Genomic DNA, 55,844 nt, shown 5'->3' on the forward strand with positions numbered 1-55,844 from the left:
AGCGCAAAAAAATACCAAAACCGGTCATAATATCGCACCCATAACGCGGGGTGGAGCAGCCCGGTAGCTCGTCAGGCTCATAACCTGAAGGCCGCAGGTTCAAATCCTGCCCCCGCAACCAAAAATACAAACCCGTCGCACAAGCGGCGGGTTTTGCCGTTTAGAGGGGCAGTGACGGCAGGTAGCCCGTTGTGGATAGCGGGCCTGGAACGTCATCGAAGCTTCACGCTCCCGAAATACGATGTTCCGCCTGGGGGTGCGGATGCTGATTATTCTGGGTGGACTACCAGCGTCTGGAAAAAGCACGATAGCACAGGCTCTCGCCGTGCGGATCGGGGCTTGCTATCTTCGCGTGGATACCGTCGAGCAGGCAATTCGTTCTGCTGCGCCGCCATCGGCAGGGAATGAGGTCGGCCCGGCAGGATATGTAGCGCTTTATTGGCTGGCTGTAGAAAACCTTCAGCTGGGCCGCACCGTCATAGTCGATTCGGTGAACGCGACGGAAATCACCCGTCAGGCATTCAGAGACGTCGCGGCAAAAGCCGGCAGTAGATGGGTTCAGGTTGAAGTTGTCTGTTCGGACGTCGAAACGCATCGCCGTCGCGCCGAGACGCGAATAATGACGGTCGCCGGATTGACGCCACCAGACTGGAATCAAATACAGAAACGCCACTTCGAGCCATGGAGCCCTGATCTGCGCGTGGATACGTCCGTTCTGTCAGTGGAAGAAAGTGTCGAAACGATCTTGAAATCGCTTTAAGCGTTGGGATGCCAACTCCCATGGGCGGAGCTGGAAGCTTCAGCTGCCGGCTTTCACTTCGGCGACGAGGGGCGCATTGGGAGCAAGTGCGTTGCTGGATGGAGCGGCTTCCGTTGATTGCGATACGCATGCCGCTTCGCCCTGCAACTCATGAGCGTCGACCCGCATGGAGGAATTCTTTCTCCAGCCGCCGTGGAAATAAAGGATGGTCGACATCAGCAGGGTCGACAGCATCGCGGCAGGAAAGCTCAGCCAGAGCGCATCGGAACCAAGCTGTTCCCGCAGGCCGATGGCGACGCCGAGACGCACAGGATACATCGATACGAAAAGAATGATGAGCGGCCAGATGACCTGGCCGTTTGCACGTACGGTTCCGAAGAAAACCATTGTCACGCCGAAAGCGATGAAACCCCAGGTGGCGATCTGGCCGATGTGCTGGCCGATCGCGATGGCCGGGCTTTCAGCGCCGAGAAATATCTGCAGGGCCTGCCGGTCGGCGACCAGCAGCAGCCCGACAAGGGCTCCGGTCATCAGCACTGCGTAGATCGTTCCGATGCGGGTTATGGAGCTGACGCGATCCCATTTACCGGCGCCGATGTTCTGGGCCGCCATCGCGCTGACCGCAGCACCCAACGCCATTGCCGGCATCTGCACATAGGTCCACAGCTGCTGCGTGGCGCCGAAGGCGGCTGTCGTGTCAACACCCTCGCGATTGACGAGCCGCATCATGGTCAGCATCGAGCTTGAGACAACGATCATCTGGATGCCCATCGGCAGTCCCTTGACAAAGATCAGCTTCAACAACTTCCGGTCCGGAACAAGAAGCCACAATTCCCTGCCGCGCAGGCGCAACGGGAGATCGCGATGGTAGATATAGTAGTGCATCGCCGCGAGACTTATGTAATTGGCGACAGCTGTTGCCAGTGCGGACCCGGCAATACCGAGCGCAGGCAGCGGACCCCAACCCAGGATGAAGAAGGGGTTGAGCACTATATCGAGGAGTACGGCCATTCCCATGAATATCAGCGGGGTCACGGCGTCGCCGCTGCCGCGCAGGGCCATCATCAGGATTGTCTGCATCAGGATCGCCGGCATGGCCAAAAAAGTGACCTGCAGGAACGCACGCGCCAGCGGCTCTATGGTTTCAGGAGTTCCCAGCAGCGCCAGAACTTTTGGGGCGAGCAGCCAGCCGATGACCGCGACCACGATGCTGAGCGGTACGAAAGTGCCGACTGTGGTGCCCGCTATGGTGCGCGCCGTTTCTATATCCCGTCGCCCGAAAGCCTGTCCGATGAGGATCGTCGATGCCATGCCGAAACCAAAGACGAAAGCGGTCAGCAGAAACATGACCAGATTGCCGTTCGTCGTTGCGGCAAGTGCGTATTCGCCCAGCAATTGCCCGATCCAGATCGTGTCGATGGAACCATTGGCCGATTGCAATATGGACGAGCCAAGGGTCGGCAGGGCAAAGAGCAGCAGAGCCTGATTGATCGGGGCTGTCGTCAGGTCGATGCTCTGTTTCATAAGACCTCGTGATCGAAACGATGTGCCGGAGCAATTGACAGGAAACTCCGCAAACCTGGAACGACTGCCATCGCTATTCTGTTCCGGTTTCAAGCATAATCCGACCTGAGTGAAACGAGGATCGATAAGATTATGCTATTAATAGAACAGCTTAGAGCGTCGATCTGACTCAGTCAGATCGAAACGCGCTCTAATGTTGGCAGTTTGCGCGCCGTGGGTAAAGTCACGGAAAAGAATGCCGCATAGGATGCAAAGCGCAGGTGTGGCTCTTTTATGCCATTCCCACCACCCAAAAGATTGCTAATATGAACTTGGGCATGGAGGGGCCCGATCCATGAAAGGTCTGGCAGACGCATCCACGCTGGGTGTCAACGAGGATAACGGCGAGAATGCCAGCGAGGGTGTCGGCGATCCGCGCCCCGGCGAAGGGCTGCACCGCTTGTCACAGCCAAGGCCGGGCGACAATGCCCCGACAGGCACGGACCAACTCGACTGGCTCGTCGCCATGATCAATCACGTGCCGGATTTCATCTATGCCAAGGACCTGCAAGGGCGGTTCCTGTTTGCCAACGACGCGGTGGTTCGCAACAATGGCCTGACAGACATCAACGAACTCATCGGGCTGACGGACGTCGATATACACGGCCAAGCAGCGATTACGGCGCGCATTTCCGAGATCGAAAGGCGGGTCATGGAAAGCGGCGTGCCAGATCTCGGCTATGAAGAGCGCGCCATGCGCGGCGGAGCGGATCGCTGGCTGATGATTTCGCGTGTCCCACTGCGCGACAGGAGCGGCAACATCATCGGTGTCGTGGGCGTCTCGCGCGACATTTCCATCAAGAAGAAGGCCGAACGCTTCATGCAGGTGCAGGCCCGCATTCTGGAAATGACGGTGAGCGCCGTTGCGATATCAGAATTCGTCGATCAACTGGCCCGATTGCTGGAAAGCCTTGCCGGGGGCGTTCGATGCGTCGCCGTCGTGACCGGTCAAAACGCAGATGATGTCATTATTTCGGCCCCCTCGCTGCCTTCGCTGGCGTCTGGTCTGAGACAGGCGCTGCTTTCCCCGGGGCGTCTTGAAGCTGCACTGGCAGCGCTTGCTCCTGAAAGCGAAGCGATATTCTCCATGGACATTCCTTCGGCGGACGGTACGGGGCATGGCGTTCTGGGTTTCATGGTCGATGGCGAGGTTTCCGATGATCGCGGCTTGCGGGAGTTTCTGGCCACCGCCGCAGGGATGGCTGGAATTGCCATCGACAGGCGCATCGCCGACGAGCGCATCCGCTATCTGGCCGAGCACGACGCGCTGACCGGGCTGGCGAACCGGGCCTTTCTGGAACGGCAACTCGAACAGATGCTTGATCAGGCGTCCAGCCATTCACGGAAGGTGGCCGTCGGCTTTCTCGATCTGGACCAGTTCAAGCCGGTCAACGATACGCTCGGCCATGCTGCCGGAGACAGGCTTTTGCAGCAGGTTGCCGGACGGATTTTGCTTCTGCTCGGCGAGGACGAACTTGCCGGTCGCATGGGCGGCGATGAATTCATTCTCGTTCTGAAGGCAGACGAGGGGGATTTTTGTTCCCGGCTGGATGAGATACGGCGCAGGGTAAGCGAGCCGGTCGAACTGGGTGGAACCTCTCTGGAGGTCACGTGCAGCATAGGTGTGGCCTGTTTTCCCAGACATGGCCGGTCGGCAGGGGAGCTGCTCGCGGCTGCGGACGCTGCCATGTATGAGGCCAAGGCGAAGGGCCGCAACAGCGTTTGTATCTATTCTGTCGAGATGCCGCACGACTCCGCATCAAATGGAAGCGGACAGGCATAGTTCATGCGCGATGTTCAACCGATCTTCGCCTTGACGAACACGTCATAACGCGTGCTCTTGCCGAGGATCTGATGGGAGGGCTTGCGCAATCCGGCCATGGGATCGGCGCGCAACGGCCATTTGAGCACCACACGATATTGTGCTGCCTCGAGTGCCACCTGCATCAACCTTTCGGCATCCGGATCGGTGCCGACGATTTCGCGAATCTGCCGCATTTCCTTTTTGACGAGCGCACTGTTGCCGCGCGGCGGATGCATCGGGTCAACCAGCACGACCTGCGGCTTCAATTCGGGCAGGAGCAGGCAGGAATCGCCGTGCAAAAGCGTCATGCGGGCAACAGTCTCGGCATAGCGGCCTCCTTCCGCGGCTGCACGCGCCAGCCCCTCGGCGAGAAGTCCATGCATCTTTTCGGAGCGTTCGATCAAGGTCACTTTCGCGCCGAGGGAAGCCAGCAGAAAGGCATCGCGTCCAAGGCCCGCCGTCGCATCGACGATTTCCGGCGTAGTATCCCGCGTCAGCCCGGCGGCCTTGGCGAGGGCCTGACCGCGTCCTTCGCCGGAGCGGAACCGGTGGCCGACAGCGCCGCCGACGAAATCAACGACCAGTTCCGATGTATCGATTTTCTGCGACATGGATGCTCTCAGAATGGGCAGGGCGCGGTGAAGGTAACAGCGCGGCCATCGGGGTGCCGGAAGGAAAGTTCTTCGGCGTGCAGCAACAAGCGGTCTGCAGCGGCAAGCGCTTCACCTTCGGCGTAAAACTCGTCGCCGAGGATCACATGGCCAATCGCTTTCATATGCACGCGCAGCTGGTGCGTGCGGCCCGTAAGGGGAAAGAGCCGCAGCCGGGTCGTGCGCTCGCTGCGATCGAGCACTTGCCAGCGTGTCTGCGCGGGCTTGCCGTGCTCGTGATCGACACGATGACGCGGCTTGTTGTCGGGATCAATCGCCAGCGGCAGGTCGATGAGCCCTTCGTCTTCTTCAACGTTCCCCCAGACGACGGCTATATAGGATTTTTGCGTCGTGCGGGCCTCGAACTGCGCGGCGATGGCGGCATGCGCCTTGCGATCGAGCGACATCAGGACGATGCCTGACGTATCCTTGTCGAGACGGTTGATCATCTGCGCTTGCGGAAACGTTTCCTGAACGCGCGTTGCGAGACTGTCAGACAGGGCAGGATGGCGTCCGGGTACGGACAGGAGACCGCTCGGCTTGTCCAGCACGAGAAAGCCCGCATCGCGATGAAGGACCGAGACATAGGGTTCCAGCGGGGGATGATAGATGGGAGCAACGGCGGATAACACACTCATGAGGCTCTTCTAGCACGGTTTGCGCCGTGCGGAGAAGCACGCGCTCATGCCTGCGGCGGTAAATGATGCGCTGTTCACCGTATGGCTGGATGTTCTTGCAAGGAAATAAATGGCGGAGAGGGAGGGATTCGAACCCCCGATGGAGTTGCCCCCATGCCGCATTTCGAGTGCGGTGCTTTCAACCACTCAGCCACCTCTCCGCGTTGTGCAGCACTGTAAAACGACCCTTGAAGAATCGCACAGTAACAAGCATCAATGACGAATGCCGAGCGTGCAGCGGCTCAATAACGGGCCAGCGCCGATTAGACAAGAGCTAATTTGCATTCCCTTGTGAAAATTCTTGACTTTTCTGCCGCTTCGCACCTATAAGCACCAGACCTTAGGCGTGGGGTGATCCGCGCCTATTGTTTTGATTGCAGATTTCGGGCTTTTCCGGGGCTGAGATCAAGGGCAAAAGCCCGCTCATCAACCGACTGATAAAAAGACGGCCCATCGCTTCGACGCCAATGTCGCAGAATGAGAGCCGGACCGAACAACCGAAAGGACAACAAATGTTCGCAGTCATCAAGACCGGTGGCAAGCAGTATCGCGTTGCCGCAAACGACCTCATCAAGGTCGAAAAAGTTGCTGGCGAAGCCGGTGACATCGTAGAATTCGCAGAAGTCCTGATGGTCGGCTCGACCATTGGCGCCCCGACCGTCGCCGGTGCTCTCGTCACCGCCGAAGTTGTTGAACAGGGCCGTGCCCGCAAGGTCATCGCGTTCAAGAAGCGTCGCCGTCAGAACTCGAAGCGCACCCGCGGTCATCGTCAGGAACTGACGACCATCCGCATCTCGGAAATCCTCACCGACGGCGCGAAGCCTTCCAAGAAGGCCGCCGAGAAGAAGGCTCCGAAGGCAGACGCCGCCGAAGGCGAAGCCGCAAAGCCGAAGAAGGCAGCGCCCAAGAAGGCCGCAGCCAAGGCCGAGTCGGCTGAGTAAACAGAGAGATTAAAGGAGAACACCAATGGCACACAAAAAAGCTGGCGGTTCCTCGCGTAACGGTCGCGATTCAGAATCCAAACGCCTTGGCGTGAAGAAGTTCGGCGGCGAAGCTGTGCTCGCCGGCAACATCATCGTGCGCCAACGCGGCACGAAGTGGCATCCGGGCGCCAATGTCGGCCTCGGCAAGGACCACACGATTTTTGCAACCGTAAACGGCTCCGTGTCTTTCCGCACGAAAGCCAACGGTCGCACGTACGTGTCGGTTAACCCGATCGCGGAAGCAGCAGAGTAAGCCGGGCACTCTCACAAGCACCGGCGTCCCATCGGACCCGGTGTAAATGGCAGCCTAGCCAAAAGATCGAAGGGAAGATGGGGCCACCCATCTTCCCTTTTTGCATTTGGGCGCATCTCGAAAAGTGCGAAGCGGTTTTCAAACAAGGTGCGCTCAAATGAAACGCTCTGGAGGAACGAAAAATGGTTGTCGAAGTTCTGGAAGAAGATTGTTACGACGCAAGCAGTAGCGAAAGAAGAGGCAGTTACGCAGATCTGTCGCCCGGCCTGGAGGATGCAAAGGCTCCCGACCTGGCCTACGAGCTGGACTGCCCCGTCCTCGTCACCGAAAGGCTGGTGCTGCGCCCGCCGCATGTCGAAGACGTGGATGCGATTTCCTATCTTGCCAATAACGCCCGCGTCTCCAGTATGCTTGCCCGTATGCCGCATCCATACACGCGTGAAAACGCCGTCGACTTTGTCGAGCGCGTGCGAAAAGGCGAGATGGGCAATTGCATCTACGCGATCACGCAAGCGGAAACCGGCATCTTCATGGGCTGCTGCGGCATCCATCCGCTCGATCGTGGCGACGGGCTTGAAATCGGCTACTGGCTGGGCGAACCCTATTGGGGGCATGGCTTTGCCACCGAGGCCGCGCACGCCCTGATCGATCTGGCTTTTCGTGCGACCGCCATCGAACGGCTGCATGTCTCGTGCCATGCCATCAATGGCGGCTCGCGCCGGGTGATCCACAAGTGCGGCTTCCAGTTCAGCAGCATGGGCATGGCCGACTCGCTCGCCGCAGGCAATGTGCCGGTCGAGCGCTATGTCCTCGATCGGCGTACCTGGATCGGGCTGAGAAGCTGGCAGTCGTAAAGAGCTGTTCCAAAACCAGCCCTGTGGGCTGCCAATGGTCCTGCGTGAAGCCCTTCCGGCTGGCGCAGGACCGATAATCATCGGGGAATGACATGATGGATACCCACGCAATCGCACGCGACAGGATCGTGGTGCGCGCGCTCGAAAAGGGCGACCTGCATCGTTACCGGGCCATAAGGTTGAGCGCCTTGCAGCGCGCGCCGATGGCCTTCGGTTCGAGTTTCGAGGAAGAAAACGCCTATTCGGACAGCGTCTTCGCACGCCGCCTGGAACAGGTGAACGGCAATGTGGTCTTCGGGGCCTTCGATGGCGAAAACCTGCTGGGAACGGCGGGCATGTTCCGTCATGATCGCAGGTCCGAGCGCCATCGCGGCACGCTCTGGGGCGTCTATGTGGCTCCCGAAGCGCGCGGGCTGCAACTCGGCCAGGCGCTTGTCGGCAAGGTCATCGACCATGCGGCAACGCAGGTCGTCGTTCTGGATGCCAAGGTGGTCGCCACGAACGAAGCCGCAAAACGCGTCTATTATGCGCTTGGTTTCAAGACTTACGGCGTCGAACCCAAGTCGCTTTACGTTCAGGGCCAGTATCTGGATCAGGAATTGATCTATATCGATTTCACCGATCCTGAACGAAACCCGAAATAGGCGGAAACCGGCTTCCTCGACTGTTTGCAGGAAGCCGGTTTTGCTGTAATTGCAACACACCACATGCGGGCGCGCCGCATGTAATTCCTATTCAGGGCGCGCGCGCCCAAAAGCCTGCCGCAGCGCGGGCATCAAGAAGGTTACGTTCAGATGAAGTTTCTCGATCAGGCAAAGATCTATATCCGCTCCGGCAATGGCGGGGCGGGGGCGGTTTCGTTCCGCCGCGAGAAATTTCTCGAATTCGGCGGCCCCGACGGCGGCGACGGCGGACGCGGCGGCGATGTGTGGGTGGAGGCCGTGGACGGTCTCAACACGCTGATCGATTACCGCTATCAGCAGCACTTCCGGGCCAAGACCGGTATGCACGGCATGGGCCGCAACATGACCGGCGGCAAGGGTGACGACGTTGTTCTCAAGGTGCCGGTCGGCACGCAGATTTTCGAGGAAGACGACGAAACGCTGATCTGCGACATTACCGAGATCGGCCAGCGCTATCGTCTCGCCAAGGGCGGCAATGGTGGTTTCGGCAACCTGCATTTCACGACCTCGACCAACCGCGCGCCGCGCCGCGCCAATCCCGGACAGGAAGGCATCGAGCGCACCATCTGGCTGCGCCTGAAGTTGATTGCCGATGCCGGTCTGGTCGGCCTGCCCAATGCCGGTAAGTCCACTTTCCTCGCAAGCGTGACAGCGGCGAAGCCGAAGATTGCCGATTATCCTTTCACCACGCTGCATCCCAATCTGGGCGTCGCGCGTGTGGATGGCCGCGAGTTCGTCATTGCCGATATTCCGGGCCTGATCGAAGGGGCGAGCGAAGGCGTGGGCCTTGGCGACCGTTTCCTCGGCCATGTCGAGCGCACGCGGGTCCTGCTCCATCTGGTGTCAGCGCAGGAAGAAGATGTGGCCAAGGCCTATCGGGTCATTCGCGGCGAGCTGGAAGCCTATGAGCACGGGCTTGCCGACAAGCCGGAAATCGTGGCGCTGTCGCAGGTGGATACGCTGGATGCGGAAGCGCGCAAGGCCAAGGTCAAGGCGCTGAAAAAGGCGTGCGGACGCGATCCGCTGCTGCTTTCGGCGGTCAGCCATGAAGGTCTGAACGATGCGTTGCGCCAGCTTGCTGCCGTGATTGATCAGAGCCGCGCCGCAGAGGCCGGTACGGCGCAAGCCGAAGACTAAGCGTCGGATTTTATTTGGGCGCGCATCTTATCCGAAAACCGTTTCACACTTTTCGGGATGCGCTTTGGATGCGGCGAGGGAATGAAACATGCTGAAGAAACTGAAGGACTATCGCCGCATCGTTGTCAAAATCGGGTCCGCCCTTCTGGTGGATCGCGCAACCGGCCTCAAGCGCGACTGGCTGGAAAGCCTGGGGCAGGATATTGCAGCGCTTCATCACGCAGGCGTCGAGGTGCTGGTGGTTTCTTCCGGTGCGATCGCTCTTGGCCGCACCGTCCTCGGCCTGCCGAAAAAGGCGCTCAAGCTTGAGGAAAGCCAGGCCGCTGCCGCCGCCGGCCAGATCGCGCTCGCCAAGGCCTATGCTGATGTGCTCGGCGGACATTCCATCCGTTCCGGACAGATTCTGGTCACGCTTTCCGATACCGAGGAGCGCCGCCGCTATCTCAATGCGCGCGCGACCATCGAGACGCTTTTGAAGCTGAAGGCCGTGCCGGTCATCAACGAGAACGACACCGTGGCAACCACCGAAATCCGCTATGGCGACAATGATCGTCTCGCCGCGCGTGTGGCGACGATGATGGGCGCGGATCTTCTGGTTCTGCTCTCCGACATTGACGGGCTTTATACGGCCCCGCCGCACAAGAACCCCGATGCGGAGTTTCTGCCGCTGGTCGAAACCATCACGCCGCAGATCGAAGCCATGGCGGGAGCAGCTGCTTCCGAACTGTCGCGCGGCGGCATGAAGACCAAGCTCGATGCGGGCAAGATCGCCAATGCGGCAGGGACCGCGATGATCATCACATCGGGCACGCGTTTCGGCCCGCTGTCGGCCATCGATCGGGGCGAGCGCGCAACGCTGTTTGAACCGGCGCGTGCGCCTGTCAATGCGTGGAAGACGTGGATTTCCGGCAATCTGGAACCGGCTGGCCGGTTGACGGTGGATGCGGGTGCGGCCAAGGCACTCAAATCCGGAAAATCGCTTCTCCCTGCGGGTGTGAAGGAAATAGACGGGCAATTCGAGCGCGGCGATACGGTCGCGGTGCTCAATGAGGACGGGCGCGAGATCGCGCGCGGACTGATCGCTTACGATGCCGAGGATGCGCGCAAGATCGCCGGCCATAAAAGCGATGAGATCAGCGAAATTCTTGGCTATGATGCGCGCGCGGCGATGATCCATCGCAACGATCTGGTCGTGCGCGCGGCCAGCAATGCGGAAGCGGTGTAAGGGGAGAGGACATGCTGACCAAGGCAGATACGGCAAACGATATTGCTGCCGTGATGGCGGAAGTGGGGCGCAAGGCGCGCGCTGCCGCCGCCCCGCTTTCCATCGCCACCACCGAACAGAAGAACAAGGCGCTGGTTGCCGCCGCCGAGGCGATGCTGGAAGCGCGGGCTGAAATTCTGGAAGCCAACAGGCTCGATCTCGCCAATGCGGAAAAGAACGGCATGGCGGCTTCTTTCGTCGACCGCCTGACGCTCAATGACAGCCGGATCGATGCCATCGCCGATGGTATCCGCGCCATCGCGGCGCTCCCTGATCCGGTGGGCGAGATGATTGCCGAATGGGACCGTCCGAACGGCCTTCACATCGAGCGCGTGCGCACGCCGCTCGGTGTGATTGGCGTCATTTATGAAAGCCGTCCCAATGTTACCGCCGATGCCGGTGCGCTCTGCCTCAAGGCAGGCAATGCGGTTATCCTGCGCGGCGGCTCGGATTCGGCGCATTCGTCGGCTGCCATTCACAAAGCGCTGGTCAGAGGACTGGAAGCGGCTGAACTGCCTGCCGATGCGATCCAGATCGTGCCGGTGACCGACCGCGCCGCTGTCGGCGAAATGCTGAAGGGTCTCAACGGCGCGATTGACGTGATCGTGCCGCGTGGTGGAAAAAGTCTTGTGGCGCGGGTCCAGTCGGACGCGCGGGTGCCGGTCTTCGCGCATCTGGAAGGCATCTGCCATCTCTACATCGATAAAACCGCCGGTCTCGAGATGGCGCGCAGGATTGCGCTCGACGCCAAGATGCGGCGCACCGGCATTTGCGGTGCTGCTGAAACGCTTCTGGTGGATCGTGCGGTGGCTGCGACACATCTGGCGCCGATCCTTGACGACCTTGCCGCCGCGGGCTGCGAAATTCGCGGCAGCGCCGATGTGCTGGCGCTCTATCCGGCGAAGCCTGCCACGCAGGAGGACTGGTTGACAGAATATCTCGATGCGATCATTTCCGTTGCGCTGGTCGATGGCATTTCGGGCGCAATCGAACATATCAACCGCTATTCCTCGCATCACACCGAAGCCCTCGTGGCGGAAGATGCGGCAGCGGTTGCGCGTTTCTTCAACGAAATCGACTCGGCCATTCTCCTGCACAATGCCTCGACGCAATTTGCCGATGGCGGCGAGTTCGGCATGGGCGCCGAAATCGGCATCGCCACCGGCAAGATGCATGCGCGCGGGCCTGTTGGCGTCGAGCAGTTGACCTCGTTCAAATATCGCGTGCGCGGCAGCGGACAGGTTCGTGGTTAGTTTCGGATGAAGTTCGGCTTCGGGCGTTCCGCATTGAAGGAAAAATATCCGGGTGTCAGTGCGCATTATCTGCGCATGCCGCATGTCGAAAAGGGCATGGCGGTGGGGCTGTTCGGCGGCTCGTTCAATCCGCCGCATGGAGGCCATGCGCTGGTGGCGGAAATCGCCATAAGGCGGCTGAAGCTCGACCAGCTCTGGTGGATGGTGACGCCCGGCAATCCGCTGAAGGACAGCCGCGAACTGGCGCCGCTTGCCGAGCGGCTGAAGCTGAGCGAGGAAGTGGCGGAAGACCCACGCATCAAGGTGACGGCGCTGGAAGCTGCCTTCAACGTCCGCTATACGGCGGATACGCTGGCGCTCATCCGCGACGCCAATCCAGGCGTTCACTTCGTATGGGTGATGGGCGCCGACAATCTCGCCTCGTTCCATCGCTGGCAGCGCTGGCGCGAGATTGCGCAGAATTTCCCGATTGCGGTCATCGACCGGCCGGGCTCCACGCTCGCCTATCTGTCGTCGCGCATGGCGCAGACTTTTTCCGACAGCCGCATCGACGAACAATATGCGCCCATGCTGGCGCGGCGCACGCCTCCGGCCTGGACCTTCATCCATGGGCCGCGGTCGTCGCTTTCCTCCACCGCTATCCGCAAAACCCGTACCGCATCTTGATGGTTTCATGACAATTTCTGCAAGATATGGGTAGAACGGGCAAAGAAACTGAAAAAGTGAACGGGCTGGAAAAGCTCGTGCACTTGAAACAAACCAGGGACTCTGCCTATTTTAGGGAGTGTGGTGCTTACAACTGCCACACTGCGTTGTTCTGTTGAGAAAGGGATTACACTGAGAACAGCAATTGAGAAGAAGGCTCGTCACGTGCCTTCCACGGTCGGGATGGACGAGTCCAATCTCGTGTCCCAGACCTTCGACGCGGCCTTGGCCAGTCTCGAAAACTCCAAGGCGGAATCCATCATCCCCATCGACATTCGCGGAAGATCAACGATCGGCGATTTCATGATCGTCGCGTCGGGCCGTTCGCATCGCCATGTGACGGCGGTTGCCGACCATCTTTTGCAGGCCCTGCGTGAAACAGGCTGCAAGGACATGCGGGTCGAAGGTCTCGAGAGTGGCGACTGGGTTCTCATCGATACCGGCGATATCATCGTCCATATCTTCCGACCGGAAGTCCGGGACTTCTACAATATCGAGAAGATCTGGCTCGACGAGGGTTTCGACGACGAACGGGCGCTGGAAACGGTGCATTAGGGCATTTTCGAGCCAAAAGTGCGAAGCGCTTTTGCGCGGAAGAATGCGTGAAAGAAAAGATTAAAGCGTGACACGCTTTAATTCGATGAATTGAGAGCGTCATGCGTGTGAGTGTTTTTGCCGTGGGCCGAATGAAAGCCGGCCCCGAACGGGAACTGGTTGAGCGTTATTTCGACCGGTTTTCCAAGGCTGGACCGCCTTTGGGGCTTGAATTCGCCGGTGTGAGCGAAATTCCCGAAAGCCGTGGCCAGACGGCGGAACTGCGCAAGGCCGAGGAGGCCCAGCGCATCCACGACGCGCTCGATAATGCCAGTTCTGGCGGCGCGGCCCTGATCCTGCTCGACGAGCGCGGCAAGGCGCTCGGATCGGAAGCTTTTGCGGCGGCGGTCGGACGGATGCGCGACGACGGCAAGCGCCAGCTTATCGTCGCCATTGGCGGGCCGGACGGCCACGATCCGGCATTGCGATCACGCGCCGATCTTGTTCTGGCGCTGGGCGAACTGACATGGCCGCACCAGATTGCCCGCATACTGATTGCCGAGCAGCTTTATCGCGCCGCCACCATTCTGGCAGGCCACCCCTATCATCGGTCGTGAAATGCGTAATGCAGGCGTACGCAGCCGCGGTCAAGCGTCCTGGCGCTGAGGAGAACAGGGCTCGCCTTGAAGCCGGTCGGCGGAAACAGCGGCATGCCGCCGCCGATGAGTTCGGGGATGACGTAAATCTCGATTTCATCCAGCGCGCCGCGTTCCAGAAACGCCATTTGCAACTGGCCGCCGCCGAGCATCCACACATCGCCGTCATCGAGCGCGCGCAGTTCCGCAATCAGCGCATCGACGTCGTGGCGGGTTTCAAGCGGCCCCCTGGGGTTTTCGACAGGCCGTGACGTGACCACGATGCATCTTTGGTCGCCATAGGCCCAGGGCGCATCGCTTTCAGCCACGAAGTCATAGGTGGCGCGACCCATGACGACAGTGCGGATCGACTGGATGAAGGTGCGGTAATCGTGCTCGCCCAGATTTGCGCCATCATATTTGAACAGCCAGTCGAGTTTGCCGTTCTCGTCCGCGATGAAGCCGTCGAGACTGGCGGCGATATAGCCGACAATTTTCGCCATTGTGATTTCTCCGGTTGATTTATAAATGAACATACGTTTATATATTCACCATGGCAAGAACCAAATCCGTGCCCGATGAGGCAGTGCTCGACCGATTGATGGCCGTCGTGGCGGAAGCCGGTCCCGATGGACTGACCTTCGCGCGGGCTGCAAAGGCGGCGGGGCTTTCCGCCGCCACGCTGGTCCAGCGTTACGGCAACAGCCAATCCATGCTTGAGGCGGTGCTCCTGCGCGCATGGGATAAGCTGGATGCGGCAACGCGCGCAGCTGATGAGGATGCTGAGCCCGGCCCGCAGGGCGCAATCGACCTGCTGATGGCGCTGATGCCATCGGACGCCGCTGAATATAATGCCACCGACGGGCTTCTGCTTTTGCGCGAGGATATTCGCAATCCGGTGCTGCGGGCGCGGGGCGCGGCATGGGGCGTCTATCTGGCCGGTGCGCTCGGACGACGTCTTTCCAGCGATGCGGAAAAAGCCGAACGTCTCGGCTGGCAGATGGCCAGCATCTGGCAGGGCGCGCATATCTGGTGGGCTTTTACGCGTTGCGAGCCAGCGGAGACCGCAATCCGCCGTGCCCTCACGGAGTGGCTGGAGGCGGCGATACCTTCCTGAATTCCGTTGTGCGATCATGCCCTGCTTTGTAGGCTTGATCGCAAACAGGGGGAGGGCATTATGCGCATCGAGCAACTGGATCATGTACAGCTTGCCATGCCGCAAGGCGGAGAAGAGCGGGCACGCGCCTTTTATGGAGACCTTCTGGGTCTGCCGGAGGTTCCGAAGCCGTCGAACCTTGCCGCCCGCGGCGGCTGCTGGTTCGAGCGCGGGGCTCTGAAAATCCATCTGGGCGTCGATCCGGCCTTCGTGGCTGCGCGCAAGGCGCATCCGGCGTTTCTGATCGATGATCTTGATGAACTGATCGATATCCTGTCCGAAGCCGGTCATCCGGTGAGCGAGGATGAGCCGCTGGAAGGCTACAAGCGCTGCTATGTTTCCGATCCTTTCGGAAACCGCATCGAGCTGATGGAGCGCCTTCCAACCTGATGCTGGCCGTTATGGTTGATGGTTCGTTAACGGTATCGGTCTAGGTTGCGGTTTCAGCCCTGAATTTCGCCTTGTTTCGTCCCGATAGAACAGCATGTACCCTGTACGCCTTTTCAAAAGACCAAGATTGCTTGCATCTGTGCACGCCGGCCTTGTCGTGGCCGGGCTGGCCGGACTGTCTGTGTGTGCGCCGTCCGCTCTTGCGCAGGAAGCCTTGCAGCAGCAGCGCGATCAGGCGGCGAGCGAATATGAAAAGCTCAGCAACGAGCTTACCGTCACCGGCGACAGGCTGAAACAGCTCGAGGACGAGGTGGCCGGGCTGAAGAAGGACCAGACCACTATTACCGCTGCGCTGATCCAGTCGGCCAAGACCGACAAGAAGCTGCAGCAGGATATTGCCGATATCGCCGACAAGCTGACCGCGCTGCGCGAGCAGGAAGACGGCATCCGCGCGTCGCTGCGCGCAAGGCGCGGCGTTCTGGCCGAAGTGCTGGCCGCATTGCAGCGCATGGGCCTCAACCCGCCGCCCGCAATTCTGGTACGGCCCGACGACGCGCTCGCCTCGGTGCGCAGCGCCGTGCTTCTGGGCGCCGTGGTGCCCGAAATGCGCGAGCAGGTGGAGGAGTTGACCGGCGATCTGAAAGACATGCAGCGGGTCACGGCTTCCATTGCAGAAGAGCAGGAAAAGCTGAAGACGACGCGCACCGACCAGGCCGAAGAACAAAAACGGCAATCACTTCTTCTTGAGGAGAAGAAGAAATTGCAGGCGCAGTCGGAACAGGAAATCGAGGCGCAGCGCAAGCGTTCGGAAGAACTGGCGGCCAGGGCAGGCAGTCTGAAAGACCTTATCGACGGGCTCGACAAGCAGATGGCGAGCGTGCGCGATGCGGCCGAAGCAGCCCGCAAGGCCGAGGCGGATCGCCTTGCCGCAGCAAGGGAAAAGGCCGGGGAAACCGCGCCCGACGACAATCATCTGCGCGCACAGGTCGATTTTGCCTCCCTGCAGGGCAAGCTCGCATTGCCTGCTGCGGGCAAGACGGTGCGCCGCTACGGCGAAAAGGACGGCGTCGGCGGTTCCATGATGGGGCAGGTGGTCGAAACCTTGCCCTCTGCCACGATTACGTCACCTTCCGATGGCGTGATACTTTACGCGGGCACATTCCGTTCCTACGGGCAGCTCTTGATACTCGACGCGGGCAATGGATATCATGTCGTAATGGCTGGCATGGGTCGAATCGACGTGTCGCAAGGCCAATTTGTACTTGCGGGAGAGCCGGTCGGCGCAATGGGAGAAAAACTTCTCGCAAGTGTTGCACCGATAGAGGTGGGCAATGGCGCGCCATTGCTTTACATTGAATTTCGAAAGGATGGAAAACCCGTCGATCCCGCACCGTGGTGGACCGAACGGCTTTCTGGAAGGACGTGAAAATGATGCGTAAACTGTCGCTGCTGTTCGCCGGGGCCCTTCTGGGGGCGTCAGCCATGGTGATGGTCCAGGGCGCGCCGGCTTCCACTGCTTTTGCGGCAGGGAAAGATAGCGATGTCTACAAGGAACTGGCCCTTTTCGGCGATATTTTCGAGCGTGTGCGCGCACAATATGTGACGCCGCCCGACGACAAGAAGCTGACCGAAAGCGCGATCAACGGCATGTTGACCTCGCTCGATCCCCATTCGTCCTATCTCAACCCGGAAGCCGCGCAGGACATGCGTGCGCAGACCAAGGGTGAGTTCGGCGGTCTCGGCATCGAAGTGACGATGGACAACGATCTCGTCAAGGTCATTGCGCCGATCGACGATACGCCCGCTTCCAAGGCCGGTGTGCTGGCAGGCGATCTCATCACCAAGATCGACGGGCAGGAAGTTCGCGGGCTTTCGCTGAACGACGCCGTGGACAAGATGCGCGGTGAAGTGGGGTCGCAGATCGAACTGACGATCCAGCGCGAAGGCGCCGACAAGCCGATCACGCTGAAGATCGCCCGCGCCGTCATCAAGGTGAAGGCCGTTCGCTATCGCGTCGAGAACGATGTCGGTTATCTGCGCGTCATCTCGTTTACCGAACAGACGTCCGACGACCTGAAGAAGGCGATCAAGGATATTCAGGACAAGATTCCTGGCGACAAGCTCAAGGGCTTCGTGCTGGACCTGCGCCTCAATCCGGGTGGCCTGCTCGACCAGGCGGTCGCTGTTTCCGACGCCTTCCTCGACAAGGGCGAGGTCGTCTCGACCCGTGGCCGCGATCCACAGGACGTGACCCGTTTCGATGCGCGCAAGGGCGACCTGACCGACGGCAAGCCGGTTATCGTCCTGATCAATGGCGGTTCGGCCAGCGCTTCGGAAATCGTTGCCGGTGCCTTGCAGGATCATCGCCGCGCCACCGTGCTCGGCACGCAGTCCTTCGGCAAGGGTTCGGTGCAGACGATCATCCCGCTTGGCGAAAACGGCTCGCTGCGTCTGACGACGGCGCTTTATTACACGCCGTCGGGCAAGTCGATCCAGGGCAAGGGCATCACGCCGGACATCAAGGTGGACCAGCCTTTGCCGCCGGAACTGAAGGGTGAGGACGTCGTTCGCGGCGAATCCGAACTCAAGGGCCACATCAAGGGCAATGCCGAGGATGATAACGGCTCTGGTTCGTCGGCTTATGTCCCGGCTGATCCGAAGGACGACATCCAGCTCAACGAAGCCATCAAGCTCCTGCGTGGCGAGGTTGCCAATGCCGCCTTCCCGCCGGACCCGAAGAAGGGCGTGTTGAACTGATCGCTCCATGCTGGATCTGAACAGCCCGTTAGGACTGGACAAGAAACCGCAAAAGCGCGGGGGCTTACGCTCCCGCGCTTTTCGTTCTTCCATGAAAGCCCTGGCCGTGGTGGCCGGGCTTTGCCTTGCCGGGGGCGCGGTGTTCGCCATCTGGCAGACCAATCAGGCAGGTTTCCGCAAGACGGAAACCGCCGCCGTGGAACCGGCGCAACCCGAAGCCCCCGCCGTCAAACCCGTCATGAAATCCGCGACCGGCAACACGCCGCCGCCGGGCAGCGCGCTGCGCGGGATAAGCGGACAGCCGGGACCGGCCATCATCAAGGTCACGCCCGACATGCCAACCGGCATGCCAAATGTCGCTGCGGGTACGGCGGATGGCAATGTGGTCGTGGTGCAGAACACGCATCAGTCCGGGCAGGATCAGCGCGTCGCGCATCTGCCGGAACCGGCGCTGGTCGAGCAGAGCCCGACCGGGCCGCTTCCCGTGCGCGGTGCGGACGGCCTGCGCCCGATGGATGCCTATGCGGTCGGCTGGTCCGGCGCGCGCGGCGCGCGGATTGCGCTTGTGATTGGCGGTCTCGGGCTTTCCCAGACCGGCAGCATGGAAGCAATCGACAAGCTGCCGCAGGAAGTCACGCTCGGTTTTGCGCCGCAGGGCAACAGTTTGCAGCGCTGGATGCAGGCAGCACGGCAAAACGGTCATGAACTTGTGCTGCAATTGCCGATGGAGCCGTTCGATTATCCGCGCGTCAATCCCGGTCGCAATACGCTGACGGTCGGTGACGGGGCGAAGAAGAATGAGGCTTCCTTGCTGTGGGCGCTGTCGCGCATGACCAACTATGCCGGAGTGATGAACTATATGGGCGCGCGTTTCACATCCGAGACGGAAGTTTTCTCGCCGGTGCTGGGCGAGATCGGCAGGCGCGGCCTCTATTATCTGGATGACGGAACCTCGGCGCGCAGCGAGGCCGACCGGATTGCTTCCAGTGATGCCGTGCCTTTCGCGGCGGCGGATGTGCTGATCGATGCGGCGCAGGAGCGCGGCGCGATCCTCGACCGTCTCGATGAGCTGGAGCGGATAGCGCGGGCCAATGGCAGCGCCATCGGCACCGGTTCGGCCTTTGCCGTCACCGTTGATGCGGTTGCCGCATGGGCCAATGAGGTCAAAAAGCGCGGCATAGAAATCGTGCCGGTTTCGGCGCTGGTCCGCGATCCCGAACGGAAGTAAAGCATTTCCAGCAAAAATGCGAAGGGGTCTTGCGGCGGATAATGCGCAAAACAAAAAGATAGAGCATTTCCAATGGTTCAATTTAAGCTGGAAATGCTCTGAGTCTGCATATCATGGAGAATGTCATGTCGAAGCATAAAGCTTCAGCCGGTCATCCGGTCGATCCTGAAAGCCTGCCTTACCGCCCCTGTGTCGGGCTGATGGTGCTGAACAAGGCCGGGCTGGTCTGGGCTGGCCGTCGTATCGTCATTCCGGGCGACGAGATGGATGGCGCGACGCAGCTCTGGCAAATGCCGCAGGGCGGCATCGACAAGGGCGAGGACCCGGTCGAAGCGGCGGTGCGCGAGCTTTATGAGGAAACCGGCATGAAGTCGGTCTCGCTGCTCGAGGAAGCTTCGGACTGGATCAATTACGATCTGCCGCCGCATCTGGTCGGCATCGCGCTCAAGGGCAAGTATCGCGGGCAGACGCAGAAGTGGTTTGCCTATCGCTTCGAGGGTGACGAGAGTGAAATCGCCATCAACCCGCCGCCGGGCGGCCATACCGCCGAGTTCGACCGCTGGGAATGGAAGCCGATGGCCGAACTGCCGGGCCTGATCGTTCCCTTCAAGCGCAAGGTTTATGAGGACGTGGTGGCTGCTTTCCGGCATCTCGTGGACTGATTTAACGGGGGAGGTGTTCGCGTCCCCCTTGTGCCTTCCGCCAACATATAGTCAACTCGCATCAGGCGCGCCGGACGGCGCGTTCTGAGAGGGAGAAAAACGCATGGATGTTGGAAGTCTTCTCGTATTTCTTTTTGTGGGTCTCATCGCCGGCTGGCTGGCTGGCAAGGTCGTGCAAGGTGGCGGTTTCGGCCTGATCGGCAATATTATCGTCGGCGTGATCGGAGCTTTCTTTGCGGGCTGGTTGCTGCCGCGCCTTGGGTTTTCCATCGGCGGAGGGATCATCGCCGCAATCGTCAATGCCTTTATCGGCGCGGCCATCCTGCTTATCATCCTGCGCATCGTCAAACGCGCCTGATCTGCAAATATTTTTCTGAACAGGCCCGGCTTCCCGCAAGCCGGGTTTCTTCATTGCGAAGTTCAATCAGATGACACCGAATTCCAAACTGTCGCTCGGGCTGGTTCTCACCGCATCGGCTGGTTTCGTCGATGCGATTGCCTTCCTCCAGCTTGGCGGTTTCTTCGCATCCTTCATGAGCGGCAACACGACCCAGCTTGGCGTCGGGCTGGCGGGACAGCCCGGCGTGCAGGGCACCGTGCTGGTCTGGTTTCCGGCCATCCTGATCGTGTTGTTCTTTGCCGGCGCCTTTTTCGGCACGCTGACGGTGCGGGCGTGCGGGCGTCGCGGCAGTCTCTATGTGATGGCAAGCGTGGTGGCGATATTGCTGCTGGTCGGTGTGCTGCGACGCGAGGGCGCGCTGCTTGTCCAGCCGGTGCTGCTGCTTGCCGCGGCCATGGGCGCGCAGAACGCGGCGGTGCAGCCGATTGGTGCCGCACGTCTCGGCGTGACCTATGTGACCGGCACGCTCTTCAACGCTGCCGCCGATCTCGCCTGTTCGTTGCGCGGGGAAACGCCGAAATGGCGCTGGCTCCAGCATGTGGCCGTGTGGCTTTCCCTGATGCTGGGTGCTGTCGGCGGCGGGCTTGGACATTATTTCATCGGCCTCGACGCCCTGTTCGTTCCGGCTGCGATGATCGTCGGCGTGATGATCGCCTATATGCGGCTCGATTGATTCAGCATGATCTGACCCGAAAGCCGCTTCACGCTTTTCGGGATCATGATCAACTGAACAGCGATTTCTCGCTTTCCACCAGTTCGGAAATGAGTGCCGAAACCGCCGTCACGCGCCGCAATGTGCGGGCAGATTCGTGATAGGCGAGCCAGTAGGCGCGGCGGATCACCCGGTCCGGCAGCACGGGGACAAGATCGGGATCCGCGCGGGCGATGAAGGCGTGAAGAATGCCGATGCCTGCACCGGCCCGCACTGCCTCGACCTGTCCCAGAGCGCTCGACACTTCAAAGGCCGGTTTCCAGTCGCGGCTGATTTCCGGTGCATAGGCGAGCGACGGATTGATGACGAGATCCTCCACATAGCCGATGAGCCGGTGCCGGGCGAGGTCTTCCGGGCTTTCCGGCGTGCCATTTTCTTCCAGATAGCGGCGATGCGCATAGAGACCCAGCGTATAGTCGACGAGCCTGCGGGCAATCAGCCTGCCTTGCTCCGGGCGTTCGACGGTGATGGCGATATCGGCCTCGCGGCGCGACAGCGAAAAGGAGCGCGGCACCGGCACAAGCTGGATGGTCAGGTCCGGGTATTTCTGCGTCAGCCGCGCCAGCCTTGGCGCCAGGAAATTGACGCCGAACCCGTCGGGCGCGCCAATGCGCACCGTGCCAGACACGGCAATATCGGCATTGCCGACCTGCGAGCGGGCGGCGAGCATTTCGGCTTCCATGCGTTCAGCCGCCAGCAGAAACTCCTCGCCCGCCTGCGTCAGCGTCGAACCGTTGGTGCGGCGCGTCAAAAGCGTGGTGGACAGCGCTGTTTCAAGCGCGGTGAGCCGCCGCGCGACGGTGGTGTGGTTGAGGCCGAGCCTCCTGGCCGCGCCCAGAATCTGGCCCGAGCGGGCAACGGCGAGAAAAATGCGGATATCGTCCCAGTTCATGATGTTCCCTGCATGAGGATGGTCTTTGTTACTATAAAATTTGCACAACAGATACGCTTTTCAGCGCCTTGCAATCACGAATTTGCAGAGTCAAGATGAGGGCAACGATGGGGGCGCCTGCGCCCTCCAAAGCGATCATCAGGGAGGTTCTTCGATGCGCAATATCGGACATTTCATCGGCGGCAAGCATGTGGCAGGCAAGAGCGGCCGCACGGCGGACGTCTTCCAGCCGCTCGACGGGTCGGTGCAGGCCAAGGTGGCGCTGGCCACCAAGGACGAAGTGCGCGCCGCTGTCGAAAACGCCAAGGCCGCGCAGCCCGCCTGGGCTGCGACCAACCCGCAGCGCCGGGTCCGCATCCTGCGCAAGTTCATCGAACTGGTCGAAGCCGAATATGACAGCCTTGCCGAACTGCTGGCGCGCGAACACGGCAAGACCATTGCCGACGCCAAGGGCGACATCCAGCGCGGCCTCGAAGTGGTGGAAGTCTGCCTCGGCGCGGCACATATGCTGAAAGGCGAGTTCACCGACAATGCCGGTACCGGCATCGACACCTATTCCATGCGCCAGCCGCTCGGCGTCGTGGCAGGCATCACGCCGTTCAACTTCCCGGCCATGATCCCGCTGTGGAAGGCCGGCCCGGCGATTGCCTGCGGCAATGCCTTCGTGCTGAAGCCGTCCGAACGCGATCCGGGCGTGCCGATGCGCCTTGCCGAACTGTTCATGGAAGCCGGTCTTCCGGCAGGCATCTTCAACGTCGTCAACGGCGACAAGGAATCGGTCGATGCGCTGCTCGATGATCCGGATGTGCAGGCCATCGGCTTTGTCGGCTCGACGCCGATCGCGCAATATATCTATGGTCGCGGCTGCTCGAACGGCAAGCGCGTGCAGTGCTTCGGCGGTGCGAAGAACCATCTTCTCATCATGCCGGATGCCGACATGGACCAGACCGTCGATGCGCTGATCGGCGCAGGCTATGGTTCGGCTGGCGAACGCTGCATGGCGATCTCGGTTGCCGTGCCGGTCGGCGAAGACACCGCCAACCGCCTGATGGAAAAGCTCATCCCGCGCGTTGAATCGCTGAAGATCGGCACCTCCACCGACAATTCCGCCGATTACGGCCCGCTGGTCACCAAGGCAGCGCTCGACCGCGTGCGCGGCTATGTCGATCTCGGTGTCGAGGAAGGCGCGAAGCTGGTCGTCGATGGCCGTAACTTCAAGATGCAGGGCTATGAAGATGGCTTCTACATGGGTGGCTGCCTGTTCGACAACGTGACCAAGGATATGCGCATCTACAAGGAAGAAATCTTCGGTCCGGTTCTCTCGGTCGTGCGTGCCAAGAATTACGAGGAAGCGCTGGCCCTGCCGAACGACCATGAATATGGCAACGGCGTTGCGATCTTCACCCGTGATGGTGATGCAGCCCGCGATTTCGCCAGCCGCGTGCAGGTCGGCATGGTCGGCATCAACGTGCCGATCCCGGTTCCGATCGCCTATTACACCTTCGGCGGCTGGAAGGCTTCCGGCTTCGGCGATCTCAACCAGCACGGCCCGGATGCATTCCGCTTCTACACCAAGACCAAGACCGTCACCTCGCGCTGGCCGTCTGGTGTTAAGGACGGTGCGGAATTCGTCATCCCGACGATGAAGTAAGCATTGCGCTAACACCTCGTCCTTCGAGACGGCGCTTTGCGCCTCCTCAGGATGAGGTGGTTGGCAATATTTACTGCCCCCAAGCGAAACCCCGCCCTTGAGGCGGGGTTTTTGTTTATATCCGGGCATCAATAAGGGCGCCGAGTTGGTCATCATCGACAATGAAGCAGGCGGCATGGCGTCTGTCACCTCATCCTGAGGAGGCGCAAAGCGCCGTCTCGAAGGACGAGGTGAGGGCCCCCCACCGCCAATGTGACAATGAGGCAGGCATTCAGGGATGCAGGGGCGGAAATCCGTGCCGTTCCGTTAGGGCGGCCAATATCTTGTGCGGGTCGGCAATCAGCGAACGTCCTTCATGCACGCCGGTCTCGAATGCGGAGCGGTCGCCATCCTTCACAATCAGCAAAGGCAGGCTCTGGTTGTCCTCGCCAGCCAGCGCGATTACGGCCTTGCGCGGGCGCTGCCATTCCACGCGCTCGATGTCCAGATCGCTTCCCAATGCTGGAAACGAAGCCAGCACGCCCTCGATGAGCGCGCAGTGCCAGCAATAAAATTTCTGGCCGGGATAGGCCGGATCCTCAAAACCCGGTTTCAAGAGAAAAAGCTTGTCCTGATTCATGCTGTCATCCAAGGGTTGCTGCAAAAGGGGATGCGTGGCGCAAAATCCCAGGCTTCGGAGCGCGCATTCCGTAAACCGCTTCGCACTTTTCGGAATGCGATTTGGAACAGCTTTCCAAGCCAGGCGTTCACAACCGATGTATAGCTTGGTTCGGCTGCGGGCGGTGAGTTTTTTCGATCCCGGCTTAAAACAAATGCTTGGAGCGCCGATCCCTTTCAATAAGATCGGAACGCTCGAAGCCGATCATCAGGAGTTCCGTCCATGAGCCAAAAGATCAATCGCCGTATCGTGCTGGCGTCCCGCCCCGAAGGTCGCCCGACCGCGGAAAACTTCCGGCTGGAGCAGGCGGCGCTCCCCAGTCCCGGTGATGGCGAGGTTCTGCTGCGCCTGCGCTATCTGTCGCTCGATCCCTATATGCGCGGGCGCATGAGCGCGGCGAAATCCTATGCCGCGCCAGTGGCCATCGGCGATGTGATGGAGGGCGGCACGGTCGGCGAAGTCGTTGAAAGCAGGAGCGCGGGCTTTGCACCGGGCGATTTCGTGCTGTCCCATTCGGGCTGGCAGGATTATGCGGTGGCCGATGCTTCCACCCTGCGCAAGCTCGACCCGAAACAGGCGCCCGTGACGACGGCGCTCGGCGTTCTCGGCATGCCAGGCTTTACCGCCTATTCCGGCCTTCTCACCATCGGCCAGCCGAAATCCGGCGAAACCGTGGTGGTTGCGGCGGCGACCGGCCCGGTCGGGTCTGCCGTCGGGCAGATTGCCCGGATGAAGGGCGCGCGCGCCGTGGGCATCGCGGGCGGGGCGGACAAGTGCAAGGCGCTGATCGATGAATTTGGCTTCGATGCAGCCATCGACCATCACAGCCAGAATTTCGCGCAGGAACTGGCGCAGGCCTGCCCGAAGGGCATCGACGTCTATTTCGAGAATGTCGGCGGCAAGGTCTTTGATGCGGTGTTTCCGCTGCTGAACCAGTTTGCGCGCGTGCCGGTCTGCGGGTTGATCGCACAGTATAATCAGAGCGGGCCTTTCGACGGGCCGGACCGGCTGCCATTGGTGATGCGGGACATCCTGTCGAAAAGCCTCACCATTCGCGGCTTTATCCAGCGCGATTTCGCCGATCAGCGGCCAGCCTTCTATCACGACATGGTGAAATGGATTGCCGACGGCCAGCTGCGCTACCGCGAAGACATTGTCAAAGGTCTGGAGAACGCGCCGAAAGCCTTCATTTCCCTGCTCGAAGGCGGCAATTTCGGAAAGCTTATCGTAAAGCTCTCTTGAGCTCGCAATATTCTGCTTGCAGAACGGCCTTTTGAGCGTGATGCTGTGCCCGTCAATTCAAACTGAAGCGCGTTTCGATCTCCTGAATCGGATCGGCGCTCCGGTCATTTGTTTTAACGCGCATCTGTTCTGAAAGCCGTTTCACACGTTTCAGGATGCGCTCCAAGGGCAGGCAGAGCATGGGCGAGCGCCAGCAGGCGGGCATAGGGGAAGGCGGCGGGCCGGGACGCGAACGCCAGGAAGAGGCCCGGCGCATTCTCGACCGGCTCGAGCGCGAGCAGACCGGCGCAGAAGGCATGGTGCGGCGTGGATTTACCCGCACGGCGCAGCATCTTTCAGCCGCCGACGCTCCCGAAAACGATGCCGTCGAACTGTGGGCCACACGTGTCGGACGCGGGCTCGGCTTCCTCATCACGCTGGCCATCATCGTCTGGCTCATTTTCTATCTCATGCAAAGCTAGGTACCCAATGACGCTTTCTGCGCCTTCGGATGCGACAACCGTTATTGTCATCTCAAGCCATGTCGTGCGCGGTTCGGTCGGCAATCGGGCCGCCGTTTTCGCATTGGAAACACTGGGCTTTCCCGTCTGGGCTGTGCCGACCGTGGTGCTGCCATGGCATCCGGGACACGGGGTTCCAGGCGCTCCGGCGGGCCGTATCGTGCCGCCGGCGGAAGAGTTTTCGCGCCTGATGCAGGATCTTCAGCGCGCGCCGTGGCTTGGCGAAGTGGGCGCCATCCTGACCGGCTATCTCGGCCATCCCGAACAGGCGGCAGCCGTCGCCGAACTGGTGAAGACCGTGAAGGCGAAAAACCCCGACGCGGTCTATCTGTGCGACCCGGTCATCGGCGACGAGAAGGGGCTTTACGTGCCCGAGGCGACGGCGACCGGCATTCGCGACAAGCTTCTGCCGCTCGCCGATATCGCAACGCCCAACCGGTTCGAGCTTTCCTGGCTGACCGGCGTGCCGCTCGAAGATAATACAGCCCTGATGGAAGCCGCGCTGGAAGCCGGTCCGGCAACCATGCTGGTCACATCGGCCTTTCCGCTGATGAGCGGCAGCATCGGCAATATTCTGCTGACGCCGACCATGGCGCTGATGGCCGAACATCGCCGCGTGGAAGGCCCGACCAACGGGCTTGGCGATCTGACCTCCGCCGTGTTTCTGGCGCGGCGTCTTTCCGGCATGACTGAGGAAAAGATGCTGCAAAGCACCACGGCGGCGGTGTTCGAGATCATGGCGCGCTCGGCAAAGCGCGGTGCGGACGAACTGATGCTGGAAGCCGATGCGTCGAGCCTCGCCACGCCGATGGCCATGGTGCAGACGCGGCGGCTGATGCATCCGACCAAGGGGTTCCGCGCTTGACGCAAGCCGTGCTTGCCGGTGTGGACGGTTGCCCCGGCGGCTGGATCGCGGTGGCCGGTGAGGACGGGAGTTTGCGGGCCGAAGTGTTCGGCAGTTTTGCCGCTTTGACCGCTTCGCTTCCCGACAAAGCGATCATTGCCGTGGACATGCCGATCGGCCTGCCGGAAAGGGGCCAGCGTTCGGCGGAGCGGGCAGCGCGCGCCCATCTTGGCGAAAGGCAGTCGAGCCTTTTCTCCATTCCGCCGCGCGCCGCCGTCTATGCCGGGGATTACCGCGAAAGCTGTTCCCTGTCGCTCGAACGGACCGATCCGCCGCGCAAGGTTTCAAGGCAGGCTTTCGGGCTTTTCCCGAAAATCTGCGAACTGGACACCCTGTTGCGAAGCGATGCCGCATTGGCGGCGCGCATCATTGAATCGCATCCGGAACTGGCTTTTGCCGCGCTGAACGGCATGAATTCCATGTCCCTGCCGAAGAAGATAAAGGGGCGCGTAAACCCGGAAGGGCTGGCGGAGCGCCGGGCCTTGTTGCAGCGCTGCGGACTGCCGGAGGATTTTTTAAAAAGCCCCGTTCCGCGCGGCGCGAAGGAGGATGACTTTCTCGATGCCTGCGCCATGTATCTCGTGGCCCGTCGCCATGCACGTGGCGAGGCGCGTCCGTATCCCGAGCATGTGGAACGCGACGATTTCGGTCTCCGCATGGCGATTTGGGCTTGAGAAACATGCGTGAATGCGAACGGAAACATGCGTCCAATTCGACGCAGCCCGTTCAATGCATTTCGATTGATCTCGGTTTTCGATAGGGATATTGGAAAAATATGGTTGATCTTCCAGACACACTTCTCGCCGGTTATCGAACCTTCATGCGCGAGCATTTTGCCCACGAAACTGCACGATATCGCCATCTGGCCGACAAGGGACAATCACCGGAAACGCTGGTTATCGCTTGTTGTGATTCCCGTGCGGCTCCCGAAACCATCTTCAACGCGGCGCCCGGCGAAATCTTCGTCCTGCGCAATGTTGCCAATCTCATCCCGCCCTACGAACCCGATGGCGAATATCATGCGGCTTCCGCAGCGCTGGAATTCGCGGTGCAGAGCCTCAAGGTGAAGAACATTGTCGTCATGGGCCATGGCCGCTGCGGCGGCATCAAGGCGGCGCTCGACACCGAAAGCGCACCGCTTTCGCCCGGTGACTTCATCGGCAAGTGGATGAGCCTGATCGCTCCCGCCGCCGAAGCCGTCAGCGGCAACCAGCTCATGACGCAGAGCGAACGCCAGACCGCGTTGGAGCGAATCTCGATCCGCTACTCCATCAATAATCTGCGCACATTCCCCTGCGTCGATATTCTGGAGAAGAAGGGCAAGCTGACCCTGCATGGCGCATGGTTCGATATTTCGACCGGCGAACTGTGGGTGATGGATCATCAGACGGGCGATTTCAAACGTCCTGATCCTGCCTGATCCAGCTCTCTGAAACGCCTTCCGAAACGGTTCCTCTCTGATCGAGAGGGCCGTTTTGTTTTTTCTGAAATACCGAAAATCGGTGTTTTTCGTTGCCAAAACGCGAAAAACCGCACCAGAACATGCAAAAATAGCCCCAAAATTTGGGGCTATTTTGTGTCGCGTGTGGCTTTTCTGTGGCAATTTCAAAGCGAAATTGCGGATTTAGGCTTCAGAGCGGGATGTTTTTAACTGAGCGGTCATCCCGCTCCAAATTTTGTTAGAGCATGATTTATCCGAAAACCTGCTCTAGTTGCCGTCGATGGCCTTGCCCATGACGGCGATAGCGCGCTGGTAGACCTGTGCGGCATTCCAGCCCTGGATCGCGCCATAGTTGGGTTCCCCCGGCTGATAACCTGCGCCGCGCTGCCAGCCGTGGCCGACGAGGAAGTTCGCGGTCGAATGGAGCGCGTCCGCCTTGTTGCGCAGGTCGAAATGGGAGCCGCCCGAACCGCTGACGCCGTATTTCAGGACGTTTGCGGGCATGAACTGGGTCTGGCCGACTTCGCCATGCATCGCGCCTACGGCCTGCGGGCTGAGGTCGCCCTGATCGATGAGCTTGAGAGCGGCATAGAGCTGGCCGGTGAAGTAATCGGAACGGCGGCAGTCATAGGCCAGTGTTGCGACGGCCGACAGGGTGTGCTGCTTGCCGAGATAGGAACCGAAGCCGGTTTCCATGCCCCAGATCGCGATCAGCGGGCCGGCCGGAACGCCATAGCGCTTCTCGATTGCGGCGAAGAGAGCGGCGTTCTGCTGCTTCTGGGCGCGGCCGCGCTTGATGATGGTGTCGGCGCCGCGCTTCTTCATGAAGTCTTCAAAGGAGAGCTTGAAGCTCTTCTGATTGCGGTCGGCATTGATGGTGGCCTGCGCATATTTGGTGCCGGCCAGCGCATTGAGGCCCGCCTTGCCAACGCCGCGCGACGGCGCTTCCTTCAGGGTCTGCTGGAGCCAGGCATTATAGCCTGCGGCGTTGTTGCCGCACTGGGCCGCCTCGGCAATGCCTGTTCCCGTCATCATGCCCATTGCAAGAACTGCTGCTGCCGTCCAAGTCCGGCCCTTGGCAACCAACGCCATTCGTTTCTCCTTTGGAATTGATTCGACTTCAACGCGAACTTGCCATTCCTTACACCAAATGTCATGTCGGAATGGCAGCTGAAGAGTGGTCGAGCGGCGCGGTTTCAAGCATTTTTGCACCGGATCGGCAAGTGTTTCTTTGGTCGCAGAAGAAATGCAGCCCGCCGGCAGGTCCCACGATCTGCCTCTTCAGGCTACCTCTTGGGGGCTGCATGCAGGAGCGAACGCGCCGGAGGTTATTTCCGGTGCGGGTTTCAGCCCGTTTCGGGCCTTTTGCTTGACATTGCGGGCTGATCGCCTTAAAGCCTGCTCCAATCTATCCGCGATCTTCAGAACGCGAGCCACCGACCGGGACCCATCATGGTATAAAGCGATCCCGGAGGTCCACATCCGACAGCGCGATGCGCCCTCGGGTGCTGTACCGCTTTGGTTGCTTCTTGAACTGGCAGACACACGGGACGATTTATCCCTGACGAAGCATAAGCCTCTTCTCGGATTAAAAGGAAATTCGATGTTTGAATCACTTCAGGAGCGTCTTGGCTCCATCCTGAACGGCCTTACCGGACGCGGCGCTCTTTCAGAAGCCGACGTGACGGCGGCGCTGCGCGAAGTGCGCCGCGCGCTGATCGAGGCCGACGTTTCGCTGGAAGTGGTTCGCTCCTTCACCGACCGCGTTCGCGAGAAGGCTGTCGGCGCGGAAATCCTGAAAAGCATCAAGCCCGGCCAGATGGTCGTCAAGATCGTCCATGACGAGCTTGTCGAAATGCTTGGCACCGAAGGCGTCTCCATCGATCTGAATGCGCCGGCCCCGGTCGTGATCATGATGGTGGGCTTGCAGGGTTCGGGCAAGACGACGACGACTGGCAAGATCGCCAAGCGCCTGACCGAGCGCCAGCGCAAGAAAGTGCTGATGGCCTCGCTCGATACGCGCCGTCCGGCTGCGCAGGAACAGCTTCGCCAGCTTGGCATCCAGACCGGCGTCGACACGCTGCCGATCATTGCCGGACAGTCGCCGGTGGAAATCGCCAAGCGCGCCGTTCAGGCTGCAAAGCTCGGCGCGCATGACGTCGTCATTCTCGATACGGCAGGCCGCACGCATATTGACGAGCCGCTGATGGTGGAAATGGCGGATATCCGCAAGGCCGCCAATCCGCATGAAATCCTGCTCGTCGCCGACAGCCTGACCGGTCAGGACGCCGTCAACCTGGCGCGCAATTTCGATGAGCGCGTCGGCATTACCGGCATCGTGCTCACCCGCATGGACGGCGATGGCCGTGGCGGTGCGGCACTTTCGATGCGCGCCATCACCGGCAAGCCGATCAAGCTGATCGCCACCGGCGAAAAGATGGATGCGCTCGAGGAGTTCTATCCGAAGCGCATTGCCGACCGCATTCTCGGCATGGGCGACATTGTTTCGCTGGTCGAAAAAGCCGCTGAAAACATCGACGCGGAAAAAGCCGCGGCGATGGCCAAAAAGATGCAGTCGGGCAAGTTCGATCTCAACGATCTTGCCGAACAGCTCAAGCAGATGAAGAAGCTCGGCGGCATGGGCGGCATCATGGGCATGATGCCCGGCATGAGCGGGATGAAGGACAAGGTGGCCGCTGCTGGTCTCGACGACAAGGTGTTCGACCGCCAGCTTGCCATCATCGGCTCGATGACCAAGGCCGAGCGTGCCAATCCCGACATTCTCAAGCACAGCCGCAAGCAGCGCATCGCCAAGGGTTCCGGCACCAGCGCCGCCGACATCAACAAGCTTCTCAAGATGCATCGCCAGATGGCCGACATGATGAAAGTCATGGGCAAGGGCAAGGGCGGAATGATGAAGCAGATGATGGGCGGCCTTGCCAACAAGATGGGGCTGGGCGGTCTGGGCGGAGGAATGGGCATGCCTGACCTCTCCAAGATGGACCCCAAGCAGCTTGAGGCGCTTGCCAAGCAGGCGGAAGCAGCGGGCCTGACGAAAGGCGGCGGTCTGCCTGGCCTTCCCGGCGGCGGTATTCCGGGCGGTCTGCCCGGTCTGGGCGGACCCAAGCTTCCCGGTCTCGGTGGCGGTCTTCCGGGCCTGCCGAAGAAGAAGTGAGCATCATGAGCGACGAACAGAACACTGCACCGGCTGAACTTCTGGCACTGCGCGCCTCCATCGACAATATCGATGCGGCGCTGATCCATATGCTGGCCGAACGTTTTCGCTGCACAAAGGCCGTTGGCGTACTCAAGGCCGATCGCGGCCTCGCACCGGCTGATCCCGCCCGCGAAAAGCGCCAGGTGGAGCGTCTGCGCGCGCTGGCAGTCGATGCTCATCTCGATCCCGATTTCGCCGAAAAATTCCTGAACTTCATCGTGAAGGAAGTCATTCGGCATCATGAGCATGCCGCCGCCAATCACGGCGGAAAACAATAGCTATATCGATAGCTTAACCCGTTTTGCCACGGCCATCCCCGGGCGAAGCAATTGTCTAAAGGAAAGAAAAAATGTCTCTGAAGATTCGTCTGGCCCGCGCTGGCTCCAAGAAGCGTCCTTACTACCACATCGTCGTTGCCGACGTCCGCAGCCCGCGTGACGGCCGCTTCATCGAAACCGTTGGCGCATGGAACCCGATGCTGGCCAAGGACGCTGAACGCGTGAAGCTCGACGCCGACCGCATTCAGCATTGGATTGCACAGGGCGCACAGCCGACCGACCGCGTTCTGCGCTTCCTCGACCAGGCTGGCCTTGCCAAGCGTCCGGCCCGCAGCAACCCGACCAAGGGCGAGCCGGGCAAGAAGGCCCAGGAACGTCTGGCCATGGCCAAGCAGGCTGAAGAAGAAGCCGCTGCAAAGGCTGCTGAAGCTGCTGCGGCCGCTGCAGAAGCTGCTGCTGCCCCGGCTGAAGAAGCTGCAAGCGAATAATCTTTCGCGCAGTTTGCGTTATAAAAAGGCGGCGGAGCAATCCGCCGCTTTTTTGTTGACCGCTTTCCTGGGGGGCGAATGGGGATTACATTGAAACTCGCCGCCGTGCTGCCCGCGCTTATTGTCGCCGTACTTGCCAGTCCGGCGCGCGCGATCGACGCGCAGCAACTGGCCGCGGCGGCCGCCTCTTATCGAGACGGAGCGGCAGCGCAACAATTGGAAGACCGGATTGCCGACCTCATCGAAGCGGGTGACAAGGCTGGGCTGGAGGCACTGGCCTCGCAAATCGAGAGGGAGGACGGCCCCTTTCTCGATGCATTGATAGCACTTGCGGAACAGAATCAAGCGCCGGGAGGTGAGGCGAAGCCTGCTCCCGGCAGCGAACTGGCACGCTTGGCGAGCGCCCTGGGCCCCTGTCATCAGGCGAACATCGCTCTCAGGATCATTGTGCTTCTCATTTCGAACGGCGGAGTTGAACCGGTTGTCAGGAATGGTATTGTCATGATCGACGGGAGTGAGATCGATAGTACCTATGCAACCCTGATCCACATATGCGAGAACGTCAACGCGCTGCCCGCCCATAAGGCGAGGATTGGGTCCAGATGCTATTTCACGGGTGCTTGTGGCGATGATCCCGATATGGATTGAGATATCGGGACTGACCTGATGGCGTTCCATGATAAGGTCGGATCATGGAACATTCTGGTGAAATTCTTATCCTGACCGGCACGCCGGGCGCCGGTAAAACCACGACCGCCGAGAGGCTTGCGAACCAGCCGGGTTTGCCGAAGGTTCACCTTCATTCGGACGATTTCTGGCACTTCATCAAGAATGGTGCGATCCAGCCCTATCTGCCGGAAGCCAATGCGCAAAATGCCATTGTGATGGATGCGCTGACCAAGGCGGCCAAGGCCTATTCCGACGGCGGCTATTTCGTCATCGTCGACGGCATAATCGGGCCATGGTTCCTCGAGCCATTCCGAAACCTTGCCACGCCGCTTCATTATGTGGTTCTGCGTCCATCTCTCGATGAGGCGATCCGGCGCTGCCGCGAGCGTGGCGGCAATACGCTGACCGATCCGGGTCCGATTGCGGAACTGCACGGGCAATTGTCCGCGCTGGGGCCGCTAGAGCCGCACGTGCTGGCTGCCAAAGGGTGGTCGCGCAGTCAGACGCTTGCCGCTGTTCGCGCTGCGGTCGAAAGCGGCGCTTTCCGCCTGCATCCCTGAAACAGGCGGTCGCGGTTTTACCTTGTTGTCCAAACCGACTGGAAAACGAGTGAATTTCGACTATCTTGCTGATTTGACGGCTCGCATTTGCGTGAACGCACTCATGCGGGGGTTGAATTTGTTTCCCCGGCGCTTGGCAAAGCGCCCTTTTCAGGAGAAATCCATGTCGGGTACGACGGTTGCCACTTCCTTCTCGCTTGCAGCCCTGGGCCGCCGTATTTTCATCGCTCTTGGTCTGGCTATTCTGGTTCCGCTGCTCTCCGCCTGCGGTTTCAACACTATCCCTACCAATGAGGAACGGGCGAAGGCCGCCTGGGGCGAGGTGCAGAACCAGTATCAGCGCCGCGCCGATCTCGTGCCCAATCTGGTCGAGACCGTGAAGGGCTATGCCGCTCACGAACAGGAGACGCTGCAGGCCGTGATCGAGGCGCGCGCCAAGGCGACGCAGGTGCAGATCACGCCCGAAACGCTCAACAATCCCGAACTCTTCAAGCAGTTTCAGGATAATCAGGCCAACCTGACGAGCGCGCTGTCGCGCCTGATGGTGGTGGTCGAGCGCTATCCGGACCTGAAAGCCAACCAGAACTTCCTTGCATTGCAGTCGCAGCTCGAAGGCACTGAAAACCGCATCGCCGTCGCCCGCCGCGACTATATCGAGGCGGTTCGCGTCTACAATACGTCGCTGCGCACCATGCCGACGATGATCTGGACGTGGATCTGGTATCGCGATGCGCAGCCCATGCAGAGCTTCAGCGCCGATGCAGGCAGCCAGACCGCGCCCAAAGTCAACTTCAACTGACGGCGCGTCTCATGATGCGTCTGGAGGCGGGTGAAGCACCCATGCGTGATCGTCGCGGCTTTTATTGGCCGCGACATCTTATTGCGCTTGTCTTTCTGCTGTTTCCCGCAGCCTTGATGCTGCATACGGCAGCTTTGGCACAGGATGCATCGAAACCCGCACAGACCCTGACTGGCCGCGTGGTGGATGCGGCGGGGATCATCGATCCGGCGGAGCGCCAGAGCCTCACGCAGAAGCTTGCCGATTTCGAAGCCAAATCCTCGGATCAGGTGGTCGTGGTGACGGTCCCGAGCCTCAATGGCGAAGACATCGAAACCTATTCCCACCGTCTGTTCCGCGCCTGGGCGCTTGGCCAGAAACAGGAAAACAACGGCATATTGCTGGTGGTGGCGCCCAATGACCGCAAGGTGCGCATCGAGGTCGGCTACGGCCTTGAAGGTGTCATGACCGATGCGCTTTCAAGCGTCATCATCAATGGCACCATCATTCCCGAATTCCGCACCGGCGATTATTCGAAAGGCATCGTGCAGGGCGTTGACGGCATTCTTTCGGTGCTTTCCGGCGATGCCGCCGAGCTTGAAGCGCGCGCCAGGCGCAATGTGCAGTCGAGTTCCGATGATGTCGACTGGGTGTTCGTCGTCTTCATTGCCTTCTGGTGCCTGATCTTCTTCGGCGGTTTCGGCATGGCGATCCTGACGCCGGTTTTCGGGCGCAAGATCGGGCCGGGCCGTTATCAGTGGCTCGGCATGGTGGTGGATTATAACAATCGCGGCGGCGGGTCTGGCGGCAGGGGTGGCGGAAGCTGGGGTGGCGGCGGTGGCTGGTCATCCGGTGGGGGCGGCGGCGGTTTCTCCGGCGGCGGTGGTTCATCGGGTGGCGGCGGCGCCTCGGGCAGCTGGTAGGGAGACGCAGGGATGAAGCATCACACGCTGATTGGCGCCGAGGACCATGCCCGCATTGCCGAGGCGATCCGCAAGGCGGAAGCCGAGACCAGCGGCGAAATCTATGCGGTTCTGGCCCGTTCCAGCGACGATTATTTCTTTGCGGCGGGCTTTGTCGCCACCTGCGGCATTCTGCTGGCGTCGGTCGTCGTGGCGTTTCTGGCGCACTGGTACTGGTTCGATGTCCGCCTGCCCATGTTCGGGCTTGCGGTGCTGGCGGCCTTCCTCACCGCGATGCTGGTGCTGTGGGTTTTTCCGGCCATCCGCATGCTGCTGGTGCCGCGCCGCATCCGTTACAAGCGCGCGCATCTCAATGCGCTGCAACAGTTCCTGGCGCGCAATGTGCATATCACCGAGCATCGCACCGGCATCCTGCTCTTCGTCTCCATGGCCGAACATTATGCCGAGGTGATCGCCGATGCGGGCATCAATGCGCGGGTCGAACAGGACGAGTGGAATGCGATCGTGGCGACGCTCGTCCATCATGCATCGCGGGCGCAGGTGGCCGAGGGTTTCGTGCTGGCGATCGGTCAGGCGGGCCTTTTGCTGGAGACGCATTTCCCGGCAGGAGCGGACAATGTCAACGAACTCGACGATCACCTGATCGAGTTATGAGAGCCGTTCGGTTCCGTCAGAATCATCTGCAACTTTAGTCTGAAACAGGGCAAAATCGGCCTGCGGCTTTGTCCTTCCGGCACCATTTCTGCGGGCCGTGGAGAAATCCACTGGCATAATCCGAAATTTCGCGGGAAGTTTTCGAAGTTTTGTTCCAAATTAAATGGATTAAATGCGGTTTTTCTGACTTTCCGGGAAATTTTTCGTTATTTTCAACGAATTGCCATCGAATCCGGTGCCTAATCTGCTAGTTTGGCGCGCATTGCCATCATGACAGGAGTATCCGACGTGACTGCAAAGCAGGATCGGTCGAGCAAGGTTAAGGGTTCAAAGGCAGGCAAGGAGGAGAAGAAGGGAGGAAAGTCGAAGGCGCTTACAGCCTTCTCACAGCTTCTCTTCGAATGGGCGCCGCCAGAAGATCTGGCCGCTTACGATGCCGCCGCTCTCGACAGTTCAGCCCGTCACGGCTACGCCGCTCTGGAATCCTATCGCAAGGGCAAGAGCATCATCAGCGTCGATAACGGTATCGAACGCCATGGTCGCCCGGTGAGCGTCATCACCATCGTCAACGACAATATGCCGTTCCTGCTCGACTCCATCATGGGCGAGCTGAACGATCATGCCAACCAGATTTTCATGGTCGTGCATCCGGTTCTGGACATTGCGCGCGAGAAGGACGAGCTCGTCATTCTGGGCGAGGCATCGCAGCTTGCGCCTGCCAAGGGCGTCGAGCGCGTCAGCCTGGTGCAGATCCATCTCCCGGCTCTCGACAAGCAGACCAAGGCCGACCTGACCGCCGCCATCAAGCGTGTGCTGGGGCAGGTTCGCGCCGCCGTCAGCGACTGGAAGCCGATGCTGAAGCGCCTCGATGGCGCGATCGCCGATTACAAGCGCGTGCACGACATGACGGGCGATCCGGCCATGCCGGAAGCGATCGCCTTTCTCGAATGGCTGCGCGACGACCGTTTCATCTTCCTCGGACTTCGCGAGCTGACCTTCAAGGGCAAGGGCGACAAGCGCGAACTGGTGCCGGTCAAGGAAACGCTCGGCATCCTCAACGATCACGAGGTCCGCGTCCTGCGCAAGGATGACGACGACACGGTGACGCCGCGCGAAGTGACCGAATTCCTCGACAGCAACGAGCCGCTGATCGTCACCAAGGCGAACTCGCTTTCGCTGGTGCATCGCCGCTCCTATCTCGATTATGTCGGCGTGAAGATATTCGGCGAGAAGGGCGAGGCCATCGGCGAACTGCGCCTGGTCGGCCTCTTCACCTCGGTTGCCTATACGAGTTCGGTCGCGGGCATTCCGTTCATCCGCTCCAAGGCCGATGCGGTCATCAAGCATCTCGGCTTCAACCGCGAGGACCATTCGGGCAAGGCGCTCATCAATGTGCTGGAGGAATATCCGCGCGACGAGCTTTTCCAGATCGATGTGGAAAGCCTGACGGCCAATGCAGAACTGATCCTGGCGCTGGGCGAGCGTCCACGGGTGCGCGCTGTTCCGCGTCTCGACCGGTTTGGCCGTTTTGCCACCGTGCTGGTCTATATCCCGCGTGACCGTTACGACTCGGTCGTGCGCGAGAAGATCGGGCATTATCTGGTCGACGTCTATGGCGGCGACAGTTTTGAATTCCATCCGGTCTTCCTGCAGAACGGCCTGACGCGCGTGCAGTTCGTCATCCGCCGTCACGAGCGTTCCACGCCGCATGTGGACCGGGAAGCGCTGGAAGCGCAAGTGCGCGCCATCGTCCGCACCTGGGACGACGCGGTGCGTGAAAGCTCCGACAGCGCCGACGCGAAGACCGTCGCGCTCGCCGCAAGCTTTCCGCCGTCCTACCGCGAAATCTTCACGGCGCCGGAAGCGCTGGTCGATGCGGAACGCATTGCCAGCCTCAGCGCCGAGGCGCCGCTTTTCGTGGACTTCTATCGCTATCGCACCGACGGTCCCGATGCGGTCTCGCTGAAGATTTATCATCACGGTGCGCCGGTCGTCCTGTCGCAGCGCGTGCCGCTTCTGGAAAACATGGGTTTCCGTGTCGTCAGCGAGCAGACCATCGACCTGCCGCATGCTGGCAAGGACGGCGCGACCGTCTACCTGCACGACATGCAGCTCGTGAACGCCTATGGGGCACCGGTCGATCTTTCCGACGATGGCGAGATGCTGGAAGACGTGTTCCGCAATGTCTGGGACGGTCAGGCCGATAATGACGGCTATAATGCGCTGGTGCAGACCGCGCGCCTGACGGCACGCCAGATCATGATCCTGCGTTCCTATGGGCGCTATCTGCAGCAGGCGGGCATCGCCTATTCGCAGGGCTTCATCGCGGCAGCGCTGAACCGTTATCCGGAAATCGCCAGCGACCTCTATTCGCTGTTCGACCTGCGTTTCAATCCGTCGGCCAAGCGCCGGGATGCGGCTGAAAAGAAGCTGGTCGATGGCATCGAAACCGCGCTTCTGGGCGTGCCGAGCATCGATGACGACCAGATATTGCGTCGTTTCCGCAATCTGATCGAAGCGACGCTGCGCACCAATGCCTATCAGCCGGATGCCGAGGGCAAGCCGCGTGTCACCTTCGCCTTCAAGCTCAATCCGCGTCTGGTCGACGGCCTGCCTGACCCGCGCCCGTACCGCGAAATCTTCGTCTACGGGCCGGAAGTGGAAGGCGTGCACCTGCGTTTCGGCGCGGTCGCCCGCGGCGGCCTGCGCTGGTCGGACCGCGCACAGGATTATCGCACCGAAGTGCTGGGGCTGGTAAAGGCGCAGCAGGTCAAGAACGCGGTTATCGTGCCGGTCGGCGCCAAGGGCGGCTTCTATCCGAAGCGTCTGCCGGTCGGCGGCGATCGCAATGCGGTGTTCGAAGCCGGCCGCGATGCCTACAAGGTCTTCATCTCCACGCTCCTGTCCGTCACCGACAATATCGAGGACAGCCATGTCGTGCCGCCGGCGGAAGTCGTGCGCCATGACAATGACGATCCTTATTTCGTCGTTGCTGCCGACAAGGGCACGGCCACTTTCTCCGATACGGCCAATGCCATCAGCCAGGCGCATGATTTCTGGCTGGACGATGCCTTCGCATCGGGCGGTTCCGCCGGTTACGACCACAAGGGCATGGGCATTACCGCGCGCGGCGCGTGGGAAGCCGTGAAGCGCCATTTCCGTGAACTCGACATGGATATCCAGAACGAGCCTTTCACGGTTGCGGGCGTGGGCGACATGTCCGGCGACGTCTTCGGCAATGGCATGCTGCTTTCCGAACAGATTCGCCTCGTGGCGGCGTTCGACCATCGTGATATCTTCATCGACCCGAACCCGGTTCCGGCGGACGGCTTTGCCGAGCGCAAGCGCCTGTTCGAGCTGCCGCGTTCGAGCTGGCAGGACTATGACCGCTCCAAGCTTTCGGCTGGCGGCGGCATCTACAGCCGCAGCCAGAAGACGATCACGCTCTCGCCGGAAGCGGCCAATGCCATCGGCCTCGGCAAGACCTCCGGAACGCCGCAGGAAATCATGACGGCGATCCTGAAGTCGAAGGTCGATCTGCTCTGGTTCGGCGGCATCGGCACCTATATCCGCTCGTCCGCTGAAACGGATGCGCAGGTTGGCGACCGCGCCAATGATGCGATCCGCATCACCGGCTCGGAAGTCGGCGCGCGGGTAATCGGCGAAGGCGCAAACCTTGGCGTGACCCAGCGCGGGCGTATCGAATATGCCTTGTCGGGCGGCCGCGGTAACACGGACGCCATCGACAATTCGGCGGGCGTCAACTGCTCGGACGTCGAGGTCAACATCAAGATCGCGCTGGCTGCGGCCATGCGTTCGGGCAAGCTCAAGCGCCCGGCGCGCGACAAGCTTCTGGTCAGCATGACCGACGATGTTTCGGCACTGGTGCTGCGCAACAACTATCTGCAGCCGCTGGCGCTTTCGCTGAGCGAACGTCAGGGACTGGCGGAGCTGCCCTATCAGGCGCGCTTCATGGCGGAACTGGAAGCCCGCAAGCTGCTCGACCGCAAGGTGGAGAACCTGCCGTCGGACGCATTGCTTGCCGAGCGCCAGAAGGCTGGCCAGCCGCTCACCCGCCCGGAACTGGCGGTTCTGCTGGCCTATGCGAAGCTTTCGCTCTGTGACGATCTGGTGGCGAGCCAGCTTCCGGACGAGCCGTACTTCCAGTCGCTGCTGATGGGCTATTTCCCCAAGCGCATGGTGAAGACCTATGCCGAGGAAATCTCGGGTCATCGCCTGCGCCGTGAAATCGTCGCCACCTTGCTGGCGAACGATGTCATCAATCGCGGGGGCATCACCTTCATCAGCCGCCTGGCCGATACGACCGGCAAGTCGCCTGCCGATATCGTCCGCGCCTATGTGGCGGTGCGTGACGGCTTCGACATCGACACGATCTATGACGCCATCGATGCGCTGGACAATCGCGTTCCGGGCGATGTGCAGAACCAGTTCTACCATCTCGTCGGCGAAATGCTGCAGGCGACGACGGCATGGGTTTTGCGCAACGACACGACGCGCGCCAACCTGACGGAACTGGTGGATACGATCACCAGGGCGCGCGCCGAACTGGAGCCGCGTTTCGACGGCCTGATGCCGGAATATCTCAAAACCGCGCTTCAGGCCGACAAGGCCGCTTTCGTGGAAATGGGTGCGCCGGAAAAGCTGGCACAGCGTCTTGCCAATCTGCAGCTTGCAGGCATCATGCCGGACATTGCGCTGATCGCGCATCTGGCGGGCGCCGACCGGGTGGTTACCGCCAAGACCTATTTCGGTGTTTCGGAAGCCTTCCGCATCGGTCGCATCGAGGAAGCCGCGCGCTCCATCCCCGTCACGGACTATTATGACGGGCTGGCGCTGTCACGGGCAAGCGATACGATCACGCAGGCTGCACGCGGCATCACCATTGCGGCACTCAAGCGTTTCGCCAAGGACAAGGACCCGGCGGCAGCCTGGTTTGCAGCCGATGGCGCCCGCATCGAGCAGGTGCAGAACCGCATGGTGGCGCTGACGGAAGGTGGCGACCTGACCGTTTCGCGACTGGCGGTTGCAGCGGGCCTGATGTCCGATCTCGCCCAGTAGGCAGGTCGGGAAATTCTATTGCAGAAGGGCGGCTGTGGCCGCCCTTTTTATTTCTTTCCAGTGCACATTTCGGGGTATAAGCTCCCGCTAATATGATTTGGGCCTGAAATTCATCCGACACATTGAAGGAACGATGCAGCCGAACGGCTCGGCTGGCCTGCGTGCATCTGCATGAAATCCGGAACCGGTTTTCGCAAAGCATCGTGTGCAGATGTATCGGGTTGGAGTGGTCTTTATACGCCAAAAGGCGCATGGTGCTCTATCGTCGGAAGCCGCTTCGGGCGTGGGGGGAAGGAAAGAGTAATTGAGCGATCAGCTTATGGCTGCCCGCAGCCATGCCTCGCGGCGTGGCGTATGGGGCTGGATATTCTTCGACTGGGCGGCACAGCCGTTCTTCACCGTCATCGTAACCTTCATCTTTGGTCCCTATTTCATCTCGCGCATGGCCGACACGCCGGAAGCAGGGCAGATCGCCTGGGGGTACGGCTTTGCCGCCGCGGGCCTCGTGATCGCACTGCTGTCGCCCGTTCTGGGATCGATTGCCGACAAGACCGGCGCGCGCAAACCGTGGATCGGCTTCTTTGCCGTCCTGAAGATTGCGGGCCTGATGACGCTGTGGTTCGCGGTGCCGGGCGCGAACCTGTTCTGGGTGCTTCTGGCTTTCAGCATCGCCATGATCTCGGCGGAGTTTTCCATCGTCTTCAACGATTCCATGATGCCGCGGCTCGTCCCCGCCAGGGAGATCGGCAAAGTGTCCAATCTGGCCTGGGGGCTCGGCTATCTGGGCGGCGTGCTGGTGCTGATCTTCGTCGTGGTCTTTCTGGCGTCGTCGCCGCAGACGGGCAAGACCCTGATCGGGCTTCCGCCGCTCTTCGGGCTTGACCCTGCCAGCGGCGAAGATGCCCGCATCACCGGCCCCATCGCGGCGCTGTGGTATCTCGTTTTCATCATGCCGATGTTCGTGTTCACGCCGGATCAGGCGCGCGGCCAGCCGCTGCGCCAGGCGGTCGGCAGCGGCCTGACGGAACTGAAGTCGACGCTGAGGGAAGTGCGGAAGCGTCCGGGAATAGTCCGCTTCCTTGCCGCCCGCCTTGTCTATCAGGACGGGCTCAATGCCATTGTCGCGCTGGGCGCGGGCTATGCCGCTTCACTGTTTCACTGGAGCATCAACGAAATCGGCCTCTTCGGCATGATCACCAATGTGTCGGCGATCCTGAGCTGCCTCGTCGCGGCTCGTCTTGATGCAAGGCTCGGCTCAAAAGCCATCGTGCTCGGATCGCTGGTGCTTCTGCTCATCGCCTCGTTCGGTATCGTTTCCACCGGAACGAATTATTTTCTGCTCGGGCTTTTGCCGGTTGGCTATTCTGAGGGACATGGGCTGTTCTCCACGGCTGCGGAACAGGCATTTCTCGTCTACGGGCTGATGATCGGCGCCGCTCTGGGGCCGGTGCAGGCGTCCGCCCGTTCATGGTTTGCGCGCAGCATCAGGCCGGAGGAATCGGGTCGCTATTTCGGCATCTATGCGCTGGCGGGCCGGGCGACGGGATTTCTCGGGCCGTTTCTGGTCGCGACGATCACGGCTCTCACTCGCTGCGCGGCGATTGGCATGTCGGTGCTGCTGCTGTTTTTTGTCGTGGGGCTCTATCTGGCTGCCATTACGCCTTATCCGGCCGACAAGCCGCTTGCATCCGGCCCGCATTGACGGGCCGGAGGCGGTTCCGGTCTTTTCGAGACGGCTCTATTCGATCCAGCCCATGGAACGCTGCACGGCCTTTTCCCACGAGCGGAACAGGCGCGTGCTTTCCTCAACCGGCATTCGCGGGTGCCAGCGCTGGCCCACCTGCCAGTTTTCCACGATGTCCCGCGTCGATTTCCAGTAGCCGACGGCAAGTCCCGCCGCATAGGCAGCGCCCAGCGCCGTCGTCTCAATGATTTTCGGGCGCACGACCGGCACGTCCAGAATGTCGGACTGGAACTGCATGAGCAGCTCGTTGACGGTCATGCCGCCATCGGCGCGCAGCTCCGTGATCTCGACGCCGGAATCCTTCACCATCGCATCCAGCACTTCGCGCACCTGATAGGCGCTCGCCTCCAGCGCCGCGCGTGCGATGTGCCCCTTGTTGGCGAAGCGGGTGAGGCCAGCGATGATGCCGCGCGCGGAATCCTGCCAGTGCGGCGCATAGAGGCCGGAGAAGGCCGGGACGAAATAGACGTCGCCATTGTCTTCTACGGTGCGGGCCAGCGTTTCAATGTCGCTGCTGTGCCTGATGATGCCGAGATTGTCGCGCAGCCATTGCACCAGAGCACCGGTGATCGCGATTGACCCTTCCAGCGCGTAGACCGGCTTCGCGCCGTCCAGCTTGTAGGCAACCGTGGTCAGCAGTCCAAAATTGGAGGGCACCAGTTTCTCGCCGGTGTTCATCAGCATGAAGCATCCGGTGCCATAGGTGTTCTTGGCCTCGCCCGGTTCCAGACAGGCCTGACCGAAGAGCGCTGCCTGCTGGTCACCCAGAATGCCCGCCAGCTTGACGCCGGAAAGCGAGGGCAGGGCGATCTCGCCATAGACCTCGCTCGAGGAGCGGATTTCTGGCAGGCAGGAAGCAGGAATTTCGAATAGGCGGAGAATATCCGCGTCCCATTTCAGCGTCGAAAGATCCATCAGCTGGGTGCGGGAGGCGTTGGTCACATCGGTGATGTGAATGCCGCCATCGGTGCCGCCGGTGAGGTTCCAGACAAGCCATGTGTCGATGGTGCCGAAAAGCGCGTCGCCAGCTTCGGCCTTTTCACGGGCACCGGGAACGTGATCAAGTATCCAGCGCAGCTTGAGGCCGGAGAAATAGGTCGAGATGGGCAGGCCCGTCTTTTCGCGCAGGCGGTCCGCGCCGCCGTCTTTCGTGTAACGGGCGACCAGCTCGTCCGTGCGCGTATCCATCCAGACGACCGCATTATGGAGCGGTGCGCCGGTCTTCTGGTCCCAGAGCAGGGTGGTTTCGCGCTGGTTGGTAATGCCGACGGAAGCTATGTCGGACGCCTTCAGGTTTGCCTTCTTCAGCGCTGCGGCAATGACGTGCTGCGTATTGCGCCAGATTTCCGTTGGATTGTGTTCGACCCAGCCCGCCTTCGGATAAATCTGCTCGTGTTCGCGCTGGTCGCTGGCGACGATATCGCCCTGCCGGTCGAAAATGATGAAACGCGAACTCGTGGTTCCCTGGTCGATGGAACCGATAAACTGCGTCATGGGGCGGGCTCCTCCGTTGATCCGGCCTATTCTGAAAACGAATTTAAACGAAACAATATGAAACTCAATGAAAACGAGGCCCCGGAACGGTTGGTTTCGGGGCCTCGATAAATGCCTGTTTTATAATGCGTATAAGCTTTAACAGCGTGTCGCATTTTATCGTACTCGTATGACACGCTTTAAGCTTTAGTTTCCATGCATGTCTTTCTCCCAAAACCGGTTCCCACTTTTGGGAGACATGCATTAATGCCGGAAATGGCGCATTCCGGTCATGACCATGGCGATGCCATGTTCGTCGGCAGCGGCGATCACCTCGTCGTCGCGCATGGAGCCGCCAGGCTGGATGACGGCGGTTGCGCCGGCCTGAACGGCTGACAGAAGACCGTCTGCAAACGGGAAGAACGCATCGGAAGCGACCACGCAGCCCTTGGTGAGCGGCTCTGCAAGACCGGCAGCTTCTGCTGCATCTTCCGCCTTGCGGGCTGCGATGCGGGCCGAATCCACGCGGCTCATCTGGCCTGCGCCGATGCCGACCGTCGCGCCGTCCTTCACATAGACGATGGCGTTCGACTTCACGTGCTTGCCGACGCGGAAGGCGAATTTCAGATCGTTGAGTTCGGCTTCGGTCGGCGCACGCTTGGTGACGACCTTGAGATCGAGATCATCCACCACGCCGTTGTCGCGCGACTGGACCAGCAAGCCACCGGCAACGGTCTTGGCGGCAATGCCCTTGGCGCGCGGGTCCGGCAGACCGCCGGTCACGAGCAGGCGCAGGTTCTTCTTGGCCGCCACGATGGCCTGGGCGCCTTCGGTGGCATCCGGCGCGATAATGACTTCGGTGAAGATCTTCACGATCTCTTCGGCTGCTTCCTCATCGAGCGTCTTGTTGAGCGCGACGATGCCGCCAAAGGCCGAAACCGGATCGCAGGCGAGCGCCTTGAGATAGGCTTCCCTGATGGTGGAAGCTTCCGCCACGCCGCAAGGATTGGCGTGCTTGATGATGGCGACGGCTGCGGTGCGGGCCGGATCGAATTCGGCCACCAGCTCGAAAGCCGCATCGGTGTCGTTGATGTTGTTGTAGGAAAGCTGCTTGCCCTGAACCTGGGTCGCGGTGGCGACGCCGGGGCGCTTTTCGCCGGTGAGATAGAAACCGGCCGTCTGGTGCGGGTTTTCACCGTAACGCATGACGGAATGCAGCTTGCCTGCGACCGAACGATAGACCGGGGTTTCTTCCTCGATCGCTTCGGCAAACCAGTTGGAAATGGCCGCATCATAGGCAGCGGTGCGCGAAAAGGCCTTGGCGGCAAGCTTCTTGCGGAAGGCGAGCGGCAGCGAGCCTGCGTGCTTTTCCAGTTCGGCCACCACGTCGGCATAGTCGGCGGGGTCGACGACCGTTGCGACGTAGGCATGGTTCTTGGCGGAAGCGCGGATCATGGCCGGGCCACCAATGTCGATATTCTCGACGGTCGTGTCGTGGTCGCCGCCCTTGAAGCGGACTTCCTCGAACGGATAGAGATTGATGACGGCGAGATCGATGCCGCCAATGCCGTGTGCTTCCATGGCCGCGACGTGTTCCGGATCATTGCGCACGGCGAGCAGGCCGCCATGGACTGCCGGATGCAGCGTCTTGACGCGCCCGTCCATGATTTCCGGGAAGCCGGTCACTTCGGACACGTCCTTCACCGGAATGCCCTCGGCGGCAATCGATTTGGCGGTGCCGCCGGTCGAAAGGATTTCGACGCCCTGCGCGTGAAGCGCCTTGGCGAAATCGATCAGGCCGGTCTTGTCGGAAACGGAAAGGAGGGCGCGGCGCACCCGATGAAGATCGGGAGCGGGAATATGCTTGGAGCTGACAGCCATAGGGAGTTGGTCTCTTCGTTGCTGAAACGGATGCGTTCAGGAAAGTGGACGGCTCGCCCTAACACAGGCGCGCCGAGAATCCTACCGCAAAAGGCCGCAAATGAACGGCGAAGAGGTATTTCTTGCCCGCATTCGATCCCATTGATCCTCGACCCTTCGAGACGGCGCCCTTCGACAAGCTCAGGACGCCTCCTCAGGGTGAGGGCGGTGGTGCTTGAAGAGCGTTCCAGAATGGATATGTCGCTGTCGACTCGCAAACGCAGCGTGCCGGTCGTCGAGGCTGATTAATTACGCTCCACCCTCATCCTGAGGAGGCGTGCCCCGCCGTCTCGAAGGGGAGGAGCGGGAGAGCGAATTACACGTAACTGCCGAGTGCGACGCGGCTGAACTGCCAGTTCACTTCCGGCAACTCGGAAGCCGGGAAGGAGAGCACGATCTGCTTCGATGTCACAGGACCGCGGAAGCCCGCAAAGAAGATCGAATCTTCCAGCTGCGGCGCAACCTCGAAGCAGGAAAAGACCCAGGTGTCGTCGCGGTCAGCCGAAAGGACGATCAATCCGTTCTCATCGAAGGAAATATCGACCGAGGGATGCAGGTGGAAACGGACGGCAATATTGTCGCGTCCGTTTGATTTCAGCGGACGACCGTCGCCGCGATAGAAGCGGTCGGCGCCCTGAATCACGCTGCCATTATGCGACAGCACGAGACGGCGTTCGTGATAGATGCCGAACAGGCGCGCATAGCCGTCATGGCTGGCGACAAACCCCTGCCGCCCCATCTCCTCGATCCGGTCGCGCTGTACGCGCGTCGGGCCTGCAATAATCGGCGTGCCGATCATGTTGGAGAGGCCCGCATTCAGGCTGAAACGGCACGAGGACGTGTCATTGATGGTGGCGGTGGAATGCGCAGCCGTCGAACGGCCCAATGGACGAAATTCCGGCGGGCCGAAACGGTCGACGCCGGAATTGACGATATACCGCTGGCGTCCGGAGGACATTTCAAAGGCGAGACAGCCGGCATGGGCGTCCCGCGATGCGGTGACGGGCGGCGGCAGTCCCGTATCGGCGATGATGGTGGTCGAACCCATCGAAAGCCGTTCATAGCCCGAATAGGGCGCATGGGTCAGCGGTGATCCGGCGGTCTCATCGTGCCGCAGAACCGAAATGATGCGTTCCGGCATGGTGGGGCCGACGCCGTTGAAAAGCGCAAGGCTGCCATCCTGATGACGGAAGAAACGCAGGGCCGGCAACATGCGCTCGACGGCTTCGATCAGCGCCTTGGGCGGGGATTCCGTGCCATTGGCATAGGTCTGGCGCAGCGGCAGAAGATCGGCCAGCAGCTCCAGAACCGTAACGGGATTGCGCGAAATATGCCCGCCATCGGGGAGAATCTGGCGCTTCAGCTCATATTCCAGATTGCGTCGCGCGGCACGTGCCGTCGGCGGCGAAACCGGCAGCGCCAGAGCGGCGAAAGCCAATGCGATGCGGGCGCGCAAGCGCTCCTCGCCATCATCCATGGCGGCAGCGACGGTGCGCAGATAACGCACCTGCATGGCGAGCGAGCGCATGAACTTGCGATAGGCGGGAAGTTCCGCGCCCGACAGAATGAGATTGGAATGCTGCAGCCAGGCGATGATGCGCTGCGCGGTGACTTCCGGCGACCAGGCAAGACCGCCGATGCGCTTGCCGAACATGCGCATCCAGTCATCGACGAGCGCGCGCGCATTGGCGGTTGCCAGTTCGCTGTTGGCGCTTTTCAGATGGCGCAGCCAGCCGAAACTCTGAAGTGCCGCTTCCCACTCCGGCGTCGGCGGCTCGACGGCGAAAGGCGACAACCCGCCGGTCTCGACCAGTCGACCGGCAAGCGCAAAGCGGCCGTGGTAAAACTCCTGCGCCAGCTGCGGGTCGGCGACGCGCAGATCGGGCGGGGCGATCAGGATACGGTCCGGGGTAAAGCCGGTGAAGCGCCAGCGATAAAGCGGCCCCATGCGCAGACGGCGGCTGAACTTGCGCCACGCCTGTGCAACGGCCAGTCCCCAAAGATGTGGGGTTTCGCTGAGGGCGACTGCCACCCGGTCTTTCTCCGTATTGTTTGTCATTCTGCTGCGGCCAGATCGAAAGGCCGGTTTCCCTTGATACAATTGTACAGAAATGGTGAATCGAGCGTTAACCATAACGGGCATCCCGGCCCGTTATGGCAAATTATCCGACTTGTCTGCTTATATCCGGTCTCAGGCCTGACGCTTGAAGCGGGCGGCGAAGAAACCGTCCATGCCGGCCATCTGCGGATTGCCGTCAAAACGCTCCGGCGGCAGGTCTGCCGGCGTGGACCGCAAAAAGCCTTCCGCCGTTACCAGCCCCTCCAGACCGGAACAATCCTGCTCCGTGATGGGGAAAGGCTCCAGCAGCGGATTTTCCGCCGCCTTGCGCGCCATTTCCTCGCCTTCGAGCGGGTGCAGGGAACAGTTGGAAAAGACGATTACACCGCCGGGTTTGACCAGGGTGGCCGCATGCGCCAGAAGCTTGCCCTGAAGTTCGGCAAGCTTGGCGATATCCTGCGGCGTCTTGGTCCATGGCACGTCCGGATGACGGCGCACCGTGCCGGTGGACGAGCAGGGCGCATCCAGAAGCACGGCATCGAACAGTTCGTCCGGCTGGAAATCCATAAGATTGGTAGCGACGGTCTTCGCCTCGAAACCGAGCCGTTCCAGATTGCCGCGCAGGCGCTTCAGCCGGTTTTCGGAAAGGTCGAGCGCGGTCACATCCGCACCCTGGAGCAAAAGCTGCGCCGTCTTGCCGCCGGGGGCCGCGCACAGGTCGGCAACCCGTTTGCCCTTGATGTCACCCATCAGGCGCGCAGGCAGGCTTGCCGCCACATCCTGCACCCACCAGTCGCCTTCCGCAAATCCGGGCAGATCGGTGAGATTGCCTTCGACCGTCTGCAGGCGCACCGAGCCGTTGGGAAGCGCCACGCCACCCAGCTTTTCGGCCCACGCTTCCGCGTCGCCCTTGACCGTGAAATCGATTGGCGGCTCATAGGCGTGCATGGCCAGAATGGCTGCTGCCTTTTCCGCGCCATAGGCTTCGGTGATGCTCTTTGCAAACCATTCCGGCACGTTCGTTTCAGGCTCAAGCGTGTGGGCGAGCGCGCGTTCCTTGTTGCGCGACAGCCTGCGCAGCAGCGCATTGACCAGACCGGCATATTTGCGGTTGCGCGGGTCGCTGTTCGCCGCCTCCACGGCCAGATCAACCGCCGAATGGTCGGGGAGGTCGAGATAGAAAATCTGGGCGATGGCGACATGCAGAAGATGTTTCAGCGCCACCGCATTTTCCGGCAATGGCCGGTCGAGCCGCTTGTTGATGGCGCGTTCGATGCTGCCGCGATTGCGCAGCGCAGAACCAAGAATGGCGCGAACCAGTGCGCGGTCGCGCGGCTCCAGCGCCAGATATTGCGGATGACCGTGAATATTGTCGGTCAGGCCGTCGAGCGAGGTGTTCTTTTCGATCACCGCGCCGAGAAGGCGGGCCGCACACAAACGCGCCGCCAGACCGGGGCGCAGGTCTGCGGCGCTGTTGTTGGTTAGCGGCTTTTTGTTTCCGCGCTTCGGCGCAGGCTTTTTATCGTTCACACTGTTCTACTTTTATCATATGATTTTCAGGACCACGGTCCACGATATCCCCGGTAACCGGGATCGTCACCGTTATCCCCGCCTGCATTACCCCATGGACCACTGCTTTGGGAAGGGGCCGCGGCACGAGGAGCCATTCCGGCGGAGCGGATGCCCATTTCGGCGGCCATCTGCTCAAGCGCTGCAATGCGGTTATCAGTATCCGGGTGGGTCGAGAAAAGATTGTCGGCACCGCGTCCGCTCAACGGGTTGATGATGAACATATGCGCGGTTGCCGGGTTGTGTTCGGCTTCCTCGTTCGGGATGGCTTTTGCGCCCCGCGCGATCTTGCCCAGTGCCGAAGACAGCCAAAGCGGATTTCCGCAGATTTCCGCGCCGCGCTTGTCGGCGGCATATTCGCGGGTGCGGCTGACGGCCATCTGCACGATCATTGCGGCGAAGGGTGCGACGATCATGGCGAGAATGGTGCCGACCACACCCATGATGCCGTTGCCGTTCTCACGGTTGCCGCCAAGGAAGAAGGCAAAATTGCCGAGCATGGATATGGCGCCGGCAAGCGTTGCCACGATGGTCATGGTCAGCGTGTCGCGGTTCTGGACGTGGGCCAGCTCATGCGCCATCACGCCCGCCACTTCTTCGGGCGAAAGCCGGTTGAGAAGGCCGGTCGTGGCGGCAACGGCGGCATTTTCGGGATTGCGGCCCGTGGCGAAAGCGTTCGGCTGGTCCTCATGGATGATGTAGACCTTCGGCATGGGAAGGCCCGCATTGGCGGCAAGGCCGCTCACCATGCGGTAATAGTCCGGTGCGCTGCGCTCATCCACTTGCTGCGCATTGTACATGCGCAGTACCATCTTGTCGGAGTTCCAGTAACCGAACAGGTTCATGGCGACGGCGATCACAAGCGCGATCATCATGCCGCCCCCGCCGCCTAACAAATAGCCGATGCTCATGAACATGACCGTCATGAGGGCGATCAGCATGGCAGTTTTCGTCATATTCATCCGTGGCGGTCTCCAAAATCTGAAGCTGCATGGCCCGCAAGGGTTTTGCAGCGCGTGCCTTTCTGCCTATATGATGGGTATGAACAGGCTTCGCTTCAATAATGGGAGCTGACGCAGCCAACAGGAATGTGACCGATGAGCGAGAAAACTGAAGCAACCGAAAGCCCGGAAAACGTGGACAAGCGCCCGTTTGACGATCTTCCGCCCGCTGCCCAGCGCGCACTGAAGGAAGCCGAGGCGCGCCGTGCCGCCGAAAAGGAAGCCCAGGCACCTCGCGAAATCGGCGGTCGCGGCGGCAAGGATCCCGCCCGTTATGGTGACTGGGAGATCAAGGGTAGGTCGATCGACTTCTGAAAATTTAGGATATTGCCGCTCCTGCGGCCTGCAAATCGCGTTCTTCTGCGCTTCCGGTGCTCATGTACCTTAAAGTACACTCCGCTCCGGTTCTCGCAGACCACGATTTTCGGCATGCAGGAACGAAAATCTCACCAAATTTTGCTTGCCCTCTCAGGCATAGTTGCTAAAAAGCCCCGGTTTCCCGGGGCTTTCTGTTACTTCTTGTTCTGCCGATTTTCGATCAGGTCGTCCACGACGCCCGGATCGGCTAGCGTCGAGGTATCGCCCAGTGCACCAAACTCGTCTTCGGCGATCTTGCGCAGGATGCGGCGCATGATCTTGCCCGAGCGGGTTTTCGGCAGGCCCGGCGAGAACTGGATCTTGTCCGGCGTGGCGATGGGACCGATTTCCTTGCGCACGTGCAGGGTCAGTTCCTTGCGCAGGGCGTCCTCATCCTGAACTGCTTCGCCAGTCATCAGCGTGACGTAGCAATAGATGCCCTGTCCCTTGATCGGATGCGGATAGCCAACGACAGCGGCTTCCGAAACCGAGTGATGCGAGACAAGCGCCGATTCGATTTCCGCCGTGCCGAGGCGGTGGCCGGAAATGTTGAGAACGTCGTCGACGCGGCCCGTGATCCAGTAGTAACCGTCCTCATCGCGGCGGCAGCCGTCACCGGTGAAGTACTTGCCCTTATAGGTCGAGAAGTAGGCTTCGACGAAGCGCTTGTGGTCGCCGTAAAGCGTGCGCATCTGGCCCGGCCAGGAGTCGATGATGCACAGATTGCCGTCTGCGGCGCCCTCGACAACAGCGCCCTCATTGTCCACCAGTTCCGGCTTGATGCCGAAGAACGGCCGCGTCGCAGAACCCGGCTTCAGGTCCGTGGCACCGGGCAGCGGGGTGATGAGGACGCCGCCGGTTTCCGTCTGCCACCATGTATCGACAATCGGGGACCGCTGGTCGCCAACCACGTTGTAATACCATTCCCAGGCTTCCGGATTGATCGGCTCGCCGACCGAACCGAGCAGGCGCAGTGATGAGCGCGACGAGCGAGTGACGAACTCATCGCCCGCGCCCATCAGCGCGCGGATGGCGGTCGGCGCCGTGTAGAAGATGTTGACATGGTGCTTGTCGACGACTTCCCAGAAACGTCCCTGATCGGGGAAGTTGGGCACGCCCTCGAACATCAGCGTCGTCGCGCCATTGGCAAGCGGGCCATAGACGATATAGGAGTGGCCCGTCACCCAACCCACATCCGCCGTGCACCAGTAGATATCGCCGTCGTGATAGTCGAAGACATATTGATGCGTCATCGATGCATAGACGAGATAGCCCCCGGTGGTGTGCAGCACGCCCTTTGGCTTGCCGGTGGAACCGGAGGTGTAGAGGATGAAGAGCGGGTCTTCCGCGTTCATCGGTTCCGGATCGCAGGTCGGTTCGACGCTTGCGACTTCCTGATGATACCAGAGATCGCGGCCCGGGCCCCAGCTCACCTTGCCGCCGGTACGGCGCACGGTGAGAACCTTGTTGACCATCACATACTGCTTGGCGGCAATGTCGATGGCGGTATCGGTGTTTTCCTTCAGCGGAACCGGCTTGCCGCCGCGCACGCCCTCATCGGCGGTAATCACGAAGGTGGATTCGCAGTCGACGATACGGCCGGCCAGCGCTTCCGGCGAGAAGCCGGCGAAGACGACCGAGTGCACCGCGCCGATGCGCGCGCAGGCCAGCATCGCATAGGCGGCTTCCGGGATCATCGGCAGGTAGATCGTGACGCGGTCGCCCTTTTTCACGCCGTGCTTCTTCAGCACATTCGCCAGACGGCAGACGTTTTCATAGAGTTCGCGATAGGTGATCTTCTTGTCGATATAGGGATTGTCGCCTTCCCAGATTATGGCGACCTCGTCGCCACGGCTCTTCAGGTGGCGATCGATGCAGTTGTAGGAAACATTGGTGACGCCGTCCTCATACCATTTGATGGACACGTCGCCGTTGAAATCGGTGTTCTTGACCTTGGTGAAGGGCTTGAACCAGTCGATGCGCCGTCCGTGCTTTGCCCAGAAGCCGTCCGGGTCGCTCACGCTTTCCTGATACCAGTCGAGATAGGTTGCGTTGTCGATGAGCGTGTTTCTCTTTGCCTCGGCAAGAACCGGGTAAAGCTTTTCCGACATGATGTCCTCCTTCAGCATTGTGCGAACCGGACAGACATGTCCCGCACGCATAATGCACCCAAAACTGCCCGGCACCTCCCGCCGGATGAGACGGCCTACCGTGAATGGCGAGACCATCGGGTGCCCTGTCTACCTTCCATTGCGGGCAAGGTAAATTAGACAATCGGCGCGTCCATGATCCACAATGACGCATCGTCAGAAACGACAACTGGCAGCACTCGCCCCCGACTGTTGCTAATATATTGTTTTTACAGTTTAAAAACCATTTGGAGTGATTATCTTCTAATCAGGAGCCATGCAATATGGCTCTTCACAAAAAGGGGAAATCGCCATGACGACGTCCGCTTTGAACGCGAAATCAGCCTTTGAACTCCAGCTCGCCGGCTACGGCCTGACGACGGCGAAAGTCTTCTATCACCTGCCCGATCATCCGCATCTGCTGCAGCTTTTCGTCTGGCAGGATTATGACCTCGCGCCGGATTTTCCGGTGCTCAATCATTTCATCGAATTCTGGAATCGGGAAATCGACGGGCCGTTGCATTCGGTCAGCTACACGCATTTCCGGCTGCTTGGCCCCTCGGACTGGAGGAATGTGCAGGGCGAGATCGTCCTGCATTAGGTGCATTCCAGCAAAAGTGTGAAGCGGTTTTGCGCAGGATAATGCGACAAAACAAACAAGTAGGGTCACAATTCAGGCGGGGTTGGCATAGCTCCGCCCACCGAAGATTGCCGAGCCGACACGCACCGATGTCGCGCCGAAGCCGATGGCGGTTTCATAATCGCCCGACATGCCCATGGAGAGTTTTTCAACGCCAGCCTCACGGGCAAGCTTTTCCAGAAGCGCGAAATGCGGGCCGGGATTTTCATCCGCAGGCGGGATGCACATCAGTCCTTCGATTGCGAGGCCATGTTCCTTGCGGCAGCGTTCGACGAAGGCGACCGCTTCCTTCGGGGCAATCCCGGCCTTTTGTTCTTCCAGCCCGGTATTCACCTGCACGTAGAGCTTCGGCGTCTTGTTCTGCTTCTTGATCTCGGCGGCCAGGGCGGCGGCGATCTTTTCACGGTCGACGGTTTCGATGACGTCGAAGAGAGCGACGGCATCGGCGGCCTTGTTGGATTGCAGAGGGCCGATGAGATGCAGTTCGATGCCGGAATAATCCCCGCGCAGCTGCGGCCATTTGCCTTGCGCTTCCTGCACGCGGTTTTCACCGAAGACGCGCTGGCCCGCGTCGAGCGCCGGGCGGATCTCGTCGGCGTCGAAGGTTTTCGATACCGCGACGAGTGTCACAGAGCCTTTTTCGCGCCGTGCTTCCTTTTCGGCACTGGCGATTGCGGCCTTGACCGCGTTCAGGTTCGCTACGATATCCGACATGAAACTCTCGCTTTCAGGCTTTTCATCCGCAAAAGGTTGACGCTTTCGCCAATACGTGGTGAAGGTCGCCATTAAATATCGACTCTCCTTATTGCATCACCTTCGTGCGAGTAAATACGGTCATGGCAGCCGAACGTTATAATCCGCGCGTGGCGGAAGCTCATTGGCAGAAAGTCTGGGAAGAAGACCGGACTTTCGAAACCGACAATAGCGACAGCCGCGAGAAATATTATGTGCTCGAGATGTTCCCCTATCCGTCGGGGCGCATCCATATGGGCCATGTGCGCAACTATGCGATGGGTGATGTTGTCGCCCGTTACAAGCGCGCCAAGGGTTTCAACGTGCTCCATCCGATGGGATGGGATGCATTCGGCATGCCTGCGGAAAATGCCGCGATGCAGAACAAGGTTCATCCCAAGGAATGGACCTACCAGAACATCGCCACCATGCGCAGCCAGCTGAAATCGATGGGGCTTTCGCTCGACTGGGCGCGTGAATTCGCGACCTGCGACGTGGAATATTATCATCGCCAGCAGATGCTGTTCATCGACCTTTTTGAAAAGGGCCTGGTGACGCGCAAGACTTCCAAGGTCAACTGGGACCCGGTCGACAACACCGTGCTTGCCAATGAGCAGGTGGTGGACGGTCGCGGCTGGCGTTCGGGCGCGCTGGTCGAACAGCGCGAACTGACGCAATGGTTCTTCAAGATCACCGATTTCAGCGAGGAATTGCTGGCCGGTCTCGATACGCTCGACCAGTGGCCGGAAAAGGTCCGCCTCATGCAGCGCAACTGGATCGGCAAGTCGGAAGGCCTGCAGGTCCGCTTTGCGCTGGACGACAAGACCGCGCCGGAAGGTTTCTCGGAAATCGAAGTCTATACGACCCGCCCGGATACGCTGTTTGGTGCGGCATTCGTCGCGATTTCTGCCGATCACCCTCTGGCGAAGAAGCTGGCCGAAAACAATGCACCGCTCACCGGCTTCATCGATGAATGCCGTCACCAGGGTACATCGCTGGCGGCGCTCGAAACGGCCGAGAAGAAGGGCTTTGATACTGGCGTGAAGGTCAGGCACCCGTTCGACGAGAACTGGGAACTGCCGGTCTATGTCGCCAATTTCGTCCTGATGGAATATGGCACGGGCGCCGTTTTCGGCTGTCCGGCACACGATCAGCGCGACCTGGATTTCGCCAACAAGTACGAATTGAAGGTCACGCCTGTCGTTCTGCCGAAGGGCGAGGATGCG

53 protein-coding genes and 2 tRNA genes (1 of these 55 running past the window's edge) are annotated in these 55,844 nt (G+C 60.6%); 40 read left to right on the forward strand and 15 right to left on the reverse strand.

From position 1 onward, the window contains the following. The first annotated feature begins 44 nt into the window (after positions 1-44). Positions 45-121, forward strand: a tRNA-Met gene (locus ACS5UA_RS14950). Positions 122-262: 141 nt separating this feature from the next. Continuing rightward, entirely contained in the window at positions 263-760 is a 498-nt protein-coding gene (locus tag ACS5UA_RS14955; RefSeq protein WP_253177149.1) for an AAA family ATPase, read from the forward strand. Between the two features lie 39 nt (positions 761-799). On the opposite strand, the gene ACS5UA_RS14960 is transcribed toward ACS5UA_RS14955, so the two are convergent. Further along, positions 800-2,284, reverse strand: a complete 1,485-nt coding sequence (locus ACS5UA_RS14960) for an MATE family efflux transporter (RefSeq protein WP_443101490.1) — start codon at positions 2,282-2,284, stop codon at positions 800-802. 334 nt (positions 2,285-2,618) lie between these two features. Here ACS5UA_RS14960 and ACS5UA_RS14965 point away from each other — a divergent pair, with 334 nt between their 5' ends. Further along, entirely contained in the window at positions 2,619-4,106 is a 1,488-nt protein-coding gene (locus tag ACS5UA_RS14965) for a diguanylate cyclase domain-containing protein (protein ID WP_253177151.1), read from the forward strand. 14 nt (positions 4,107-4,120) lie between these two features. Here ACS5UA_RS14965 and ACS5UA_RS14970 read toward each other — a convergent pair whose 3' ends face one another. The 3 genes from ACS5UA_RS14970 to ACS5UA_RS14980 form a co-directional block, all read right to left on the reverse strand. Next, the gene (locus tag ACS5UA_RS14970) at positions 4,121-4,738 is read right to left on the reverse strand and encodes a class I SAM-dependent methyltransferase (protein WP_253177152.1); all 618 of its coding nucleotides are present in this window, start codon (positions 4,736-4,738) and stop codon (positions 4,121-4,123) included. Positions 4,739-4,746: 8 nt separating this feature from the next. Then, positions 4,747-5,415 carry a pseudouridine synthase gene (locus ACS5UA_RS14975; RefSeq protein WP_253177153.1) on the reverse strand — a complete coding sequence of 223 codons (669 nt, stop codon included), beginning with the start codon at positions 5,413-5,415 and terminating at the stop codon, positions 4,747-4,749. Between the two features lie 110 nt (positions 5,416-5,525). Further along, positions 5,526-5,615, reverse strand: a tRNA-Ser gene (locus ACS5UA_RS14980). A 351-nt stretch (positions 5,616-5,966) separates the two neighbouring features. Between ACS5UA_RS14980 and rplU the strand changes: the two genes are divergently transcribed. From rplU to rlmH, 10 genes are all read left to right on the forward strand, one after another. Beyond that, complete coding sequence (gene rplU / locus ACS5UA_RS14985) at positions 5,967-6,395, forward strand: 50S ribosomal protein L21 (protein WP_006471230.1); 429 nt, start codon at positions 5,967-5,969, stop codon at positions 6,393-6,395. 25 nt (positions 6,396-6,420) lie between these two features. After that, on the forward strand, positions 6,421-6,690 hold the full coding sequence (rpmA, locus tag ACS5UA_RS14990; RefSeq protein WP_002964927.1) for a 50S ribosomal protein L27: 270 nt from the start codon (positions 6,421-6,423) through the stop codon (positions 6,688-6,690). A 182-nt stretch (positions 6,691-6,872) separates the two neighbouring features. Beyond that, entirely contained in the window at positions 6,873-7,544 is a 672-nt protein-coding gene (locus ACS5UA_RS14995; protein WP_006467870.1) for a GNAT family N-acetyltransferase, read from the forward strand. Between the two features lie 92 nt (positions 7,545-7,636). Continuing rightward, positions 7,637-8,188 carry a GNAT family N-acetyltransferase gene (locus tag ACS5UA_RS15000; RefSeq protein ID WP_025090923.1) on the forward strand — a complete coding sequence of 184 codons (552 nt, stop codon included), beginning with the start codon at positions 7,637-7,639 and terminating at the stop codon, positions 8,186-8,188. Positions 8,189-8,338: 150 nt separating this feature from the next. Next, positions 8,339-9,364, forward strand: a complete 1,026-nt coding sequence (gene obgE / locus ACS5UA_RS15005; RefSeq protein ID WP_021588113.1) for a GTPase ObgE — start codon at positions 8,339-8,341, stop codon at positions 9,362-9,364. 88 nt (positions 9,365-9,452) lie between these two features. Next, the gene (gene proB, locus ACS5UA_RS15010; protein WP_006467867.1) at positions 9,453-10,589 is read left to right on the forward strand and encodes a glutamate 5-kinase; all 1,137 of its coding nucleotides are present in this window, start codon (positions 9,453-9,455) and stop codon (positions 10,587-10,589) included. Between the two features lie 11 nt (positions 10,590-10,600). Continuing rightward, positions 10,601-11,881, forward strand: coding sequence for a glutamate-5-semialdehyde dehydrogenase (locus tag ACS5UA_RS15015; RefSeq protein ID WP_443101491.1), 1,281 nt, complete (start codon positions 10,601-10,603; stop codon positions 11,879-11,881). A gap of 6 nt (positions 11,882-11,887) precedes the next feature. Beyond that, positions 11,888-12,547 carry a nicotinate-nucleotide adenylyltransferase gene (locus ACS5UA_RS15020; protein ID WP_253177155.1) on the forward strand — a complete coding sequence of 220 codons (660 nt, stop codon included), beginning with the start codon at positions 11,888-11,890 and terminating at the stop codon, positions 12,545-12,547. Between the two features lie 222 nt (positions 12,548-12,769). After that, positions 12,770-13,141 (forward strand): ribosome silencing factor, encoded by a 372-nt coding sequence (rsfS, locus tag ACS5UA_RS15025; protein ID WP_021588110.1) that lies wholly within the window; start codon positions 12,770-12,772, stop codon positions 13,139-13,141. A 101-nt stretch (positions 13,142-13,242) separates the two neighbouring features. Then, entirely contained in the window at positions 13,243-13,737 is a 495-nt protein-coding gene (rlmH, locus tag ACS5UA_RS15030) for a 23S rRNA (pseudouridine(1915)-N(3))-methyltransferase RlmH (RefSeq protein WP_021588109.1), read from the forward strand. Here rlmH and ACS5UA_RS15035 read toward each other — a convergent pair. Further along, positions 13,725-14,258: a dihydrofolate reductase family protein gene (locus ACS5UA_RS15035; protein ID WP_253177156.1), complete on the reverse strand. Its 534-nt coding sequence runs from the start codon at positions 14,256-14,258 to the stop codon at positions 13,725-13,727. The two genes, rlmH and ACS5UA_RS15035, sit on opposite strands and share 13 nt — an antisense overlap. 50 nt (positions 14,259-14,308) lie before the next feature. On the opposite strand from ACS5UA_RS15035, the gene ACS5UA_RS15040 reads away from it, so the two are divergent. The 8 genes from ACS5UA_RS15040 to ACS5UA_RS15075 all read left to right on the forward strand — a co-directional run bounded on the left by ACS5UA_RS15040 (position 14,309) and on the right by ACS5UA_RS15075 (position 21,021). Next, positions 14,309-14,872 carry a TetR/AcrR family transcriptional regulator gene (locus tag ACS5UA_RS15040; RefSeq protein WP_253177157.1) on the forward strand — a complete coding sequence of 188 codons (564 nt, stop codon included), beginning with the start codon at positions 14,309-14,311 and terminating at the stop codon, positions 14,870-14,872. A gap of 60 nt (positions 14,873-14,932) precedes the next feature. Next, entirely contained in the window at positions 14,933-15,301 is a 369-nt protein-coding gene (locus ACS5UA_RS15045) for a VOC family protein (protein ID WP_253177158.1), read from the forward strand. A 94-nt stretch (positions 15,302-15,395) separates the two neighbouring features. Then, complete coding sequence (locus ACS5UA_RS15050; protein ID WP_253177159.1) at positions 15,396-16,727, forward strand: murein hydrolase activator EnvC family protein; 1,332 nt, start codon at positions 15,396-15,398, stop codon at positions 16,725-16,727. A gap of 2 nt (positions 16,728-16,729) precedes the next feature. After that, positions 16,730-18,058, forward strand: coding sequence for a S41 family peptidase (locus tag ACS5UA_RS15055; protein WP_031347304.1), 1,329 nt, complete (start codon positions 16,730-16,732; stop codon positions 18,056-18,058). A 7-nt stretch (positions 18,059-18,065) separates the two neighbouring features. Further along, positions 18,066-19,286: a divergent polysaccharide deacetylase family protein gene (locus ACS5UA_RS15060; RefSeq protein ID WP_253177160.1), complete on the forward strand. Its 1,221-nt coding sequence runs from the start codon at positions 18,066-18,068 to the stop codon at positions 19,284-19,286. Between the two features lie 125 nt (positions 19,287-19,411). Further along, a complete protein-coding gene (locus tag ACS5UA_RS15065; RefSeq protein WP_006471236.1) occupies positions 19,412-19,948 on the forward strand; it encodes an RNA pyrophosphohydrolase in 537 nt (178 codons plus the stop codon). A gap of 103 nt (positions 19,949-20,051) precedes the next feature. Beyond that, on the forward strand, positions 20,052-20,306 hold the full coding sequence (locus tag ACS5UA_RS15070) for a GlsB/YeaQ/YmgE family stress response membrane protein (RefSeq protein WP_006467855.1): 255 nt from the start codon (positions 20,052-20,054) through the stop codon (positions 20,304-20,306). A gap of 70 nt (positions 20,307-20,376) precedes the next feature. After that, entirely contained in the window at positions 20,377-21,021 is a 645-nt protein-coding gene (locus ACS5UA_RS15075) for a YoaK family protein (RefSeq protein ID WP_151661481.1), read from the forward strand. A 49-nt stretch (positions 21,022-21,070) separates the two neighbouring features. Here the strand turns inward: ACS5UA_RS15075 and ACS5UA_RS15080 are convergent, their stop codons facing one another. Further along, positions 21,071-21,952: a LysR family transcriptional regulator gene (locus tag ACS5UA_RS15080; RefSeq protein WP_036593175.1), complete on the reverse strand. Its 882-nt coding sequence runs from the start codon at positions 21,950-21,952 to the stop codon at positions 21,071-21,073. Positions 21,953-22,106: 154 nt separating this feature from the next. Between ACS5UA_RS15080 and ACS5UA_RS15085 the strand changes: the two genes are divergently transcribed. Then, positions 22,107-23,603: a CoA-acylating methylmalonate-semialdehyde dehydrogenase gene (locus ACS5UA_RS15085; RefSeq protein WP_006471238.1), complete on the forward strand. Its 1,497-nt coding sequence runs from the start codon at positions 22,107-22,109 to the stop codon at positions 23,601-23,603. A 271-nt stretch (positions 23,604-23,874) separates the two neighbouring features. On the opposite strand, the gene ACS5UA_RS15090 is transcribed toward ACS5UA_RS15085, so the two are convergent. Continuing rightward, positions 23,875-24,222, reverse strand: a complete 348-nt coding sequence (locus tag ACS5UA_RS15090) for a DUF3088 domain-containing protein (protein ID WP_063620202.1) — start codon at positions 24,220-24,222, stop codon at positions 23,875-23,877. Between the two features lie 261 nt (positions 24,223-24,483). Between ACS5UA_RS15090 and ACS5UA_RS15095 the strand changes: the two genes are divergently transcribed. From ACS5UA_RS15095 to ACS5UA_RS15115, 5 genes are all read left to right on the forward strand, one after another. Next, a complete protein-coding gene (locus ACS5UA_RS15095) occupies positions 24,484-25,503 on the forward strand; it encodes an NADP-dependent oxidoreductase (protein WP_025090912.1) in 1,020 nt (339 codons plus the stop codon). A gap of 179 nt (positions 25,504-25,682) precedes the next feature. Continuing rightward, complete coding sequence (locus ACS5UA_RS15100) at positions 25,683-25,964, forward strand: hypothetical protein (RefSeq protein WP_006471240.1); 282 nt, start codon at positions 25,683-25,685, stop codon at positions 25,962-25,964. A 7-nt stretch (positions 25,965-25,971) separates the two neighbouring features. Continuing rightward, positions 25,972-26,868 (forward strand): pyridoxal kinase PdxY, encoded by an 897-nt coding sequence (gene pdxY / locus ACS5UA_RS15105; RefSeq protein WP_006467846.1) that lies wholly within the window; start codon positions 25,972-25,974, stop codon positions 26,866-26,868. Beyond that, positions 26,865-27,581, forward strand: a complete 717-nt coding sequence (locus ACS5UA_RS15110) for a DUF429 domain-containing protein (protein WP_253177161.1) — start codon at positions 26,865-26,867, stop codon at positions 27,579-27,581. Before pdxY ends, ACS5UA_RS15110 begins: the two co-directional genes overlap by 4 nt. Before the next feature lie 101 nt (positions 27,582-27,682). Further along, complete coding sequence (locus tag ACS5UA_RS15115) at positions 27,683-28,327, forward strand: carbonic anhydrase (protein WP_025090908.1); 645 nt, start codon at positions 27,683-27,685, stop codon at positions 28,325-28,327. A 288-nt stretch (positions 28,328-28,615) separates the two neighbouring features. Here ACS5UA_RS15115 and ACS5UA_RS15120 read toward each other — a convergent pair whose 3' ends face one another. Next, a complete protein-coding gene (locus ACS5UA_RS15120; RefSeq protein WP_006467843.1) occupies positions 28,616-29,440 on the reverse strand; it encodes a lytic murein transglycosylase in 825 nt (274 codons plus the stop codon). 511 nt (positions 29,441-29,951) lie between these two features. On the opposite strand from ACS5UA_RS15120, the gene ffh reads away from it, so the two are divergent. The 10 genes from ffh (at position 29,952) to ACS5UA_RS15170 (ending at position 42,696) form a co-directional block, all read left to right on the forward strand. After that, positions 29,952-31,523 carry a signal recognition particle protein gene (gene ffh, locus ACS5UA_RS15125; protein ID WP_253177162.1) on the forward strand — a complete coding sequence of 524 codons (1,572 nt, stop codon included), beginning with the start codon at positions 29,952-29,954 and terminating at the stop codon, positions 31,521-31,523. Positions 31,524-31,528: 5 nt separating this feature from the next. Then, on the forward strand, positions 31,529-31,843 hold the full coding sequence (locus tag ACS5UA_RS15130; protein ID WP_253177163.1) for a chorismate mutase: 315 nt from the start codon (positions 31,529-31,531) through the stop codon (positions 31,841-31,843). A 71-nt stretch (positions 31,844-31,914) separates the two neighbouring features. After that, entirely contained in the window at positions 31,915-32,331 is a 417-nt protein-coding gene (gene rpsP / locus ACS5UA_RS15135; RefSeq protein ID WP_021588087.1) for a 30S ribosomal protein S16, read from the forward strand. A 78-nt stretch (positions 32,332-32,409) separates the two neighbouring features. Continuing rightward, entirely contained in the window at positions 32,410-32,979 is a 570-nt protein-coding gene (locus tag ACS5UA_RS15140) for a hypothetical protein (RefSeq protein WP_253177164.1), read from the forward strand. 44 nt (positions 32,980-33,023) lie between these two features. Next, on the forward strand, positions 33,024-33,560 hold the full coding sequence (locus ACS5UA_RS15145; protein WP_253177165.1) for an ATP-binding protein: 537 nt from the start codon (positions 33,024-33,026) through the stop codon (positions 33,558-33,560). Between the two features lie 163 nt (positions 33,561-33,723). Then, complete coding sequence (locus tag ACS5UA_RS15150; RefSeq protein WP_253177166.1) at positions 33,724-34,359, forward strand: LemA family protein; 636 nt, start codon at positions 33,724-33,726, stop codon at positions 34,357-34,359. 116 nt (positions 34,360-34,475) lie between these two features. Next, positions 34,476-35,261 (forward strand): TPM domain-containing protein, encoded by a 786-nt coding sequence (locus ACS5UA_RS15155; RefSeq protein WP_420703416.1) that lies wholly within the window; start codon positions 34,476-34,478, stop codon positions 35,259-35,261. A gap of 12 nt (positions 35,262-35,273) precedes the next feature. After that, positions 35,274-35,915, forward strand: coding sequence for a TPM domain-containing protein (locus ACS5UA_RS15160; protein ID WP_021588082.1), 642 nt, complete (start codon positions 35,274-35,276; stop codon positions 35,913-35,915). Between the two features lie 288 nt (positions 35,916-36,203). Further along, on the forward strand, positions 36,204-40,994 hold the full coding sequence (locus ACS5UA_RS15165) for an NAD-glutamate dehydrogenase (protein ID WP_253177252.1): 4,791 nt from the start codon (positions 36,204-36,206) through the stop codon (positions 40,992-40,994). A 319-nt stretch (positions 40,995-41,313) separates the two neighbouring features. Continuing rightward, positions 41,314-42,696, forward strand: coding sequence for an MFS transporter (locus ACS5UA_RS15170; RefSeq protein ID WP_410171022.1), 1,383 nt, complete (start codon positions 41,314-41,316; stop codon positions 42,694-42,696). A gap of 36 nt (positions 42,697-42,732) precedes the next feature. Here the strand turns inward: ACS5UA_RS15170 and glpK are convergent, their stop codons facing one another. The 5 genes from glpK to htpX form a co-directional block, all read right to left on the reverse strand. Further along, the gene (gene glpK, locus ACS5UA_RS15175; protein ID WP_253177169.1) at positions 42,733-44,232 is read right to left on the reverse strand and encodes a glycerol kinase GlpK; all 1,500 of its coding nucleotides are present in this window, start codon (positions 44,230-44,232) and stop codon (positions 42,733-42,735) included. A gap of 243 nt (positions 44,233-44,475) precedes the next feature. Then, a complete protein-coding gene (gene purH, locus ACS5UA_RS15180; RefSeq protein ID WP_253177170.1) occupies positions 44,476-46,092 on the reverse strand; it encodes a bifunctional phosphoribosylaminoimidazolecarboxamide formyltransferase/IMP cyclohydrolase in 1,617 nt (538 codons plus the stop codon). A 355-nt stretch (positions 46,093-46,447) separates the two neighbouring features. Beyond that, complete coding sequence (locus ACS5UA_RS15185) at positions 46,448-48,190, reverse strand: heparinase II/III family protein (RefSeq protein WP_021588077.1); 1,743 nt, start codon at positions 48,188-48,190, stop codon at positions 46,448-46,450. A gap of 132 nt (positions 48,191-48,322) precedes the next feature. Next, entirely contained in the window at positions 48,323-49,720 is a 1,398-nt protein-coding gene (locus ACS5UA_RS15190) for an RsmB/NOP family class I SAM-dependent RNA methyltransferase (RefSeq protein WP_253177171.1), read from the reverse strand. Between the two features lie 26 nt (positions 49,721-49,746). Further along, positions 49,747-50,721: a zinc metalloprotease HtpX gene (htpX, locus tag ACS5UA_RS15195; RefSeq protein ID WP_253177172.1), complete on the reverse strand. Its 975-nt coding sequence runs from the start codon at positions 50,719-50,721 to the stop codon at positions 49,747-49,749. Between the two features lie 135 nt (positions 50,722-50,856). Here htpX and ACS5UA_RS15200 point away from each other — a divergent pair, with 135 nt between their 5' ends. Further along, complete coding sequence (locus tag ACS5UA_RS15200; protein ID WP_113463351.1) at positions 50,857-51,075, forward strand: DUF1674 domain-containing protein; 219 nt, start codon at positions 50,857-50,859, stop codon at positions 51,073-51,075. A 197-nt stretch (positions 51,076-51,272) separates the two neighbouring features. Here ACS5UA_RS15200 and acs read toward each other — a convergent pair whose 3' ends face one another. Then, entirely contained in the window at positions 51,273-53,228 is a 1,956-nt protein-coding gene (gene acs / locus ACS5UA_RS15205; protein WP_265975280.1) for an acetate--CoA ligase, read from the reverse strand. A gap of 331 nt (positions 53,229-53,559) precedes the next feature. Here acs and ACS5UA_RS15210 point away from each other — a divergent pair, with 331 nt between their 5' ends. Further along, positions 53,560-53,847, forward strand: a complete 288-nt coding sequence (locus tag ACS5UA_RS15210; protein ID WP_006471250.1) for an usg protein — start codon at positions 53,560-53,562, stop codon at positions 53,845-53,847. A 72-nt stretch (positions 53,848-53,919) separates the two neighbouring features. Here the strand turns inward: ACS5UA_RS15210 and ACS5UA_RS15215 are convergent, their stop codons facing one another. Further along, complete coding sequence (locus tag ACS5UA_RS15215) at positions 53,920-54,600, reverse strand: YggS family pyridoxal phosphate-dependent enzyme (protein ID WP_025090891.1); 681 nt, start codon at positions 54,598-54,600, stop codon at positions 53,920-53,922. A gap of 122 nt (positions 54,601-54,722) precedes the next feature. On the opposite strand from ACS5UA_RS15215, the gene leuS reads away from it, so the two are divergent. Continuing rightward, positions 54,723-55,844, forward strand: the start of a protein-coding gene (leuS, locus tag ACS5UA_RS15220; protein ID WP_443101492.1) for a leucine--tRNA ligase. The gene runs 1,512 nt beyond the window's last position; 1,122 of the gene's 2,634 nt are visible here — the first part of the coding sequence; its start codon is at positions 54,723-54,725; its stop codon lies beyond the right edge, outside the window.

The organism is Brucella sp. RRSP16 (genome assembly GCF_052246815.1).
Classification (GTDB): domain Bacteria; phylum Pseudomonadota; class Alphaproteobacteria; order Rhizobiales; family Rhizobiaceae; genus Brucella; species Brucella intermedia.

What these genes read in the sequence shown, in the direction of transcription:
- rsfS (WP_021588110.1), top strand. Translation starts at nt 12,770, where the DNA reads ATGGACGAGTCCAATCTCGTGTCCCAGACCTTCGACGCGGCCTTGGCC.
- ACS5UA_RS15050 (WP_253177159.1), top strand. Translation starts at nt 15,396, where the DNA reads ATGTACCCTGTACGCCTTTTCAAAAGACCAAGATTGCTTGCATCTGTG.
- ACS5UA_RS15055 (WP_031347304.1), top strand. Translation starts at nt 16,730, where the DNA reads ATGATGCGTAAACTGTCGCTGCTGTTCGCCGGGGCCCTTCTGGGGGCG.
- ACS5UA_RS15095 (WP_025090912.1), top strand. Translation starts at nt 24,484, where the DNA reads ATGAGCCAAAAGATCAATCGCCGTATCGTGCTGGCGTCCCGCCCCGAA.
- ACS5UA_RS15035 (WP_253177156.1), bottom strand. Translation starts at nt 14,258, where the DNA reads ATGGCGAAAATTGTCGGCTATATCGCCGCCAGTCTCGACGGCTTCATC.
- htpX (WP_253177172.1), bottom strand. Translation starts at nt 50,721, where the DNA reads ATGAATATGACGAAAACTGCCATGCTGATCGCCCTCATGACGGTCATG.
- ACS5UA_RS15060 (WP_253177160.1), top strand. Translation starts at nt 18,066, where the DNA reads ATGCTGGATCTGAACAGCCCGTTAGGACTGGACAAGAAACCGCAAAAG.
- ACS5UA_RS14975 (WP_253177153.1), bottom strand. Translation starts at nt 5,415, where the DNA reads ATGAGTGTGTTATCCGCCGTTGCTCCCATCTATCATCCCCCGCTGGAA.
- ACS5UA_RS15200 (WP_113463351.1), top strand. Translation starts at nt 50,857, where the DNA reads ATGAGCGAGAAAACTGAAGCAACCGAAAGCCCGGAAAACGTGGACAAG.
- purH (WP_253177170.1), bottom strand. Translation starts at nt 46,092, where the DNA reads ATGGCTGTCAGCTCCAAGCATATTCCCGCTCCCGATCTTCATCGGGTG.
- ACS5UA_RS15075 (WP_151661481.1), top strand. Translation starts at nt 20,377, where the DNA reads ATGACACCGAATTCCAAACTGTCGCTCGGGCTGGTTCTCACCGCATCG.
- ACS5UA_RS14995 (WP_006467870.1), top strand. Translation starts at nt 6,873, where the DNA reads ATGGTTGTCGAAGTTCTGGAAGAAGATTGTTACGACGCAAGCAGTAGC.
- ACS5UA_RS15080 (WP_036593175.1), bottom strand. Translation starts at nt 21,952, where the DNA reads ATGAACTGGGACGATATCCGCATTTTTCTCGCCGTTGCCCGCTCGGGC.
- rlmH (WP_021588109.1), top strand. Translation starts at nt 13,243, where the DNA reads ATGCGTGTGAGTGTTTTTGCCGTGGGCCGAATGAAAGCCGGCCCCGAA.
- ACS5UA_RS15085 (WP_006471238.1), top strand. Translation starts at nt 22,107, where the DNA reads ATGCGCAATATCGGACATTTCATCGGCGGCAAGCATGTGGCAGGCAAG.
- ACS5UA_RS15155 (WP_420703416.1), top strand. Translation starts at nt 34,476, where the DNA reads ATGCTGCATACGGCAGCTTTGGCACAGGATGCATCGAAACCCGCACAG.
- ACS5UA_RS15090 (WP_063620202.1), bottom strand. Translation starts at nt 24,222, where the DNA reads ATGAATCAGGACAAGCTTTTTCTCTTGAAACCGGGTTTTGAGGATCCG.
- ACS5UA_RS15040 (WP_253177157.1), top strand. Translation starts at nt 14,309, where the DNA reads ATGGCAAGAACCAAATCCGTGCCCGATGAGGCAGTGCTCGACCGATTG.
- ACS5UA_RS15000 (WP_025090923.1), top strand. Translation starts at nt 7,637, where the DNA reads ATGATGGATACCCACGCAATCGCACGCGACAGGATCGTGGTGCGCGCG.
- ACS5UA_RS15115 (WP_025090908.1), top strand. Translation starts at nt 27,683, where the DNA reads ATGGTTGATCTTCCAGACACACTTCTCGCCGGTTATCGAACCTTCATG.
- ACS5UA_RS15215 (WP_025090891.1), bottom strand. Translation starts at nt 54,600, where the DNA reads ATGTCGGATATCGTAGCGAACCTGAACGCGGTCAAGGCCGCAATCGCC.
- ACS5UA_RS15150 (WP_253177166.1), top strand. Translation starts at nt 33,724, where the DNA reads ATGTCGGGTACGACGGTTGCCACTTCCTTCTCGCTTGCAGCCCTGGGC.
- ffh (WP_253177162.1), top strand. Translation starts at nt 29,952, where the DNA reads ATGTTTGAATCACTTCAGGAGCGTCTTGGCTCCATCCTGAACGGCCTT.
- ACS5UA_RS15070 (WP_006467855.1), top strand. Translation starts at nt 20,052, where the DNA reads ATGGATGTTGGAAGTCTTCTCGTATTTCTTTTTGTGGGTCTCATCGCC.
- ACS5UA_RS15160 (WP_021588082.1), top strand. Translation starts at nt 35,274, where the DNA reads ATGAAGCATCACACGCTGATTGGCGCCGAGGACCATGCCCGCATTGCC.
- ACS5UA_RS15130 (WP_253177163.1), top strand. Translation starts at nt 31,529, where the DNA reads ATGAGCGACGAACAGAACACTGCACCGGCTGAACTTCTGGCACTGCGC.
- ACS5UA_RS14965 (WP_253177151.1), top strand. Translation starts at nt 2,619, where the DNA reads ATGAAAGGTCTGGCAGACGCATCCACGCTGGGTGTCAACGAGGATAAC.
- rplU (WP_006471230.1), top strand. Translation starts at nt 5,967, where the DNA reads ATGTTCGCAGTCATCAAGACCGGTGGCAAGCAGTATCGCGTTGCCGCA.
- ACS5UA_RS15045 (WP_253177158.1), top strand. Translation starts at nt 14,933, where the DNA reads ATGCGCATCGAGCAACTGGATCATGTACAGCTTGCCATGCCGCAAGGC.
- ACS5UA_RS15145 (WP_253177165.1), top strand. Translation starts at nt 33,024, where the DNA reads ATGGAACATTCTGGTGAAATTCTTATCCTGACCGGCACGCCGGGCGCC.
- proB (WP_006467867.1), top strand. Translation starts at nt 9,453, where the DNA reads ATGCTGAAGAAACTGAAGGACTATCGCCGCATCGTTGTCAAAATCGGG.
- ACS5UA_RS15020 (WP_253177155.1), top strand. Translation starts at nt 11,888, where the DNA reads ATGAAGTTCGGCTTCGGGCGTTCCGCATTGAAGGAAAAATATCCGGGT.
- ACS5UA_RS15015 (WP_443101491.1), top strand. Translation starts at nt 10,601, where the DNA reads ATGCTGACCAAGGCAGATACGGCAAACGATATTGCTGCCGTGATGGCG.
- ACS5UA_RS14960 (WP_443101490.1), bottom strand. Translation starts at nt 2,284, where the DNA reads ATGAAACAGAGCATCGACCTGACGACAGCCCCGATCAATCAGGCTCTG.
- ACS5UA_RS14970 (WP_253177152.1), bottom strand. Translation starts at nt 4,738, where the DNA reads ATGTCGCAGAAAATCGATACATCGGAACTGGTCGTTGATTTCGTCGGC.
- acs (WP_265975280.1), bottom strand. Translation starts at nt 53,228, where the DNA reads ATGTCGGAAAAGCTTTACCCGGTTCTTGCCGAGGCAAAGAGAAACACG.
- glpK (WP_253177169.1), bottom strand. Translation starts at nt 44,232, where the DNA reads ATGACGCAGTTTATCGGTTCCATCGACCAGGGAACCACGAGTTCGCGT.
- rpsP (WP_021588087.1), top strand. Translation starts at nt 31,915, where the DNA reads ATGTCTCTGAAGATTCGTCTGGCCCGCGCTGGCTCCAAGAAGCGTCCT.
- pdxY (WP_006467846.1), top strand. Translation starts at nt 25,972, where the DNA reads ATGACGCTTTCTGCGCCTTCGGATGCGACAACCGTTATTGTCATCTCA.
- ACS5UA_RS15170 (WP_410171022.1), top strand. Translation starts at nt 41,314, where the DNA reads ATGGCTGCCCGCAGCCATGCCTCGCGGCGTGGCGTATGGGGCTGGATA.
- ACS5UA_RS15065 (WP_006471236.1), top strand. Translation starts at nt 19,412, where the DNA reads ATGTCGAAGCATAAAGCTTCAGCCGGTCATCCGGTCGATCCTGAAAGC.
- ACS5UA_RS14955 (WP_253177149.1), top strand. Translation starts at nt 263, where the DNA reads ATGCTGATTATTCTGGGTGGACTACCAGCGTCTGGAAAAAGCACGATA.
- ACS5UA_RS15140 (WP_253177164.1), top strand. Translation starts at nt 32,410, where the DNA reads ATGGGGATTACATTGAAACTCGCCGCCGTGCTGCCCGCGCTTATTGTC.
- ACS5UA_RS15120 (WP_006467843.1), bottom strand. Translation starts at nt 29,440, where the DNA reads ATGGCGTTGGTTGCCAAGGGCCGGACTTGGACGGCAGCAGCAGTTCTT.
- rpmA (WP_002964927.1), top strand. Translation starts at nt 6,421, where the DNA reads ATGGCACACAAAAAAGCTGGCGGTTCCTCGCGTAACGGTCGCGATTCA.
- ACS5UA_RS15100 (WP_006471240.1), top strand. Translation starts at nt 25,683, where the DNA reads ATGGGCGAGCGCCAGCAGGCGGGCATAGGGGAAGGCGGCGGGCCGGGA.
- obgE (WP_021588113.1), top strand. Translation starts at nt 8,339, where the DNA reads ATGAAGTTTCTCGATCAGGCAAAGATCTATATCCGCTCCGGCAATGGC.
- ACS5UA_RS15185 (WP_021588077.1), bottom strand. Translation starts at nt 48,190, where the DNA reads ATGACAAACAATACGGAGAAAGACCGGGTGGCAGTCGCCCTCAGCGAA.
- ACS5UA_RS15210 (WP_006471250.1), top strand. Translation starts at nt 53,560, where the DNA reads ATGACGACGTCCGCTTTGAACGCGAAATCAGCCTTTGAACTCCAGCTC.